Annotated in this window: 46 protein-coding genes and 1 pseudogene (1 of these 47 only partly in view); 26 read left to right on the plus strand and 21 right to left on the minus strand. The window is 74.6% G+C overall.

Annotation, left to right across the window (positions count from 1 at the left end):
• The 4 genes from BUB17_RS03710 to BUB17_RS03725 all read right to left on the minus strand — a co-directional run.
• Positions 1-1,244, minus strand: the 5' portion of a protein-coding gene (locus BUB17_RS03710; protein ID WP_072913482.1) for a dihydrolipoyl dehydrogenase family protein. 88 nt of this gene lie to the left of the window's left edge; the window shows 1,244 of its 1,332 coding nt (coding positions 1-1,244); its start codon is at positions 1,242-1,244; its stop codon lies beyond the left edge, outside the window.
• Complete coding sequence (locus BUB17_RS03715; RefSeq protein WP_072913486.1) at positions 1,241-1,636, minus strand: DUF1330 domain-containing protein; 396 nt, start codon at positions 1,634-1,636, stop codon at positions 1,241-1,243. Before BUB17_RS03715 ends, BUB17_RS03710 begins: the two co-directional genes overlap by 4 nt.
• Before the next feature lie 299 nt (positions 1,637-1,935).
• The gene (locus BUB17_RS03720; protein ID WP_072913489.1) at positions 1,936-2,124 is read right to left on the minus strand and encodes a bleomycin resistance protein; all 189 of its coding nucleotides are present in this window, start codon (positions 2,122-2,124) and stop codon (positions 1,936-1,938) included.
• 49 nt (positions 2,125-2,173) lie between these two features.
• Positions 2,174-2,614, minus strand: coding sequence for a VOC family protein (locus tag BUB17_RS03725; RefSeq protein ID WP_141242894.1), 441 nt, complete (start codon positions 2,612-2,614; stop codon positions 2,174-2,176).
• Positions 2,615-2,956: 342 nt separating this feature from the next.
• On the opposite strand from BUB17_RS03725, the gene BUB17_RS03730 reads away from it, so the two are divergent.
• Together BUB17_RS03730 and BUB17_RS03735 are read left to right on the plus strand one after the other, a co-directional pair.
• Complete coding sequence (locus BUB17_RS03730) at positions 2,957-3,550, plus strand: redoxin domain-containing protein (RefSeq protein ID WP_072913513.1); 594 nt, start codon at positions 2,957-2,959, stop codon at positions 3,548-3,550.
• A gap of 85 nt (positions 3,551-3,635) precedes the next feature.
• Positions 3,636-4,070 carry a nuclear transport factor 2 family protein gene (locus BUB17_RS03735; RefSeq protein WP_072913516.1) on the plus strand — a complete coding sequence of 145 codons (435 nt, stop codon included), beginning with the start codon at positions 3,636-3,638 and terminating at the stop codon, positions 4,068-4,070.
• A 69-nt stretch (positions 4,071-4,139) separates the two neighbouring features.
• On the opposite strand, the gene BUB17_RS03740 is transcribed toward BUB17_RS03735, so the two are convergent.
• Positions 4,140-6,908: a helix-turn-helix transcriptional regulator gene (locus BUB17_RS03740; protein ID WP_072913519.1), complete on the minus strand. Its 2,769-nt coding sequence runs from the start codon at positions 6,906-6,908 to the stop codon at positions 4,140-4,142.
• A 536-nt stretch (positions 6,909-7,444) separates the two neighbouring features.
• Between BUB17_RS03740 and BUB17_RS03745 the strand changes: the two genes are divergently transcribed.
• On the plus strand, positions 7,445-7,960 hold the full coding sequence (locus BUB17_RS03745; RefSeq protein ID WP_072913522.1) for a hypothetical protein: 516 nt from the start codon (positions 7,445-7,447) through the stop codon (positions 7,958-7,960).
• A gap of 199 nt (positions 7,961-8,159) precedes the next feature.
• Here BUB17_RS03745 and BUB17_RS03750 read toward each other — a convergent pair whose 3' ends face one another.
• The 4 genes from BUB17_RS03750 to BUB17_RS03765 all read right to left on the minus strand — a co-directional run bounded on the left by BUB17_RS03750 (position 8,160) and on the right by BUB17_RS03765 (position 14,124).
• The gene (locus tag BUB17_RS03750) at positions 8,160-9,140 is read right to left on the minus strand and encodes an NAD-dependent epimerase/dehydratase family protein (RefSeq protein ID WP_072913525.1); all 981 of its coding nucleotides are present in this window, start codon (positions 9,138-9,140) and stop codon (positions 8,160-8,162) included.
• The gene (locus BUB17_RS03755) at positions 9,137-11,731 is read right to left on the minus strand and encodes an alpha/beta fold hydrolase (RefSeq protein WP_244276877.1); all 2,595 of its coding nucleotides are present in this window, start codon (positions 11,729-11,731) and stop codon (positions 9,137-9,139) included. Before BUB17_RS03755 ends, BUB17_RS03750 begins: the two co-directional genes overlap by 4 nt.
• Positions 11,728-12,753, minus strand: coding sequence for a 3-oxoacyl-ACP synthase III (locus tag BUB17_RS03760; RefSeq protein ID WP_072913528.1), 1,026 nt, complete (start codon positions 12,751-12,753; stop codon positions 11,728-11,730). Before BUB17_RS03760 ends, BUB17_RS03755 begins: the two co-directional genes overlap by 4 nt.
• 165 nt (positions 12,754-12,918) lie before the next feature.
• Positions 12,919-14,124, minus strand: a complete 1,206-nt coding sequence (locus tag BUB17_RS03765) for a coiled-coil domain-containing protein (protein WP_072913531.1) — start codon at positions 14,122-14,124, stop codon at positions 12,919-12,921.
• Between the two features lie 102 nt (positions 14,125-14,226).
• Between BUB17_RS03765 and BUB17_RS28150 the strand changes: the two genes are divergently transcribed.
• The 6 genes from BUB17_RS28150 (at position 14,227) to serA (ending at position 19,726) form a co-directional block, all read left to right on the plus strand.
• Positions 14,227-14,349 (plus strand): hypothetical protein, encoded by a 123-nt coding sequence (locus BUB17_RS28150; RefSeq protein ID WP_280173847.1) that lies wholly within the window; start codon positions 14,227-14,229, stop codon positions 14,347-14,349.
• Between the two features lie 141 nt (positions 14,350-14,490).
• Positions 14,491-15,519: a site-specific integrase gene (locus BUB17_RS03770; protein WP_072913534.1), complete on the plus strand. Its 1,029-nt coding sequence runs from the start codon at positions 14,491-14,493 to the stop codon at positions 15,517-15,519.
• Positions 15,520-15,563: 44 nt separating this feature from the next.
• On the plus strand, positions 15,564-16,388 hold the full coding sequence (locus BUB17_RS03775; RefSeq protein WP_244276879.1) for an alpha/beta hydrolase: 825 nt from the start codon (positions 15,564-15,566) through the stop codon (positions 16,386-16,388).
• Between the two features lie 184 nt (positions 16,389-16,572).
• Positions 16,573-17,541, plus strand: coding sequence for a class I SAM-dependent methyltransferase (locus BUB17_RS03780; protein ID WP_244276881.1), 969 nt, complete (start codon positions 16,573-16,575; stop codon positions 17,539-17,541).
• 143 nt (positions 17,542-17,684) lie between these two features.
• Positions 17,685-18,419: an HpcH/HpaI aldolase family protein gene (locus tag BUB17_RS03785; RefSeq protein ID WP_072913537.1), complete on the plus strand. Its 735-nt coding sequence runs from the start codon at positions 17,685-17,687 to the stop codon at positions 18,417-18,419.
• Between the two features lie 98 nt (positions 18,420-18,517).
• Positions 18,518-19,726 (plus strand): phosphoglycerate dehydrogenase, encoded by a 1,209-nt coding sequence (serA, locus tag BUB17_RS03790; RefSeq protein ID WP_072913540.1) that lies wholly within the window; start codon positions 18,518-18,520, stop codon positions 19,724-19,726.
• A 65-nt stretch (positions 19,727-19,791) separates the two neighbouring features.
• Here serA and BUB17_RS03795 read toward each other — a convergent pair whose 3' ends face one another.
• From BUB17_RS03795 to BUB17_RS27645, 6 genes are all read right to left on the minus strand, one after another.
• Entirely contained in the window at positions 19,792-20,151 is a 360-nt protein-coding gene (locus tag BUB17_RS03795; RefSeq protein WP_072913558.1) for a carboxymuconolactone decarboxylase family protein, read from the minus strand.
• Between the two features lie 50 nt (positions 20,152-20,201).
• Positions 20,202-20,375, minus strand: a complete 174-nt coding sequence (locus tag BUB17_RS26590; protein ID WP_175561263.1) for a hypothetical protein — start codon at positions 20,373-20,375, stop codon at positions 20,202-20,204.
• Positions 20,372-21,661, minus strand: coding sequence for a glycerophosphodiester phosphodiesterase (locus BUB17_RS03800; RefSeq protein WP_072913560.1), 1,290 nt, complete (start codon positions 21,659-21,661; stop codon positions 20,372-20,374). Before BUB17_RS03800 ends, BUB17_RS26590 begins: the two co-directional genes overlap by 4 nt.
• Positions 21,662-22,164: 503 nt before the next feature.
• Positions 22,165-23,019: a class I SAM-dependent methyltransferase gene (locus tag BUB17_RS03805; protein WP_072913563.1), complete on the minus strand. Its 855-nt coding sequence runs from the start codon at positions 23,017-23,019 to the stop codon at positions 22,165-22,167.
• A 99-nt stretch (positions 23,020-23,118) separates the two neighbouring features.
• A complete protein-coding gene (locus BUB17_RS27640) occupies positions 23,119-24,798 on the minus strand; it encodes a helix-turn-helix transcriptional regulator (RefSeq protein ID WP_072913566.1) in 1,680 nt (559 codons plus the stop codon).
• Positions 24,799-24,930: 132 nt separating this feature from the next.
• Positions 24,931-27,000 (minus strand): transcriptional regulator, encoded by a 2,070-nt coding sequence (locus BUB17_RS27645; protein WP_072913569.1) that lies wholly within the window; start codon positions 26,998-27,000, stop codon positions 24,931-24,933.
• Positions 27,001-27,141: 141 nt separating this feature from the next.
• Between BUB17_RS27645 and BUB17_RS03820 the strand changes: the two genes are divergently transcribed.
• The gene (locus BUB17_RS03820) at positions 27,142-27,963 is read left to right on the plus strand and encodes an alpha/beta fold hydrolase (RefSeq protein ID WP_072913572.1); all 822 of its coding nucleotides are present in this window, start codon (positions 27,142-27,144) and stop codon (positions 27,961-27,963) included.
• A 96-nt stretch (positions 27,964-28,059) separates the two neighbouring features.
• Positions 28,060-29,685 (plus strand): GNAT family N-acetyltransferase, encoded by a 1,626-nt coding sequence (locus tag BUB17_RS03825; protein ID WP_208983302.1) that lies wholly within the window; start codon positions 28,060-28,062, stop codon positions 29,683-29,685.
• A gap of 104 nt (positions 29,686-29,789) precedes the next feature.
• Here the strand turns inward: BUB17_RS03825 and BUB17_RS03835 are convergent, their stop codons facing one another.
• Entirely contained in the window at positions 29,790-30,653 is an 864-nt protein-coding gene (locus BUB17_RS03835; protein ID WP_072913575.1) for a sigma-70 family RNA polymerase sigma factor, read from the minus strand.
• 71 nt (positions 30,654-30,724) lie between these two features.
• On the opposite strand from BUB17_RS03835, the gene BUB17_RS03840 reads away from it, so the two are divergent.
• The 5 genes from BUB17_RS03840 to BUB17_RS03860 all read left to right on the plus strand — a co-directional run bounded on the left by BUB17_RS03840 (position 30,725) and on the right by BUB17_RS03860 (position 36,261).
• Positions 30,725-31,069 carry a VOC family protein gene (locus BUB17_RS03840; RefSeq protein ID WP_072913763.1) on the plus strand — a complete coding sequence of 115 codons (345 nt, stop codon included), beginning with the start codon at positions 30,725-30,727 and terminating at the stop codon, positions 31,067-31,069.
• A 249-nt stretch (positions 31,070-31,318) separates the two neighbouring features.
• Positions 31,319-31,591, plus strand: coding sequence for a hypothetical protein (locus BUB17_RS03845; protein WP_072913578.1), 273 nt, complete (start codon positions 31,319-31,321; stop codon positions 31,589-31,591).
• A gap of 187 nt (positions 31,592-31,778) precedes the next feature.
• Positions 31,779-33,164 carry a carotenoid oxygenase family protein gene (locus BUB17_RS03850; RefSeq protein WP_072913581.1) on the plus strand — a complete coding sequence of 462 codons (1,386 nt, stop codon included), beginning with the start codon at positions 31,779-31,781 and terminating at the stop codon, positions 33,162-33,164.
• 113 nt (positions 33,165-33,277) lie between these two features.
• Positions 33,278-34,918 (plus strand): NAD(P)/FAD-dependent oxidoreductase, encoded by a 1,641-nt coding sequence (locus tag BUB17_RS03855; RefSeq protein WP_072913584.1) that lies wholly within the window; start codon positions 33,278-33,280, stop codon positions 34,916-34,918.
• Positions 34,915-36,261, plus strand: coding sequence for a sensor histidine kinase (locus BUB17_RS03860; protein WP_072913587.1), 1,347 nt, complete (start codon positions 34,915-34,917; stop codon positions 36,259-36,261). Before BUB17_RS03855 ends, BUB17_RS03860 begins: the two co-directional genes overlap by 4 nt.
• A 10-nt stretch (positions 36,262-36,271) precedes the next feature.
• Here BUB17_RS03860 and BUB17_RS03865 read toward each other — a convergent pair whose 3' ends face one another.
• Positions 36,272-39,529, minus strand: a complete 3,258-nt coding sequence (locus BUB17_RS03865) for an ATP-binding protein (RefSeq protein ID WP_072913590.1) — start codon at positions 39,527-39,529, stop codon at positions 36,272-36,274.
• A gap of 410 nt (positions 39,530-39,939) precedes the next feature.
• Here BUB17_RS03865 and BUB17_RS03870 point away from each other — a divergent pair, with 410 nt between their 5' ends.
• Positions 39,940-40,764 (plus strand): class I SAM-dependent methyltransferase, encoded by an 825-nt coding sequence (locus BUB17_RS03870; protein ID WP_072913593.1) that lies wholly within the window; start codon positions 39,940-39,942, stop codon positions 40,762-40,764.
• Positions 40,765-41,078: 314 nt separating this feature from the next.
• Here BUB17_RS03870 and BUB17_RS03875 read toward each other — a convergent pair whose 3' ends face one another.
• Entirely contained in the window at positions 41,079-41,957 is an 879-nt protein-coding gene (locus BUB17_RS03875) for a helix-turn-helix transcriptional regulator (RefSeq protein WP_244276883.1), read from the minus strand.
• 677 nt (positions 41,958-42,634) lie between these two features.
• Between BUB17_RS03875 and BUB17_RS03880 the strand changes: the two genes are divergently transcribed.
• The 5 genes from BUB17_RS03880 (at position 42,635) to BUB17_RS03900 (ending at position 46,927) form a co-directional block, all read left to right on the plus strand.
• Positions 42,635-43,336 carry an AfsR/SARP family transcriptional regulator gene (locus BUB17_RS03880; protein WP_244276885.1) on the plus strand — a complete coding sequence of 234 codons (702 nt, stop codon included), beginning with the start codon at positions 42,635-42,637 and terminating at the stop codon, positions 43,334-43,336.
• 292 nt (positions 43,337-43,628) lie between these two features.
• Positions 43,629-43,853: a hypothetical protein gene (locus BUB17_RS03885; RefSeq protein WP_072913603.1), complete on the plus strand. Its 225-nt coding sequence runs from the start codon at positions 43,629-43,631 to the stop codon at positions 43,851-43,853.
• 285 nt (positions 43,854-44,138) lie between these two features.
• The gene (locus BUB17_RS03890) at positions 44,139-44,744 is read left to right on the plus strand and encodes an AfsR/SARP family transcriptional regulator (protein ID WP_244276887.1); all 606 of its coding nucleotides are present in this window, start codon (positions 44,139-44,141) and stop codon (positions 44,742-44,744) included.
• A 211-nt stretch (positions 44,745-44,955) separates the two neighbouring features.
• Positions 44,956-45,825: a patatin-like phospholipase family protein gene (locus BUB17_RS03895; protein WP_072913609.1), complete on the plus strand. Its 870-nt coding sequence runs from the start codon at positions 44,956-44,958 to the stop codon at positions 45,823-45,825.
• 1 nt (position 45,826) lies between these two features.
• The gene (locus tag BUB17_RS03900; protein ID WP_072913611.1) at positions 45,827-46,927 is read left to right on the plus strand and encodes a lysophospholipid acyltransferase family protein; all 1,101 of its coding nucleotides are present in this window, start codon (positions 45,827-45,829) and stop codon (positions 46,925-46,927) included.
• 52 nt (positions 46,928-46,979) lie between these two features.
• Here BUB17_RS03900 and BUB17_RS03905 read toward each other — a convergent pair whose 3' ends face one another.
• Complete coding sequence (locus tag BUB17_RS03905; protein ID WP_072913615.1) at positions 46,980-47,978, minus strand: YihY/virulence factor BrkB family protein; 999 nt, start codon at positions 47,976-47,978, stop codon at positions 46,980-46,982.
• 77 nt (positions 47,979-48,055) lie between these two features.
• Positions 48,056-49,450: a cytochrome P450 gene (locus BUB17_RS03910; RefSeq protein WP_072913618.1), complete on the minus strand. Its 1,395-nt coding sequence runs from the start codon at positions 49,448-49,450 to the stop codon at positions 48,056-48,058.
• A gap of 353 nt (positions 49,451-49,803) precedes the next feature.
• Here BUB17_RS03910 and BUB17_RS03915 point away from each other — a divergent pair, with 353 nt between their 5' ends.
• Positions 49,804-50,772 carry an MsnO8 family LLM class oxidoreductase gene (locus BUB17_RS03915; protein ID WP_072913621.1) on the plus strand — a complete coding sequence of 323 codons (969 nt, stop codon included), beginning with the start codon at positions 49,804-49,806 and terminating at the stop codon, positions 50,770-50,772.
• A 320-nt stretch (positions 50,773-51,092) separates the two neighbouring features.
• Here BUB17_RS03915 and BUB17_RS03920 read toward each other — a convergent pair whose 3' ends face one another.
• Positions 51,093-54,533: a hypothetical protein gene (locus BUB17_RS03920; protein WP_072913625.1), complete on the minus strand. Its 3,441-nt coding sequence runs from the start codon at positions 54,531-54,533 to the stop codon at positions 51,093-51,095.
• Positions 54,534-55,183: 650 nt separating this feature from the next.
• Between BUB17_RS03920 and BUB17_RS03925 the strand changes: the two genes are divergently transcribed.
• The 3 genes and pseudogenes from BUB17_RS03925 to BUB17_RS28490 all read left to right on the plus strand — a co-directional run.
• Positions 55,184-55,366, plus strand: a complete 183-nt coding sequence (locus BUB17_RS03925; protein ID WP_072913629.1) for a hypothetical protein — start codon at positions 55,184-55,186, stop codon at positions 55,364-55,366.
• 297 nt (positions 55,367-55,663) lie between these two features.
• Positions 55,664-56,098, plus strand: a pseudogene (locus BUB17_RS28485) (enoyl-CoA hydratase/isomerase family protein); the annotation flags it as partial.
• A 307-nt stretch (positions 56,099-56,405) separates the two neighbouring features.
• Positions 56,406-56,529 (plus strand): GntT/GntP/DsdX family permease (locus BUB17_RS28490; RefSeq protein ID WP_175561264.1); only part of this gene is annotated, 124 nt, incomplete at its 3' end.

Here is a 56,529-nt window from a genome sequence, read left to right on the forward strand (position 1 = left end):
AGCACTTCCAGGGGCACGCGGGCCCGGATGGCGAGGGTGGCCTGCTGCAGCCACTCGCCGGACGCGGGGCCCAGGGCGTGGGCCCCGGTCAGGCGGGTCCCGTCGGAGACGAGCGTGAGGAAGCCGGGCTCGGTGTCGTAGGAGCGGGTGTAGGTCGCTGTCCGCGCCACCTGCGACAGCGGGACGGTGACCGTGACCGGGCCGTCGGCGGCCCCCACGGCGGCGGCCTCGGGATCGGTGTAGGTCACCCGCGGGACGGCCGAGTAGTCCACGGCGCGCGGCCGGCCCAGGATGTTCGACGCCACCACGCGGGCCTGGTACTTGCCGACGTGGGTCAGCGGCCAGGGGGTCATCACGTCGCCGACGGCCCACAGCCCCTCGCGGGCGTTCATCCGGGCGTCGAGGCGCAACTCCTCGATGCCGACGGTCTCCAGGCCGACGTCGTGCACCCGGGGACGCCGGCCGGTGGCCACGAGCAGCCGGTCGCCCCGCAGCGGTTCCCGGCCGGGGAACTCGAGCACGAACTCGCCGTCCTCGTGCCGCGCCGCGGACACCATCTGGCCGAAGTGCAGGCCCACGCCCTCCGCCGCGAGCGCCGTGCCCAGCGCCGTTCCCAGGGGCCGCGGCTCGCGGGGGAGCAGGTGGTCCATGCCCTCGACGATCGACGCGGTGCCGCCCAGGCGGGTGACGGCCTGAGCCATCTCGACGCCGACCGGGCCGCCGCCGAGGACCAGCAGGTGGCGGGGGACCTCGGTCATGCTCGTCGCCTGGCGACTGGTCCAGAAGCCGGGCAGCTCGCGCAGGCCGGGCACCGGCGGGATGAAGGGGTCGGAGCCGGTGGCCAGGACGACGTGGGCAGCGGTGTGGACGACGTCGTCGACCCGCACGCGGCCGTGGCCGGCGAGCCGGCCGTGCCCGCGGATGACGTCGATGCCCTCGCCCTTGGCCCACGCGGCGGCACCCGAGTCGTCGTAGGAGGACACCATGAAGTCCCGCCAGGCGAACGCGGCGGCCGGGTCGACCGGGCCGGTCACCGCCTCGGCGGCGCTCGGTGCCCGCCGCGCCGCCGCCAGTGCCTCACCGGGCCGCAGCAGGGTCTTCGACGGGATGCACGCCCAGTACGAGCACTCCCCGCCGACCCGTTCCCGCTCGACGATGGCGACCTTGAGGCCGCCTTCGGCGAGCCGTGCGGCGCAGTGCTCTCCCGGGGCTCCGCCGCCCACCACGACGACGTCGTAGTTCATGACCGCTCCCCGGACGGGTCGCCGCTCCGTCCGGCGGCCGTGCCTCCCGCCGGGAGGACCGCGCGCATCTGCTGGGCCCAGGCCGCCGAGGTGACGTCGGGACCGACCGGCTCGACCAGGACCAGGTCGCTGGTCGCGTTGTCCGTCCGCAGGCGGAGGATGTCCCGGTACTCGGGCGAGTCGTACCACTTCCTGGCCGTCTCCCGGTCCGGGAACCCCATCAGGACGACCGAGCCGGGCCAGGCTCCCTCCAGCACCTCCACCTCCCCGTCGAGGACCAGCCACCTGCCGCCGTAGGGCAGGAAGGTGGCCTCGACCTTCTCGAGGTACCCGAGGTTCTCCGGCTTCGGGAGGCCCGGCACGCGGAGGTGGTTGACGAGGTACGTGGTCACGGTGGCTGCTCCTCGCGTCGGTACCGGCCAGGGGTACGGAGTGCCTCGACGGTCGCGGTCCGGGACGTCCCGTCGCACCCGTGGAAGTCCCTGGTGTCCCCGCCCCCACGGCCCGGTCGGCTCCGTGCCGCCGTCGGGACCGCTGTCCACGAGGAGCCCCTCGAGCACGCTGGTCCCTCCGACCGTGCGTCGGAGCGCGGTCGGCGCGGACACGGGGGTGCCGGAGCAGGACGTGGCCGCCCGACGGCGGCCGTCGTGACGTGCACACGGCACGCCGACGACGACGGACCACCGGTCGGTCAGCGCGGGGCGCCCTCGATGACGAGGGTGGCGTCGGCGACGGCCTCGTCGGTGGTGCGGCCCTGTTGCCGCGCCAGGACGTAGCCGGCGTACCAGTCCGACCAGTGGTGCGGCGGCCCCACCGGCTCGTACTCGCCGTGGTGCTCCTCGGCCTCCCGGAGCAGGCCGGCCAGCGTTGCGACGTCCATCTCGTCCTCCTCGGTGCGTGCGACGGGGTGTCCGGCCGGAGCTCGCCGGTCAGCGGCCCGGCAGGCGCGTCGTGAGCTCTTGCAGCACCCACGTGTTGCCGTCGGGGTCGGCGAAGGTGGCGTAGGAGGCGTAGCTGCGGCGCTCGGGGTCGGGCCCTGGCGCGTGCGTCGCGGGGTCCGCGCGCACCGCCAGCCCTCCGCCGGCGTCGTGGAAGATCTCGCTGACGTCCGCACCGTGCTCGACCAGTTCGGCGCGGGCCGCCTCGACGTCGGTGACGGCCAGGAGCATGCCCGCGATGGAGCCGGGCGGCGCGGGCGGCAGGCCGATGCCGAAGTGGATGGAGCACGCCGAGCCGGGTGGCGTCATCTGGATCACGTGGAAGCCCTCGTCGACGAGGACGTCGGCGTCCTCCCGCCATCCCAGTCCCTTGTAGAACTGCTTGGCCCGGTCGACGTCGGAGACGGGTACGACGACGGCCTCGAGCTTCATGTCCACGGTGTGCTCCTCGCCCTCGCGGGAGTCGGCACCCGGTCGATGCCGGCTCGGACACGCTCGCGCGGCCGTGCCCCGCGTCGCCCCAGGGGGACTCCCTGGTCTGCTGACCGGTCGTCGGCGCAGCGCTGGAGGTCTGCGGGTCCACGCAGGCCGACCAGGGAGGCACCAGGGGATCTCCCTGGGGCGACGGGCGGCCCGGAGCCGCGACAGTCGACCCCGAGGGGCCCGGTCGGCGGAGGCGTGTGGAGGCGCGACACCTCGTCGCCATGACCGACACCTCCTGGACGAGGCGTCAGTGGTCGCCGTCCCCGGCGCTCGACGAGAGGCGGTGACGCCATGCGTTCCGACATCGTTCCCGGCGGCGTCTTCCCCGACTACGCGTTGCCCGACCACGCCGGGACCGTCCGCACGCTCGGCGAGCTCCAGGGCCGCGATCCGCTGGTCCTCACGCTGGCGCGCGGCCACCACTGCCCGGAGGAGCACCGGCAGCACCTCGAGCTGGCGGCGTTCCAGTCGACGATCGCGGTGGCCCACACCGGGATCGTCACGATCGCGACGGACGACCACCACACGCTGCAGGAGTTCCGGGCCTCGGTCGGCGCCCGGTGGGCCTTCCTCTCCGACCCCGGGCGGATCGTCCAGCAGGACCTCGACATCCAGGAGTACACCGACCCCGAGAACGACCCGATGATCCCGCACACGCTCGTGCTCAAGCCGGGCCTGGTCGTCCACACGGTCTACAACGGCTACTGGTTCTGGGGCCGCCCGTCGGTCCAGGACCTCTGGCAGGACCTGCGCGCGGCCACGGCCGAGATCCGCCCGGACTGGGACCTGAGCGCGCCGGGGCTCCGTGAGGCCTGGGCCGCCGGCGACCGGTCGCCCTTCCACGGGTGGGACGGACGGGCCCGTGCAGCTCTCGCCACGACCTGAGGGACGACGGGGGTCGGGCACGGATCGCGGTCGGGCACGTGTCCGGTCGGCCCGCGCACGGCCCGCGACAGCGGAGGAGGTCCCGATGGACGAACACGAGGCACGCGCCGTGATCCAGGCCCACTTCGACGCCTCGAACGTCGGGGCCGCCGGCGGCGGACAGGGGGACGAGATCGTCCGCGCCTCGCAGATCTACGCCGACGACGCCGTCGTCGAGTGGCCGCAGGGCGGCGAGCGGCTCCGCGGCAAGGCGGCCATCATCGGGTTCCGGTCCACGTACCCGGCCCGCCAGCGGTTCGAGCTGCACCGGACCACCGGCTGCCACGACCTCTGGGTGAACGAGTACACCATCCACTACGACGACCGGCCGGTGATGGTCGTCGGGATCATGGAGTTCCGCGACGGCAAGGTCGTCCGTGAGCGGATCTACTTCGGCGATCCCTGGGAGCCGCCGTCCTGGCGCGCCCGGTGGGTCGAGCGGTTCGACCCTCGTGGGCAGGAGCCGTCGGCCAGCGCGTGAGCCGGCGTCCCCGCGCGGGTGAGGATCAGCTGTGCGGCATCTCGCCGGGACCGCCGACTGCGCGGCCGGTCAGATCGCGATGGCGGCGCGGTGTGACAGGGCCCGCCGCAGCTCGCGGCGTGTGCTGACCTCCAGCTTGGTGAAGACCTTGCGGAGATGCCACTCGACGGTCCTGGGGCTGAGGTACAGCTCGGCGCCGATCTCGCGGTTGGTGAGCCCTCGGGTGGCCAGCCCGGCGATGTGGGCCTCCTGGGCGGTGAGCTCTCCGGTGGTCTCCGACGTGCGCTTGCGCACGACCTCCCCGGTGGCCAGCAGCTCGTGGCGCGCGCGCTCGGCGAAGGCGTCGACACCCATCGCGGTCAGGGCCTCGTGGGCGGGCCGCAGCTGGGCGCGGGCGTCGACGCGTCGACCCTCCCGGCGCAGCCACTCGCCGTAGCGCAGACGTGCCCGAGCCAGCTCGACGCGGACGGTGGTGCGGCCGAGCCGGTCGATGGCCTCCACGTGGAGCTCCTCGGCGGCGCGACCCTCGCTCAGCAGGGCGCGCCCGCCCGCCTCGATACCGAGGGCCCACTCCGTCCCGCTGGCTCGTGTCATCGTCGAGAGCTCGTCCAGCGCAGCAGCCGCTGCCTCGGTGTCCCTGGTGCGCACGCCCGCCTCGACGAGTTCCGCGAGCGCCCACTTGGGTGGTCCGAGTTCGAGGGCGGACGCGGCCGCCTCCCGAGCTGCACGCAGCGCGTCCTCGTAGCGGCCGAGGCCGTTGCACAGCACCGCCCGAGCCCACTGCACCATGGTGGCGCCGGCCCCTTCGCCCCGGGCGGTGACGTCCTCGAGGCAGTTGTCGATCAGCGGCTCGGCCTGCGCAGCGTCCCCCCGCACGGCGTGCAGCCCGACCTCCCCGTAGGGCGCGAGACTGCTCCTCGTCACCTCGGTGACGGACCGGACCTCCTCCACCAGGGACGCCGCCGTGGCCAGCTCTCCGGTGAAGAGGTGCACGACGGCACGGGTGTGGAGGGCCAGGGGGAGCGCGCTGAGGGCGCCCGAGTCACGGGCGACGTCCAGGTGCCGACGGGTGAGGACGTCCCAGCTGCCGTCGTCCCACAGGGACGCGGCCGTGGCCGCCGCGAGCCAGGCCGAACGCAGTGCTTCGTCCAGTGTCAACTCCTCCGCGACGAACGCCCGCACGGCCCGGTGCAGGAGCGGCGCCGCGGAGGCGTACCCGTCGGTGAACAGCACCGCGAGCCCGGCCAGCAGCGCGTCCCCCTTGCGCGGAGCATCCGGCGTCGGCGCTCCCCGCACGGCCTCGGCGACCTGTCGTGCTCCCGGACCAGCGGCCAGCCGTCCGGCGAACAGCGCAGCGGAGAGCGCGTCCAGGTAGGTGTCCCGGCAGAGTCTCGCATCGAGCGGCTCCAGCCGGCGGGCCGCTGGCAGCAGCAGTGGCAGCGATTCGTTGCCACGGTTCGCGGCGAAGGAGATCTCCGCCCGGAGCAGGTCGATCCGTGCCCGCCCGGCATCCCCGAGTGGCCCCTCGTCGGCCGTGGCCAGGAGGGCTGCGGCGTCGTCGAGTGCCCCGGCGTGCACCTTGGCCTGGGCGGCGTCGAGAGAGCGCCCCGCTCGCCGCGCCGGATCGGGCGTCAGCGCCGCGGCCTGTTCGAGGAACGCGGCGGCCGCCGCCAGGCCGCCGTGCGAGAAGGCGCGGCCGGCAGAACGTTCGAGTTCTGCGGCGGTGTCCTCATCCGGGCCCACGGCGGCACGGGCGCGGTGCCAAGCGCGACGGTCGGGATCCGTCGCCGGGTCGGTGACTTCGGACAGCGCTCGGTGGACCTCCCGCCGTTCGGCGGGTGTGGCCGAGCGGTAGACCGCCGAACGGACCAGCGGATGCCGGAACCGAGCCCGGTCGCGCAGTTCGACCAGGCCCGAGGTCTCTGCCGCAGCCGCAGCTGCGGACCCGATGCCGAGCCGCTCGGCGGCGCGCCACAGCAGCTGGACGTCACCGACCGGTTCGGCGGCCGCAGTCAGCAGCAGTCGACGTGCCTGCGGCGGGAGGGGCGCCGCCTGGCGGAGGAATCCCTGTTCCAGCTGCTGGACGAGGGGCGTCGCGCTGTGGCCGGTCTGGCCCCCGAAGGACAGGTCGGCCGCCGAGAGCCCTCTCGGTAGCTCGAGGAGGGCGAGCGGGTTGCCGTGGCTCTCGGCCAGGATGCGGTCACGTACCCGGGGGTCGAGCACGCCGGTCACCGAGGACTCCAGGAGCGCAGCCGCATCGCAGGCGCTCAAGCCCCGCACCACGAGTTCCGGGAATCCGCTCAGCTCGGGCTCCTCGTCGGACGCGCGCACTGCGAACACCATCGCCACGCGTTCGTGCGCGAGCCGGCGTGCGACGAACCCCAGCGCCTGCGCGGACGCCCGGTCCAGCCACTGGGCGTCGTCCACGACGCAGATCAGCGGTCGTTCCTCGGCCACCTCGGACAGGAGGGCGAGCACCGCCAGGCCCACGAGGAAGCGGTCCGGAGTGCTGCCCGGGCGCAGGCCGAATGCCGTGCCGAGCGCTTCAGCCTGGGGGTCGGGCAACTTGTCCAGCCGTTCCAGATGGGGGCTGCACAACTGGTGCAGGCCGGCGAACGCGAGCTCCATCTCCGACTCGACACCGGCCGCTCGGGCCACTCGGCACCCCGCTGCGCGTTCGAGCAGGACGTCGAGCAACGCGGTCTTTCCGATCCCGGCCTCGCCACGCAGCACCAGGACCTGGCTGCGGCCCGCCTTCGCAGCGGCGACGAGCCCGCTCAGCGTGTCGCACTCGCTGCGTCGTCCCAGCAGACCGGGCCATGAGCGGGTCCTCGACATACCGCACCTCCTGAGGTCGTCGGGGGAGCGGAGCGCCCACGGCGCGGCCCCGCCGTTCGGCACCGGATCTGTCGACCGGCCGCGTCGAAACCCGATGTCGAGGAGCCGGACGAGACCGGAGCCGTCCGCCGAGCGGGTCCGCCGTCGGGCGGGAGCCGCGGGACGGGACCGCCGTTGCGCCGCTCCGCCGGGTGAGCTGGAGAGAGGACCTGCTCCCCGGGAGCAGGCGGGTCGGGAGTTCTCTCGAGGCAGCCAGGCTAGGGGAGGCCCCCGGGACGCACATGCGTCATTCGACTCCCTCGCCAGGTCCGTCGATCAGAACGGCCACGTGGTCCGGCTGCCGCCTCCGCCGGGCAGGTCGGCGCCCGAGCGGGGTGGTGCGCACCCGGGTGCCCACCTGCGGGGGACCGAGGACAACGCGAGGCGGTCCACGCGTTTGCGCGTGGTACCGCGGCGATCGGCCTGGAGCTCCGCGACCGCAGCGAGGAGGATCCGCGGAACCGATCCGGAACGGCCCACCGCACCCAGGAGTCCCCATGCCGGACGCCGGGCTCGCCCTCTCGCACCGGTCCGCCCGCCCTCCTCGTCGGTGGCGGCAGCTGAACCTCGCCGGGCTGACCGCGCTCACCGCCTACTCGACGGCGCTGGGCTGGCAGGCGCGGGTGGTGTCGTACCCGCTGTACCGGGCCGTCGGTGACGCGGAGTTCGCCGCCTACCACCGGCAGTACAACGAGGCGATCCCTCCCGTGGTGGTCATGCCGGGCTTCGCGTCCTTCCTCGCCGGCGCCGCGTTCTACTGGACGCGACCGCCCGAGGTGCCCCCGCCCGTCGCGGCGGTCGTCAGCGTCGCCGGGCTCGTGTCGATCGCGTCGACGGTGTTCTGGGCGGTTCCCATGCACGACCGGCTCGACGAGGCCGGTCGGTCTCCCGCCACCGTCGACAGCCTGCTGCGGGCGAACCTGCTCCGCACGGCCGCGCTGACCGGGAGCACCCTGGCCCTGGTCTGGTCGGTGTGGCACAGCAGCGGAGGAGCTGCCGCTGCCCGCGCGTGACACGACCGTGCACGTCGGCCCGACGACCGGTGGTCGCCGATCCGGTTCCGCTCCGGTCTTGACGAGGCGACCGCTGGTCAGCCCTGGCGGGTGTCCGGCGACGCCGCGGACTCCCGGTGGGCCGCGAACGCCGGTGGGCCGTACACGGTGGCCGATCCGCCGATCATGGCGTTCCTGGTGTGCGGTCGGAGAGGCGCCGTCAGGTCACGGGAGGAGCGCCGAGGCACCAGTTCCGCAGGCGGGCGAAGCCCTCGTCCAGGCTCACCTGCGGGCGCCAGCCCAGCGCGGCCCGGGTCCGGCGCTGGTCGAACCAGTGGGCGGTCGCCAGCTGCTCGGCCAGGAAGCGGGTGATCGGGGGGACCTGCCGGCGGCCGGTCAACGCCCAGACGCCCTCGACGGCGGCGCCCACCGCGTAGGCCGCACCGAAGGGCACCCGGCGCCGCGGCACGGGGACCCCGGCGGCCCGGCACAGCCGGCCGATGACCTCCGCCACCGGGCGCGGCTCCCCGTTCGAGACGACCAGGGCCTCGCCGTGCACCGGTCCGCACACGTCAACGGCGGCGACCAGGGCCGCGGCGGCGTTGTCGACGTACGTCGTGTCGATGAGCGCCGCACCCGAGCCGATCACCGGCAGCCGCCCGGCCCGCGCCCGCTCGACGATGCGGCCGACGAGCTGGGTGTCGCCGGGGCCCCACACCAGGTGGGGGCGGACGGCCAGCACGGCCAGCGCGGAGGAGTCCGCGCCCAGCGCGTGCGTCTCGGCCATCGCCTTGGAACGGGCGTAGCGGCCCCGGGCCCGCTCCGGGTCGGCGGGGCCGGCGCCGACCCCGGCGAGCGCCGTCCCGGCGTGGGCCACCGACGGGGACGAGACGTGCACCAGCCGGCCGACGTCCGCGGCCCGGCACGCGTCGACGACGGTCCGCGTGCCGTCGACGTTGGCGGTGACGTACTCGGCCCACGGGCCGGTCACGTCCACCTTGGCGGCCAGGTGCAGCACGGCGTCCTGACCGCGGACGGCGCGAGCCACGACCGCCGGGTCCGCGACGTCGCCCAGCACCTCCCGGCAGGGCAGGCCCGACGGACGGCGCTGCAGCACCGTCACCTCGTCGCCGCGCTCGAGCAGCCCGGTGGCCACCGCCCGGCCCAGCATCCCGCTCGCGCCGGTGACCAGGACCTTCACGAGCGGCGCTGCGCCCGCGCCCCGGCCAGCAGCCGGGCGGCCCGGCGGGCGACCTCGCCGCGGTCGACCTTCGACTGGTGCCGGATGTCCACCGGCAGCGCCGAGGCGGTCAGCACCGCGGCCACGTCGACGCCGGCGGCCGCGCGGACGGCGTCGGCCAGCTCCGCGCCGGCCAGGCCCAGGCGGTGCCGGGATCGCCCGGAGAGGCCCTCGGACGGCACGACGACCAGCACGACGACCTGCGTCCCGGGCGGTCCGACACCGACCGCCGCGGCAGCGGACACGCCGTCGGCCCGCTCCACCCGCTGCTCGATCCCGACCGGCGTCACCGGGCCGGAGGCCGTGGCGACGACGTGCTGCAGCCGCCCCTCGATCCACAGCCGGCCGTCGGCGTCGAGGTGGCCGACGTCGCCGGTGCGGTGGAAGCCGGGGTCCCGGGACGCCGCCCGCTCCAGCGCCCACAGCGCGTCGTACCGGTCCTTGACGTGCGCCGCCCGCACGCAGACCTCGCCCACCACACCGGGACGGTCGGTGAGCGGACCGTCCGCGGTGCCCTCGGCGGACAGCGGGCTGACCCGCACGGTGACGCCCGCCAACGGGGCACCCACGCACACCCCCTCGCCGTCGCCGGCGGCCTCGATGCCGGCCAGCGATACGTCGGTGACCGGGAGGACCTCGGTCATGCCGTAGGGCGTGTGCGCGTCGGCGGCGGGCAGGACCTCCTGCAGCGAGCGCAGCAGCGACGCCGGGACGGGCGCGCCGGCGGACATCAGCAGCCGGACCCGGGCCAGCGCCGCCCGCTGCTCCGCCGACAGGTCCGCCGCGGTGGCCGCGACCCGCCGCAGCGCCGCAGGGGACGCGAAGACGACGGTCGCGTCCACGGCGGCCGCGGCGTCGGCCAGCGCCGCCGCGGTCAGCGATCCGGGCGCGGTCACGTCGACGTCCGGCACCGCCGACCCGATGCCCAGGGCCGGCCCGAGGATCGCGAACGGCGCGAACGCCGCCACCAGCCGGTCGTCGGCGGTGAGGCCGTAGGTGGCGCGCACCAGGTCCAGCTGCGCGGCGGCCTGGCGGTGCGTGTAGACGACGCCCTTGGCCGGTCCGGTGGCACCGGAGGTGAACAGCACGGCGCAGTCGTCGTCCACCGGGACCTCCGCGGGCACCGGCGCCGACCGGCCGCGGGCCGCCAGCTCGTCGAGCGTGGCGGTGGCGCCGAGTGCGCGCAGCGCGGCCCGGCCCGGCCGGCCGGCCGCGATGCGGGAGCCGGGCAGGCCCATCAGCCGCGCCGCGGCCAGGCCCGGACGGCTGCCGATCACGCAGTCGACCGCCGCGCTGCGCAGGGCGCGGCGCATCCCGGCGAGCCCCAGGCCCTTGTCGGCCACGACCACGACGCCGCCGGCCCGCCACACCGCGTACACCGCCGCGGTGAGGTCGGCCGAGGGCTCCACGAGGAGCGCGACGCGGTGCCCGGGGCGCACGCCGGAGGCGGCCAGGCCGGCGGCGAGGTCCCGCACCCGCCGGGCCAGCGCCGACCAGGACGACGTCGTGCCGCCGACCTCGACCACGGCCGCGGCGTCGTCGCCGGACCGCTCGTCCAGGGCCGACCACAGCCGGCGCGCGGCGTCGCCCGCCGGGCGGACGGGCGGCCCGTCCGGGCCGGTCCCGAGGTCGCTCACCCACTGCGCCACCGCCTCGGCGTACCGGGGGGCGTCCTCGGGGAGCAGGTGGGAGGCGCCCTCGTAGCGGTGCAGCCGGGCCTGGGGCAGACGGCTGCGCAGGTCGGCCAGGTAGCGCTCGCCGAAGACCGGGTCGCGCGGCCCCCACAGCAGCAGGGCCGGGACGTCGAGGCCGCGGATGCCCTCGGCGATCGCCTCCTGCACCGGGCGGGACGGGTGACCGGGGGAGAAGGGGATGTCGGCGACGAAGTCGCCCACCGACCGCCGTCGCGCCGGCGAGCGGTAGGGCGCGGCGAAGGCGCGCCGGACGTCGGCCGGCAGCGCGGGCCGGGACAGCGCCGTCGTCGCCCGCACGAACACCGGGGTGCCGACGGTGACCGCCGCCCGCACACCGGGCGCGTGCGCCATCCGGATGAGCGCCGGGCCGAGGTCGCCCTCGGGCATGGCGACGGCGGTGTTGCCCAGCACGACGCCGCGCAGCTGAGCGCGGTGCTCGAGCGCCCAACCGAGGGAGATGACGCCACCCCAGTCGTGCCCGACGGTCACCACCGGCCCGGTGACACCGAGGGCCGCCGTGAGGTCGCCGAGGTCGGCGACCCGCTGGCGCAGCGGCCGCGGCCCGGGCAGCCGGTCGGAGAAGCCCATGCCGAGCTGGTCGGGTGCGACGACCCGCCAGCCGGGCGGGGCCGCCGCGAGCAGCCGCCGCCACAGGTAGGACCAGGTGGGGTTGCCGTGGACGCACAGCAGCGTGCCGACCGGGTCCGGAACGCCGTTGTCCAGGACGTGCCAGGTGTGCTTGACGCCGGTGGAGTCGGCGACGACGACCGTGCGGGACCAGGCGGGGTCCAGGCCGGGCAGCGCCGGCGGGCCGGGCGAAGTGGGCGGGGTGGGCGGGTGCAACGCGTCCGCTGTCACCAGGCGAGCTCGAGGCAGGAGACGTTGAGGCCCGAGCCGATGCCCATGAGCAGCACCCGGTCGCCGTCGACGAGCGAGTCCTGCTGACCGGCCAGCGTGTAGGGGACCGACGCCGGGCCGAGGTTGCCCCGGGTCGGGAACGTCGTGGGCACCAGCGCGGGGTCGATGGCGAACCGGTCGCACATGGCCTTGGTGTGCACCTTGGACACCTGGTGGACGATGTAGCGGCTCATGCCGCGGGCCCAGTCGACCTCGGCGGCGGCGTCGGCCCACATGTCCTCCGACAGCGCCAGGCCGGCGTCCAGCAGGCCCTTGAGGTCGGTGCGCATCAGGTCGTTGTCGCCGATGCACAGCTCGTGGTGCTCGGTGCCCGCGCGGCTCACCGAGGCGACCAGGCGGTGCCCCTCGGGGTGCCGGTCGGCGCGGCCGAGCACCATCGCGACGGCGCCGGAGCCCAGGGTCAGGGTGGCGAACTGCGCGATCACGTCCTTGGAGGTCGTGCCCGGCTGGTTGAGCCGGTCGAGGGTGCGCTCCTGCACCGGCCGGGAGTCCTCGCCGTTCACGACCAGGGCGTACTCGACCATCCCGGAGTCGATCATGGCCGCCGCCAGCTCCATGCCGTTGACGAAGCCGAGGCAGGCGTTCGTCACGTCGAAGTTCTGGCACGAGCGCGGCAGGCCGAGCGCGTGGTGGACCGCCACCGCGGTCGAGGGCTCGAGGTGCTTGCGGCTCACCGACGTGTTGACCATCAGGCCGATCGCGGCCGGGTCGACGCCGCTCTCGCTGATGGCCTTCGCACCGGCCTCGGCGGCGCCCTCGACGAAGGTGACGCCGTCGGCCCACCAGCGGCGCTCCTGGATGCCGGCCAGCCGCTCGAGCAGGCCGGGCCGCAGCCCGACCCGCCGGTAGGTGTCGGCGAGCACGTCGTCGAGCGCGTCGGAGGTGACGACCCGCGTGGCGTCGGTCGTCTGCAGTGCCAGGACGGCCGTGTTGCCGAACCTGTGTGTGGCGTTACCGCTCATGTCTGGAGTCCACTCCTCGGAAGGGTCGACTCCCTGCCGCGCCGCCCTCGGTGAAGACACGTACTACCCGACCGGTCCGACGCCATGCCGCCCGGCCCCTCGCTCGCGTCCCGGGCCCCGCCACCGTCCACTGTCCACCGGCGCGGACCGGAGCGCCTCCCGAGGTCAGCGTGGCAGTCGTGCGCGGAGTGACGCCAGCTCGGCGGTCAGCGCGCCGACCCGCTCGCTCGCCTCGCGCGCCGTCGTCTCGGCACCGGTCGCCCGGCGGTCGGCGTCCTCCGCGCGCTGCGCGGCCCGGGCCGCGTCGGTGAGGGCCTCGAGGCGGGCCTGCTCGGCGGCCGCCGCCCGGCTGGCCGCGCCGTCCGCCAGGCTCCGCGCGTCCCGCTCCGCGCGCCGGGCCGCGTCCCGCTCCCGCTCGGCGTCGCGGGCCTGCTCCCGCGCGGCGGCCGCGGCGGCCCGTGCCTCGTCCCGAGCGGCGACGGCCTCGTCGCGCTGCCCGGTCCGGCTCTGCACGGCCTCGGTGAGGCTGCGCTCGGTGACGCTCCACTGCGCGCGGGCCTCGACGAGGGCGTCGTGCTCGCGGGCGGCCTCCTCGCGGGCGCGCCGCTCGGCCCGGCGTGCGGCTCCGGCGTCGGCCTCGGCCGCCCGGCGGTGCAGGTCCGCGTCGTGCGCCCGGGTCAGGGCGGCGGCGCGTTCCTCTCCGGCCCGGTCGCGCTCGGCCTCCGCCTCGCGGCGGGCGGTCTCGGCCGCGTCGCGCGCCTCCTCGGCGAGCCCGGTGCGGTGCGCGGCCTGCGTCCGGGCCTCCGCGATCTGCTGCTCGGCGTCGGCCCGGGCCGCCGCGATCTGCTGCTCGGCGTCGGCCCGGGCCGCCGCGGCGTCGCGCTCGGCGGACCGGCGGGCCTCCTCGGCCTCCGCGCGGAGCTGCTCGGCCAGCCGGGCCTGCTCCTCGGCCCGCAGCCGCGCGGCCTGCGCGGCGTCGACGTCGGACCGGGCCTGCGCGAGCCGGGCCTCCACGGTCGTCTCGTCCCGGTACTCGTCCAGCGCCTCGACGGCCGCGGTGAGCAGGGCGGCCTGCGCCTCGGCCGCGACGGCGGCCTCCCGGGTCGCCGCGGCCCACCGGCCCACCAGCTGCCGGACCCGGCCCTCGGGAGGCAGCTCCTCGCTCAGCGCCCCGGCCGTCGCCACGACGCGGCCGGCCCGCTGCCCGGACACCCGGGCCCGCGCCTGGCGTGCCGACTGCGGGTTGTGGTCGGGGCGGGCGCAGAACTTGGGGGAGGGGCCGCTGCGGCCCGGGCTGCGGGGCCGGCGCGGCTCGGCGCAGCCGGGATAGGCGCAGCGGCCGTCGTCCTGGGTCCCGTCCGCCGCCGTCATGCTCGCTGACCATAGTCGAATGCCCGTCCGTGCATTCATCTATCCGGTGGATTGCCCGAACTGCCTCCACAGATGACTTCGTAGATAGGGTGTTTATCGGTAGTGATCGACCGGCACGGGGATGAGGCGAGCAGTGGGTGCAACGTCCTGGTCGGTCACGCGGACAACAACGCCGACCTCCTCGCACTGGCCGCGGAGTACGTGCGCCAGTGGAAGTGCTGCTGATGAGCGAACCGACGCCGAGAGCGGGGTGCCGGTTGCCGACCCGAACGATCATGATGCAGGCACGTGAGGCGACGTCCCCGTGATCGGCTCAGCGGACAACGACCACGAATCGTGCTCCTGGACTCCAGCAGGAGGACCTCCGTGACCTCTCGGACCGGCCCGCACGACGACGTCGCGGAGACCGCAGTCGTCCCGCAGCCGTTGGGCGACGAAGGGCTGCTGTCGCCCGTCGAACTGGCCCTCGTGGGCAACTACCTCGCCTCGGCGCAGGCCGAGAACACCCGGAAGTCCTACGCGCGCGACATGCGGGCGTGGGTGGCCTGGTGCGCCGGCCGGTCGCTGTCCTCCGTGCTGCCCGCCGATCCGCTGGCCGTCGCCGCATGGCTGGCCACGATGGCCGACGAGGGCCGCAGCACCAGCTACATCGCCCGCCGGCTGGCGGCGCTCAACGACGCCCACCGCACCGCCGGGCACCTGCCGCCCGGCGGCAGCGAGGGGGTGCGGCGCACCATGGCCGGGATCCGCCGCACCGCAGCCCGGTCCGGCCAGCGGCCGCGGCGGGCCCGCGCGGTGGACACCGCGACCGTGCGGGCGCTGGTCGAGGACCTCCCCGCGACCCTCGGCGGAACCCGCGACCGCTGCCTGATCCTGGTGGGCTACGCGCTGGGCCTGCGGGCCTCGGACCTGTGCGCACTGCGGATCGAGGACCTCACCCCGGCCGGGCACGGCGGCCTCGACGTCCTGGTCCGCTTCTCCAAGACCGACCAGGACGGCGCGGGGGAGACCCTGGCCCTGGCCGAGGGCGTCCGCGAGGTCACCTGCCCGGTCCGCGCCGTCCGTGCCTGGCGCACCGCGCTGGCCGAGCAGGGCGTCACCTCCGGCCCGCTGTTCCGGTCGGTGGGGAAGGGGCGCACCCCGCGGCTCGGGGCGACCGCGCTGACCACCCGCAGCGTCGACCTCGTGCTGGAGCGCGCCGCCGCACGCGCCGGGGTCTCCGCCGAGGGCCTGTCGCCGCACTCGCTGCGTCGCGGCTTCGCCACCACGGCCTACGCCCAGGGCGTGTCCGAGAAGGAGATCAGCCGGACCGGGCGGTGGAAGTCCCTCGTCGTCCGCACCTACGACGCCTCCAGCCGCTGGGCCGACCCCGCCTCCGGTTCCCTGGGGCTGTGACCCGCCGGCGGCCGGCGCCGCCGCACCGCAACCACCATGGGGCCGTGCTGCGCGCGCTGCGGACGGCGGTGGCCGTCGTCGTCCTGTTGGCTGTGCTGGTGGGTCTGCTGTGGGCGTTCCAGCGACGGCTGGTCTACCTGCCGGACGCCGGTCCCGTGCCGGCCGCCGCCGACGCCGTCCCCGGAGCCCGGGACGTCGAGCTGACCACCGCCGACGGCCTGACCCTGGGCGCCTGGTTCGTGCCCGGTCCCACGGACGACGCCCCCGCCGTGCTCGTGGCCAACGGCAACGGCGGCCACCGCGGGATGCGGGCGCCGCTCGCGCGGGCCCTGTCCGCGGCCGGGCTCGCGGTGCTGCTGTTCGACTACCGCGGCTACGGCGGGAACCCCGGCAGCCCCAGCGAGGAGGGCCTGGCCCTCGACGTCCGGGCGGCGCGCAGCCACCTGCTGGAGGAGGCCGGCGTCCCCCAAGGGCGGCTGGTCTACTACGGCGAGAGCCTGGGCTGCGCCGTCGTCACCGAGCTGGCCGTCGACCACCCCCCGGCCGGCCTGCTGCTCCGGTCGCCGTTCGTCGACCTGGCCGCCGTCGGCGAGGTGCACTACCCGTTCCTCCCGGTCCGGTCGCTGCTGCGCGACCGGTACCCGGTCGCCGCGCGGGTCGCCGAGGTGCGGGCGCCCACGACGGTCGTCTACGGCGCCGCCGACACGATCGTGCCCCCGCGGCAGAGCCGGCAGGTCGCCGACGCCGCAGCCCGGCTGCACCGCCGGATCGAGGTCCCCGGCGCCGGCCACAACGACGCCGCCCTGCTCGACGGCCGGGCCCTGGTGGACGCCGTCGTCGAACTCGCCACCGCGACCCCCGGGCCGTGATCCGGTCCGCCGGCCCGACCGGTGCCGACGTGCCGTCGGCAGGCCGCCCCGTCCGGATCCTGGGACGCTGTCGACGAACCGCGGGCGGGCCGCGCACCGCGCGGCGAGCCGCCCAGACCGGCCCGGTGCGGTGGCGCGCGCGGGGTCGGGTCCTCCCTGGAAGCCGTCGCGACAGGAGCCGAGGGTGCTGGGTCGAGTCCGTCGGGCACTGCGGGTACGCGCACGCGGAGCCGTCGGTCCGCGTCGGCCGGGCGGGCGGGCGGCACCCGGGCAGGACGTCCTGGTCGCCGAGCTGGAGGACCTCGTGGCGCGGGCACGTGCCGACCTCGAGGACCTCGTCCGGCGGCACGGCAGGGACGTCGAGGAGATGCTGCACCGGCAGGCCGAGCGGGTGATCACGGCGGTGCACGAGGCGGAGATGCGCGAGCGCCGCGATCTCCGGGCCGCCGGTGAGCGGGCGGCCGTCCTGGCCAGCGCGCGGTTCGCCCAGGAGCGGATGCCGGACGCCGCGCTGTACGCGGACGCGTCGGAGACCCTGGAGCACGCCCTCCGGCTGGCGCCCGACGACGGGATGGCGCTGGAGTTCGGCGTCTACACCGGTGGCACGCTGACGGTCATCGCGCAGGCCCGCAGCGGCAGGGACGTGTACGGGTTCGACTCCTTCACGGGCCTGCCCGAGAACTGGCGGTCGCGCTTCCCGGCCGGCGCCTTCGAGGTCGACGCCGTGCCGACGATCCCGGGCGCCGAACTGATCGTCGGCCTGTTCGAGGACACGCTGGCGGGGTTCCTCGCCGACCATCCCGGGCCGGTGGCCTTCCTGCACCTCGACGCCGACCTGTACTCCTCGACCCGGACGGTGCTCGACCACGTCGGCCCGAGGCTCCGTCCCGGCACCGTTCTGCTGTTCGACGAGTACTTCAACTACGCCGGCTGGGAGGAGCACGAGCACCGCGCCTGGCAGGAGTTCGTGGCCGCCAGCGGCATCGGCTTCCGCTACGAGGGCTACACCCACGACGACGAGCAGGTGGTCGTCCGGGTGACCGAATCCCCGGCCGGCACGGCTCCCGGTCACGACCGTGGGTCCGGCGGGTCGGCGGAGCCGTCGTCGGCAGCCGCGACACCGGGTCGCGACGCCGGAACAGCAGAACGGTGATCGGACGGGGGCCCGCCCCCGTTCGGACCGGCCCCGCCCGCCGCGGGTGCGCAGCCTCGGTCGCGCGCGCCGGAGCCCCCGAGCAGGATCGTGCCGGGCGGTGTCCGGTGCCGCCGGGGTCGGGCGGAGGGGTGGGTGCGGGGATGGCGATCAGCGAGGTGGACCTGCGGCGGCGGTGGGCGGAGGGCCGGCCGTGCCACGGCCTGTGGAGCCAGCTGCCCGGCGCGGTGACCGGCGAGGTGCTGGCCCGGACCGGAGCGGACTTCGTCGTCGTGGACCTGCAGCACGGCGCCGCGGCCGAGGCCGAGCTGCCGGGCGTCGCGGCGGCGATCACCGCGGCGGGCTCGGTGCCGCTCGTCCGGACCCGCAGCCCGGCCTTCGCCGACGTGGGGCGCCCGCTCGACCTGGGCGCCCGCGGCGTGATCGTGCCCAACGTGCGCGACGCCGACCACGCCCGGGAGGTCGTCGCCGCCTGCCGGTACGCCCCGGCCGGTGGGCGGTCGATCGGACGGCTCGCCGGCGGAGCCGACCAGCCCCTGGTGATCGTGATGGTGGAGGCCGCGACCGCACTCGACGACCTCGACGCCGTCCTCGCCGTCGAGGGACTGGACGGCGTGTACGTCGGGCCGGGCGACCTGTCCCTGTCGTTGCAGCTGACCGGGGACGAACGCCGGGAGGAGCTGCACGCCGTGCTGTCCTCGATCGTCGCCCGGGCCGGTGCCGCGGGCGTGCCCGTCGGGGTGCACGCCCGCAGCGGCGAGGAGGCCGCCGGCCACGCCGCCGGGGGCGCGACCATCGTCACGGTCGCCGTCGACGCCGCCGTCCTCGGCGAGGCCGCAACGCACCACCTCGGCGTCGCCCGCGGCCGGCCGGGCTGACCGTCGGCCACCCCGGTCGCCGGCGCATCCCTCCCGCGCCGGGATACTGCACCCGACGCGGTCCACCGGCGGTCCCGCGGTGGAGGAGGTCCGGAGACGTGCCCAGAGCCCTGCTGCTGGAGAACATCGACCCGGTGGCGGCCGACCTGCTCGGCTCGGCCGGCTACGCGGTCGAGTCGCTGCGGGGAGCGCTGGACGAGGCAGACCTGGCCGCCGCGCTCGACGGCGTCGATCTGCTGGGCATCCGGTCGAAGACGCAGGTCACCGCGGAGGTCCTGCGCCGCCGCCCCGGCCTCGCGGCGGTGGGGGCCTTCTGCATCGGCACCAACCAGATCGACCTCGCCGCGGCCGCCGGGGCGGGGGTGGCGGTGTTCAACGCGCCGTACTCCAACACCCGCAGCGTGGTGGAGATGGCGATCGCGGAGATCATCATCCTGGCCCGGCGGCTGGTCGACCGGGACCGCGCGCTGCACGCCGGCACCTGGGACAAGTCCGCCGCCGGCAGCCACGAGATCCGGGGGCGGACCCTGGGCATCGTCGGCTACGGCAACATCGGCAGCCAGCTCTCGGTGCTCGCCGAGGCGCTCGGCATGCGGGTGCTGTTCCACGACCTGGAGGACAAGCTCGCACTCGGCAACGCGCAGGCCTGCGGCAGCCTCGAGGAGCTGCTCGAGCGGTCGGAGACCGTGACGCTGCACGTCGACGGGCGGGCCGGCAACGCGGGGCTGTTCGGCGCCGAGCAGTTCTCCCGCATGCCCCGGCGCAGCCTGTTCCTCAACCTCTCCCGCGGGTTCGTCGTCGACCACGAGGCACTGCGCGACCACGTCCTCAGCGGCCACATCGCCGGAGCCGCGGTCGACGTGTTCCCGCAGGAGCCGCGGGAGCAGGGCGACCCGTTCAGCTCCGTGCTGCGCGGACTGCCCAACGTCATCCTCACGCCGCACGTCGGCGGGTCGACCCAGGAGGCCCAGCACGACATCGGGCGGTTCGTCGCCGGCAAGCTCGTCGACTACACCGGCTCCGGGACGACGACGCTGAGCGTCAACCTGCCCACCGCGGTCCTGCACGGGTCGTCGGCGGCCCGCTTCGCGCTGCTGCACCGCAACGTGCCCGGCGTCCTCGCCCGCGCCGACGCGCTGGTCGGCGAGCACGGCCTCAACGTGGACGGTCAGGTGCTGGCCACCCGCGGGGAGCTGGGGTACGCGGTCACCGACGTCGGCGCCGCGCTGCCCCCCGAGCTGCTGGCCGCGCTCGCGGCGCTCCCGGAGACCGTCCGCCTGACGACCTTCGGGCACCGCGCCGGCTGACGCACGGCCAGGGGTCCGCCCCGCACCCGCGCACGCGGTCCCGGGTCCGCCGAGGCGCCCGCCGGTCAGCCCGGGAGGGTGTCCGCGGACTCCGCGAACTCCCGGTAGGCCGCGAACGCGCGTGGGCCGTACACGGTGCCCGGTCCGCCGTTCATGGCGATGGTGACGCCGAGCGCTTCGGCGACCTCCTCCTCGGTCGCGCCGGTGCGGACGGCGCCACGGGCGTGCGACGCGATGCACCCGTCGCACTCCTTGCTGACCGCGATGGCGAGCGCGATCAGCTCCTTGGTCTTCGCGTCCAGGGCGCCCGCGGCGTAGGCGGCGGCGTGCATCTGGCGGTAGCCGTCGTAGACCTCGGGGATGGCGCGACGCAGCGCGCGCGACGGTTCGCGCAGCTCGTCCTGGACGGCGTGGCCGTGGCTCATGACGCGATCGTGCCAGCCGCCGTCCCGCCGGGCTCGGTGCTCCGGGTGCCTCAGGCGTCGCGGTCGGCCTCGGCGGCGAGGACGGCCTCGTCCCGGCTGGCGAACGGCCCGCCGGTGCGGCCGTCGGCCCGGCACGTCCAGCGGTAGCCCTCGGGGGTCTGCTCGACGAGGTAGCCCTCCGGGTCGGACGGCCCGTGGCCCGGGCGTTCCCATGCGTCGGTCATGTGAGCACCACGTCCTTGAAGCGCACCCCGGCGAACGCGCCGCCGAGGTGGACGACGGGCACGGGGCGGGAGCCGGCGTCCGTCACGGTCACGGTCTCGTCGACGTCGCCGGCTCGGGTGAAGCGGAGGCCGGACCCGGTGACGGTGATCCGCAGCGGCACGTAGGCACCCATCGTCAGCGCCGTCGCCCCCGCCGAGGACGCCAGCGGAGTGGCGATCCCTTCGACGACCCGGTGGATGTGCAGGCTGCCGTCCCCGCGCAGGAGGAAGAGGTAGCCGTCGACGCCGGCCGACGCACCGGACGACGGCCGGTACGGGTGGTCGTCGGTGCTCAGCAGGACCCATCCGCAGCTCGCGCGGCTGTCGGCGCAGGTCTCGTCCACGCGGAGGGCCAGGCGCAGGGTGAACGCGACCGGATCCGGCGGTGCCAGGAAACCCATGAGCGTGGAGGTGGCGGTGCCGGAGACGTCGAAGCCCCAGGAACCGTCGTCCGCGTGGAACCGGCCGCGGCCGGTGTCCGCCAGCATCCCGGGCAGCCAGACCTGGCGGGCGAACAGGTCCGAGGTGCGCCGCGCCGCGTCCCCCGCGATGTAGACGGGATCGTCGGAGAAGAGCGCGTCCACGCCGTCGGCGACGAGGACGTCCCGCAGGTGCCGGCGGTTCACCGTGTGGCAGGCCACCTCGATCCCCACGGCATGCGCTCGTGCGCACACCGTCGGGGTCACGGAGCCCACCTCCGGACCGATCCAGCCGATGCCCTCGGCGGCGGCCCGCTCGACGTCGGTGCTCCCGAGCCAGATGACGCCCCACCCCCGCGAGCGCGCCAGCCGGCAGTCGGCGAGCGCGTAGGACTGGAGCAGGACGGACGCCGGGCTGATCCCGCGTCGATCGAGCGCGTCGATCATCGGCTCCATCGCGTCGCTGCTCTTGGCCTCGGCGCACAGCAGGACGCGGTTGCCGAACTCGGTGAGCACCTCCTCGAACAGCGGCGGGCGCAGCCCGTCGGGCCAGCCTCCGCCGAGGGTGACCGAGGCGTCGATGTCGAGCTGTTTCCAGGACACCGACGTGTGATCGGCGACGTTGCCGCTGGAGGTGGTCATGCGGTCCACGGTGCCGTCGTGCATGACGCCGAGGCCGCCGTCGGCGAGCGTGGAGACGTCCTGCTCGAGAACCGGCAGGCCCTGACCCACCGCCACCCGGTAGCCCTCCATCGTGTGCTCGGGCACCTGCATGGCCCCGCCGCGGTGGGCGATGACGAACGGCCGGCTCAGGTCGGCGAAGTCCACGGGGTGATCCTGGGGCCCCGACGTCGCGACCGGGGCCCGAGCGGCCGCCCCGGTCCGGACTCGTCCGGAGTCAGCCGCGCGGCAGGTCCCCCGGCGCCCGGGCGTCGTACTGCGCGGCGGAGTCGACCGGCTCGCCGTCGAGCAGCAGCGCGGGGCTGCCCTGCGGGTCCTGCTCCTGGAACGCCCGATCGGCCTCGACCGCCCAGGCCTCGTACCGCCCTCCCCGGCGCCCGTCACGTGGGCCGGGTCGTCGAGGTCCACGCGCCGCCCCGGACCGAGCAGGTCCTCGGCGGCGAAGCCGCCGCTGTGCTCGGGGGTCGGGCAGCGAACAGCTCGCGGCGCAGGTGATCGGACCGGCCGGCTTCCGCGGCCAGGACCAGCGCAACGCCGGCGCGCACCGACTCCGGGCCCGGGAAGCACCGCATCCGGTCCTCGGTCGCGACCGCGCCGGCGACGGGCCTCCGCCCTCGTCAGGACTCCGGGTCCTGCGACGTGGAGGGTCGTCATTTGGTACCGACGCCGATGTTCAGGGACGCGGTCAGCACGGCGGGGCTCTCGGTGCCTGGACGTCCAGGCAGCATGCCGTCGAGGACCCGTCGCATGGTGGCCTGCTGATCGGCCGTGAGGTCGCCGACGATCGCCCCGGCGATCGGGTTGCTGCTCAGCATCCACTCCCACAACCCTCGTCCCGAACGGATCTCGATCCGCTCCTGATGGGTGGTGTCCACCGTGACGGCTCTCAGACCGGCGTCGGTCATGCGCCGGCGCAGGACGTCCGGATCCGCCACCTGGAACTCCAGCGGCGGGGGATCGTCCGGCAGCCCCGTGAAGTCGGGCGCCACAGCACGCAGCGCCGCGATGAAGAACTGCAGGGCCTCGAACTCGGCCGGTGGGCCGTACGCGATCACCAGGACCCGTCCTCTCGGTCGGGTCACCCGGACCATCTCGCGCAGCGCCACCGGCTGGTCCGGGACGAGCATGACGCCGAACTGCGATCCCGTGACGTCGAAGGTGTCGTCCTCGATGTCGAGAGCGTGGGCGTCCATCACGCGCGCCTCGGCGTCGCGGAGCCCTTCCTCCCGGACGCGTGCCGTGAACCGCTCGATCATCGCCGGGGACCAGTCGGTGGCCAGGACCCTGGCGCCGAGGCGGGCGGCGGGCAGGCTCAGGCCGCCCGGTCCGGCCGCGACGTCCAGGAACCGGTCACCCGCCTCCAGGCCCGCGAGGACGAGACCCGCGTGCGCGACCGGGGCCTCGCCCGGCGCGACGAACTGGTCGTATCCCGCCGCGATCGCGTCCCAGGCCTCCGGTGGGTCCACCTCGTGGTGAGTCGCTCTCGTCCCTGTGTCCGTTCCCATGGTCCGGTCCTCCCTGTCGGGCCGGCCGGCGCCGTGGTGACGTGGGTGCCGGCTGGGAACGACGGTAGGAAGCCGGGCACGGCCGCCGCATCGGACGGATCATGGAGATCGCGGGGAACGCCGGGTCGGTGGTTCTGCGGAGGGCACCTGGACGAGGTCGTGCGTGTAGGCGTAGGCCGTGGCCGCCGACCGGGACGCCAGCCCCAGCTTCGTGAAGACGTTGCTCACGTGGGTGGCGACGGTCTTCTCGCTGATCGAGAGCTCGGAGGCGATCGCCCGGTTGGTACGGCCCGTCGCCACCAGCGTCAGCACCTCCACCTCACGGGGGGTGAGCCCACCCTCGCCCCGGTGCGACGTGCCCGGCGACAGCGCCTCGACCGAGGTCAGGTCCGGCTCCGCGGCGAGCTCCCGGAAGACCGAACGTGCCGCGTTCCACTCCATGCGTGCGCCGTCCGCGTCTCCCAGCGTCCGGCAGGCCAGCCCGATCAGCACTCGCGTCCGCGCCGCCTCGTACGGCGCCTCCAGCTCGCACCAGTCCGCGAGCGCGCGACGCAGCGTGGTGAGGGCGGCGCCCGTGTCTCCCTCCGCCAGGAGCACCGCGCCGGTGGCGTGCAGCGCCGTTGCGCGCAGCAAGGGCGTGCTCCACCCACACGCGAGCGTCGACAGCTCGTCGACCGCGGCGCGGGCGGCGGCGATGTCGCCACAGGCGAGCAGGGCCTCGACGTAGGGGCCCAGCAGCGTGGACCGCGTTCCCCACTGTCCGCCCTCGTCCAGGACGCGGCGCATGGCGGCGACGGCCTCGTCGACACGGCCCTGCCGCAGGCGGAGCTGCGCCAGGCCGGGCTCCGGCCGGCGTCCCCATCGATGGGCGCGCCGGTACGCATCCTCCGCCGCCGGGAACTCCCCCCGGAGCCGGTGGAGCTCGGCCCGCACGTAGTACGCGGCACCCAGGACCGGCTGACCGCCGGGCCGGGCGAGGCGGTCGCACGCGCGCCGCACCTCGACCCCGGCGTCCGACCACGCCCCCCGGAGCAGCATGAGCTCGGCACGGTGCACCAGGCACTGACCGCGGTAGAGCACCAGCTGCGGCTGGCGCTCGCACCAGCGGCTCAGCGCCGCGGTCCACTCCTGGGCCCGGCGCACGTCGCAGACCTCCTGGCACCCCTCGATCACCGTGCAGTACAGGTCGCCGACCACGGTGGGTGACACCTCCTGCGCCGTGACCGCGACCATGGCGTCGTCCATCAACGCCATCCCCTCTGCGACGTCCCCGAGGTGGACCAGGCAGCGGCCCCGCCCGGCCCGGGCCAGTGCTCCCAGCTGGGGGTCGTGGAAGCGGTCGCCGACCGCGGCAGCCCGGGCGAATCCCGTACTGCCACCCACCGGGTCGCCCTCGAACGTCCGGCGCAGGGCGGCGGCGTAGCAGAGGTAGCCCTGCTCGACACAGTCCGGTCCGGTCTCGTCGAGCAGCCGCTGCGCCCGGTGGATCCACCCGCCGGCGCGGGCCAGCTGGCCCCTGTTCACCAGGACGAAGGCCACCCAGAACGCGCAACGGGCGGCGCGGGCGACGTCGCCGAGCCGCATCCACACGTGGTGGGCACGCCCCCAGACGTCGACGCTCTCCTCGTCCCTGCCGATCAGGAACGCAGCGACCGCCAGCCGCTCCAGGTCGTCGAGCTCGAGCTGTGTGTCGCGATCCGCGGCAGACAGCCGCGACCACGCGTCTGCCCAGGCTCGCCGTTCGAAGGACTCACGGCCCCGGTCGACCGCACCAGCCATGGGCACAGTGTCGACCCGTCCCGGTGTCTCCGGTTCCCTCGCCGGTGCGGGTCCCGAGGCGAGGGGACTGGTGCCGGGGAGACGCGGCACCGGTCGGATCGCGCTCGAGGGGCGACGCGGCTCCCGGCCGGATCAGGAGGTCCAGCCCCCGGGCGCCCGGGGGTCGGGGAAGTAGCCGCAGTAGGTGCCCGTGCGGACGGTCCGGCTGAGGTGCTCGCCGAGCCGGGGGTGCTTCTCCCCGAGCCGGGCGATCGACTGGCGGAGGGCCCGGGTCACGCCGGCCCGGGCGCGCTCGGACGCCGACGCGGCCCGTCGACCACGACCACTCAAGCCGAACGCGCGGGCGAGCTCTCGCACGAGGAAGTCGCGTTCGGTCTCGGCCTGGGCGGCCCGGTCGGCGTCCCCGACGGCGCGTGCCGCGTCGATGTCCTCGTCGATCTCGGCCAGCCGTCGCCGGTAGGCGTCCTTGGCCCGCGCGTCGAGCAGCTCGCCGGCGTCGCCGAGCACCGAGCGCGGCAGATCCGCCGTCCGGCTGCTGCCGGGTCGCCCCGCGCGGCTGGTCTCCGCGGCCACCAGGTCCAGCACGTGGTACTCCCGGCCCGGGTCCACCAGGAGCCGGGCCAGGTGACGCATGCCCGTGAGGTCTCGCACGAGAACGGTGGAGCCGTCGAACACCACGGTCCAGTAGTCACCCTCGTGACGGAGGACGTTGGCGCCGACGGCCGGCTGCTCGTCGCCTGCCGCGTGGCCCTCCGGGCCGGCCTGCGGCGCTCCCCGCGGCGAGGCTCGGACGGCGGCGAACGCTGCCCGCGCCGCGCGGCGCTCGAGGGCGGCCCGGTGCCCGTCGCCGCTCGCGGCGTGCGCGTCGGCCAGGGCCATGCGGGCCTCGGCCGTCTCGTACGGCGCGCCGACCTCGCTCCAGAGCCGCACCGCCTCGGTCGAGGACCGCTCCGCGCCGGCGGCATCCCCGTCCGCGAGCAGAACCCGTGCCCGGGCGAGGGTGGCACCCGCGAGCAGCGCCTTGCTGCCGAAGCGGGCCGCGATGACCTCGAGGACGGCGGCGGCGGATCGCGCCCGGTCGACGTCGCCGACGGCGAGCTCGATCTCGACCTGCGCCTCGAGCAGCGGGACACGCTGCAGGTCGTTGTCCGGTGGCCGCTCCTTCCACGGCAGCCGCGCAGGGTGGGCCAGGGCGTCCCGGATGGAGGCAGCCGCCGTGACCGCATCGCCCTGGGCGAGACGGACCAGCGCGAGGCCGGGTTGGGGATCCCACCCGGCGCGGTGAGCGGCGAGCAGAGCCTCCTCCGCTCCTCCGACGTCCCCCTTGTGCAGGCGGATCCGGCCGAGTTCGGTCAACGGCCACCCGAGCTCGCGTCGCAGGTACGGGCGGAGTTCCTGGCAGGCTCCGAGCGCTTCGGCCTCCGCCTCCCCGCACGCTCCACGCAACCGGAGGATCTCGGCCCGGTGCACACGGCAGCGCCCGTGCAGGCTCCCGATGGCGCCGGTCCGGGTCCATCGCTCCATCGCCTCGGTCCACTCCTCGGCCAGGTCGTACTGCGCGAGGCCCTGGAGTGCGCAGACCAGCTCGCAGTAGACGACCCCCGTCGACAGCGGATCGAGTTCCCCCGAGACGGTCGCCACCCCGGCCCGGTTCAGCAGGTCCAGGCCCTGGTCGACGTCGCCGTCCAGGATGAGCAGCCGGGCCTGCGCCACGCGTCCGATCGCACACGCCGCGGGGTCGCAGCCGGCCCCGACCTCGATGGCCTGCAGGGCCCATCGCCGGGCCCCTGTCAGGTCGCCGGTCAGCATCCGCTCGTAGGCGTGGACGACGCCCTGCCACGCGTGCGCCGGAGAGTGGCTGCGGCCCTCGAGCAGCTCATCGGCACGGGCCAGCCACCCGCGCACCGGCGCCATGAGGGCGGTGTCGAAGAGGAGGTGCATCGCGACGCGGACGGCGGCCCCTGACGCGGCGTCGAGGTCCCGGGTCTGCATGCACGCGGCATGAGCGCGTTCCCACGCCTCGATGGTCACGTCCAGGTGGCCCGCCGCGTAGGCGACCTCGCCCAGCAGCGGGAGGTCGGCGGCGGCCAGCGTGCCCTCCGCGTCCGCTCGCACCAGGAGGCCGAACGCCTCCGGCCAGTCGCCCCCCGCCACGGCGGACCGTGCGCGCCCGACCGGACCGGGACCAGCGACATCGCTCATCGCACCCCTCCCCAGCTCTGCCGGGAGCTCAGGTCGCCCGGCGCCGGGAGGTAACCGCGCGGGTTACCGCCGTAACAGTGTCGCTCACGCACCTCGGGTGGGCCACGAATCCGGCCCGGAGGACAGACCCGAGGAGGAGTCGTGGAGCGAGCCAGCATCAACGGTGTCGAACTCGAGTACGAGGTGACGGGCGCCGGCGAGGCCGTGCTGCTCATCAGCCCCGTCCTGGCCGACGGCTTCCTGCCGCTGGTCGAGGAGCCGGCGCTGGCCGATCGGTACCAGCTGATCCGCTACCACAAGCGGGGCTGGGCGGGCAGCACACGCACCCCGCCGCCGGTGAGCGTGGCCGACCACGCCGCCGACGCCGCGGGGCTCCTCGGCCACCTGGGCGTGCCACGCGCCCACGTCGCCGGTCACTCGACCGGCGCGGTCGTCGCGACCCAGCTGGCGGTCGACGATCCCGGGATCGTGCAGACCCTGGTCCTCCTGGAGCCGTTCGTGCTCTCGGTGCCCAGCGGCGAGGCCGTCCTCCAGCAGGCCGGCCCCGCATTCGAGGCGTACGGCAACGGAGACCACGAGGAGGCGTGGGCCCTCTTCCTCAGCGTCGCGTGCGGCCTGGACCGGGCACCGTGCCGCGCCCTGCTGGAGCAGCGGATCCCCGGCGTGGTGGCCCAGGCGGTCGAGGACGCCGACACCTGCTTCGGCGTCGAGCTGCCCGCCATGGCCGAGTGGGCGTTCGGCCCGGAGCAGGCAGCCGCCATCCGTTGCCCGACGCTGTCCGTGCTCGGCGGCGACACCCTGCCGCTGTTCGTGGAGGTCGCCGCCCTCCTCCGCTCGGCGGTCCCGGACCTCGAGGAGCGCACGATCGAGGGCGTCGGTCATCTCCTGCACGTGCAGCGCCCCGAGCCCGTCGCCCGCGCGATGCGCTCGTTCCTCGGCCGCCACCCCATGGCCGGCGACTGACGGAGGAGTGCGGGGCCGCGCGGCCTCCCGTGCGGTCGCGGACGGCCGGCTCCGGGTGAGGGCCCGCCCGGCCGTCCCCGTGCCAGGGTGGGTGACATGACCGTGGAGCGGCGGGTCCGGCTGCAGTTCGAGGAGTCGGCGCGGACGGCCGGCACCCACGGCAACCTCTCGGCCGTCCGCAGCGACGGCGCCGTCCTCTGGGTGGCCGGCGACGAGACCGCGACGATCGAGCGGCTGGTCGCCGATGCTCCGGAGGAGCCGCACCGCTACGCGCAGCAGACCGGCGTCCGCCTCGCCGACCACGTGGAGCTGCCCGCTCCCGAGGACGACGAGGACGAGGCCGACATCGAGGGCCTGGCCCGGCACGGCTGCTTCCTGTGGGCGGTCGGGTCGCACAGCCTGCGCCGCAAGCAGATCAAGGCCCGGCACAGCGGCGGCAAGGCCCTGCGCCGGCTGGCCGCGGTCACCGGCCAGCCCAACCGCCAGCTCCTCGTCCGGTTGCCCGTGGCTGTCGTGGACGGCCTGCCGACCGTCGTGCGCGAACTGGAGGAGGACGGGATCCGGCACCGCGCCGCGTCCTTCGGCCTCCACGGCGCCGACCTGCGGGACGTCCTGGCCGACGACGAGCACCTGGGCCCGTTCCTGCCGCTGCCGGGCAAGGACAACGGGCTGGACGTCGAGGGCATCGCCGTCGCCGGGCCGCGGGTGTACCTGGGCCTGCGCGGGCCGGTGCTGCGCGGCTGGGCCGTGGTGCTGGAGCTGCACCCCGAGGTCGACCCCGCCGCGCCGGAGCGGCTGCACCTGACCGCGTTCGACGACGGCCGCCCGTACCGCAAGCACGTCCTGCGGCTGCGCGGTCTGGGGGTGCGAGACCTCTGCCCGCACGGGGACGACCTGCTCGTGCTGGCCGGCCCCACGATGGACCTCGACGGACCGGTGCACGTCTTCCGCTGGCACGGGGCCCTGCAGGCGGACACGCCGCAGGTGGTCCGCGGCGACCTGCTCACGCGGGAGCTCGACCTGCCCTACGGCGAGGGGCACGACCACGCCGAGGGCATCGGGGTGCTCGGTCCGGACGACGGTCCGCGCCTGCTGGTCGTCCACGACAGCCCGTCCCCGGATCGGCTGACCGACGACGGGAGCGTCCTCGCCGACGTGGTCCGGCTGCCGGGTGCGCCGTGCCGGTCCGTGCCCGACCGGGGTGGTGTGCTCCCGCAGCGGCAGCCGACTGCCGGGCCGGAGGTGGGCGGCACGGCGTCTCCGGACGTGCACCTGCGGGAGATCACCGACGAGGACCGCGAGGCGGTCCGCGCGTTGCGCGTCCGAGGCCGCCAGAAGCGGTTCGTCGCCTCGGTGTCCTGCTCGCTGCGGGACGCCGCCGAGACGCCCCAGGCCAATCCGTGGTCCCGCGCGGTGTACTGCGGTGACGAGCCGGTCGGCTTCGTGATGCTCTCCTGGAAGCCGCGCAAGGGCCGGTACCGAGGGCGCCACTTCCTGTGGCGGCTGCTGATCGACAAGCGGTACCAGGGACGCGGGATCGGCCGCGCGGTGCTGACGCAGATCGTCGACCTGGTGCGAGCCGACGGCGGCACCGAGCTGCTGACCAGCTACGAGCCCGGCGAGGGCGGGCCGTGGCCCTTCTACCAGCGGTTCGGTTTCCGGCCCACCGGTGAGACCGACGACGGCGAGATCGTCCTGCGGCTCCCGCTGCCCGCCTCCTGAGCACACCCGGGCCCTCCCCGGCCGGCGGTCCGTGGACCGGCGCGGCAGCGGTGCAGGACTCGAGGACGTGCGGAGCGGTCGGCGCGGGCGATCCCGCCGACCGGCTACCGCTGCCGGAGGGGCTGCAGGTCCAGGCCCGCGAGGGTCTGCGGGGCGGCGAGCAGGTCGATCGCGGTCACGACGCCGTCCTCGACGGTGAAGGCGAAGACCACCTGCGGCGTGCCCCTCAGCGACCACAGCGCGCCCGGTTCGCCGTCGACGAGCACGAGCCGCGCGGCCCGCGCCCGGCCGGAGAGGAACTGGGCCACCCCGGTCGCCCCGCGCACCTCGGCGGCGGCGCCCATCCGGGCGGCCACGGCGTCGGACCGCAGCACCGCCTCGGGGTGGAGGAGCTCGAGCAGGGCGGCGAAGTCGCCGTTGCGAGACGCGTCCAGGAAGGCCGCGACCACCTCCCGGCGCCGCTCGGTGGCGTCGGGCAGCTCGGCTCCGCGCACGCGGCGCCGGGCCCGGCTGGCCAGCTGCCGGGCCGCGGCAGGCGAGCGGTCGACGATCGACGCGATCTCGTCGAAGGGCACGTCGAACAGGTCGTGCAGCACGAAGGCCAGCCGCTCGGCGGGCGCGAGCTGGTCGAGGACCACGAGCAGCGCCAGCCCCACGGAGTCGGCGCGCACCGCCTCCTCGGCGGGGTCGGCGGCGGCGTGCAGGCGGGCCGGCGGCGCGTCGTCGAAGGGCTCCTCGCGGCGGTTGGCGCGGGCGCGCAGCTGGTTGAGCGCCACCCGCGCCACGACGGTCGTCAGCCAGCCGCCGAGGTTCTCCACCTCGTCGCTGCCGGCCCGGCTGACCCGCAGCCAGGCCTCCTGGACGGCGTCCTCGGCCTCGGCGCGCGAGCCGAGCAGGCGGGAGGCCACGGCGGTCAGCCGGTCGCGGTGCTCCTCGAACCGCGCGGCGAGGACGTCGTGATCACTCATGTCGTCACATCCCTCGGTCGGCGGGTGTCAGAGAGGTGGCAGACCCGAACCCGACGATCGAGGAGCACACCATGACGACCGGGATCCGCACCGTCATCTACCCCGTGACCGACCTGGCCCACGCCAAGGCGCTGTTCGGCGCCCTGCTCGGCGCCGAACCGGTGGTGGACGCGCCGTACTACGCCCAGTTCGACGCCGACGGCCAGGCGATCGGCCTCGACCCGCACGGCCACCGGCACGGGCAGTCCGGTCCGGTCGCGTACTGGCACGTGGACGACGTCGCGACGAGCCTCGCCGCTCTGGTGCAGGCCGGCGCCGAGACGGTGCAGGACCCCACCGACGTCGGCGGCGGCCTCCTGGTCGCCCTGGCCCGGGACGGCGACGGCAACCTGATCGGCCTGCGCCAGGCGGGGTGATCCGTTCAGCGCACCGTCGAGCGGGCGAGGACCGCGGCCGGTGCGGCGTTGCACGCGTCGCGTCCCCGGCCGGGTCCACCCCCCGCCGCAGCACCGGCACACCCGTGGAGGAGCCGTCGGTTCCGTGCGCGGGGGGCGACGGGATCCGGCATCCGTTGCACACCGGGCTCATAATCGAACACGTGTTCGCACGACTGCGACCGGCCCCACCGCCGGTCGTCCGGTCGGCCTGACGCCCAGGAGGCCCTGATGACCACTGTCTCGACGTCCCACCTGCCCGCCGGGGAGCCGGTCCTGACCACCGACGTGGTGGGCACGGACTTCGGCCTCCCCCTGGTCCGGCCGACCAGGAGCAGGCAGGGGAGCCGGGTCCGGGTCGTGCGTTCGCACTGCAAGGCGCACGGGGGAGTCGTCGTGTGGTTCACCGACGGCACCAAGACCCCGCCGCTGCACGGGCGCACGGCCTGGATCGTCGCCGAGGGCGAGCCGGGTGCGCACCCGTCGGCGCGTGTGGTGGCGTGACGCGAGCGGCCCACGGTCGCCGACCGCAGGCGTTGCCGGACCGGGATCACCGGTCCGGTGCCTCGCATGCTCCGTGGCGTCGGGATGCCGACGAGGACTGTCCAGTCTCGGGCGAGAGGGCCAGGATCGGGGGCGGACGGCGGAGACGAGGACGTCCCTGCCGACGCTCCGCCGAGAGGCAGCCGCGATGACCGATCGTCCGATGCTCGACCGCAGCCCGTTCCTCCAGGGCCCGTACGCCCCGGTGACGGAGGAGGTCACGGCGTTCGACCTGCCGGTGACCGGACGCCTGCCCGCCGGGCTGGACGGGCGCTACCTGCGCAACGGGCCCAACCCGCTGGGCTCGGACGATCCCGGCTCCCACTGGTTCCTCGGTGCCGGCATGGTGCACGGGGTCCGGCTGCGGGACGGCCGGGCCGAGTGGTACCGCAACCGCTGGGTCCGGTCGCGCACCGTCGCGGAGTCGCTGGGGGAGAGGTGGCCGGGCGGGCCCGTGCACGCCGGCATGGACTTCGCCGCCAACACGCACGTCATCGCCCACGCGGGGCGCACCCTGGCCACCGTCGAGGCCGGCGCGCTGCCGTACGAGCTCACCGACGAACTCGACACCGTCGGCCCGTGCGACTTCGACGGCACCTTGCCCGGCGGCTACGCGGCGCACACCAAGCTCGACCGGCGGACCGGCGAGCTGCACGCCGTCGCCTACTTCTGGGGCTGGGACCACCTGCAGCACGTCGTCGTCGGTCCCGACGGCAGGGTCAGCGGCACCACCGACGTCCCGGTCCCGGACGGGCCGATGGTGCACGACTTCGCCCTGACCGAGCGGTACGTGGTGCTGCTCGACCTGCCGGTCACCTTCAGCACGGACGCGGCGGCGGCCGGCTCCCGGCTGCCCTACACCTGGAACCCCTCGCACCAGCCCCGCCTCGGTCTGCTGCCCCGTGCGGGGACGACCCGCGCCGTCCGCTGGTTCGAGGTGGAGCCGTGCTGGGTGTTCCACACGCTCAACGCCTACGACGACGGGAACCGGGTCGTCGTCGACCTGTGCCGCTACGAGGGCGTCTACGACATGGCGGCCCTGATCGGCGGGGGGCCGCCCACGCTGGAGCGCTGGACGGTCGACCCGGCCGCGGGACGGGTGACCCGGCAGGCCCTCGACGACCGCCCGCAGGAGTTCCCGCGCGTCGACGAGCGGGTCGTCTCCCGGGCGCACCGCTACGGCTACAGCGCGGTGACGGCGCTGGTCGACCGGGCCACCGTGCAGGTGGACGGGACGTTCCGGGACGCCGCGTTCGCCGACACGCTGCTCAAGCACGACCTGGTCGCCGGAACGGTCGGGGAGCACCGCCTCCCGAGGAACGCCTCGGTCGGTGAGGCGGTGTTCGCCCCCTCGACGCCGGACGCGGACGAGGACGACGGCTACGTCATGGCCTTCGTGCACGACCCCGACCGCGAAGCCACCGACCTGGTGGTCCTGTCGGCACAGGACTTCGCCGGCCCACCGGTCGCCACCGTCCACCTCCCGGCGCGGGTCCCACTCGGCTTCCACGGCAGCTGGGTCGCCGACGGGTGAGGGGCGCGGTGCTCCAGCCTCGCCGGCGCCCGCCGGGTGGGCGCGGGGGCCCGCGGCAGTGCTGACCACGGAGGGCCCGGCGCGACCGGCCCACCGATCCCGGAGGAGGTGCCATGGGCAAGCCGGCTCTGCTCGCCGTCGATGACGACGGCCCGGTGCTGTCCGCGATCGAACGGGACCTGAGGGGGCGGTACGGCGAGCACTACCAGGTCTACGCGGCCTCCTCCGGTGAGCAGGCGCTGGACCTGATGCGCCGGCTGCGGCTGCGCGAGGACCCGGTGGCCCTCCTGCTGGTCGACCAGCGGATGCCGGGGATGAGCGGCGTGGAGCTGCTGACGGCGAGCCGGAAGGTGTACCCCGACGCCCGGCGCGTGCTCCTGACCGCCTATGCCGACACCGACGCGGCCATCAAGGCCATCAACGACGCCGACGTCCAGCACTACCTGCTCAAGCCCTGGGACCCGCCGGAGGACCGCCTCTACCCGGTGCTGGACGACCTGCTCCAGACCTGGCGCCCGCCGCCTCCACTCGCGAACCTCCGGCTGATCAGCGACCGCTGGTCGCGGTCCGGCCACGCGCTGCGCGAGTTCCTGGCCCGCAACCTGGTGCCCTACCGCTGGCTCGACGGCGAGTCGGACCCGGAGGCGCGGGAGCTGCTCGACGTGGCGGCGATCGACGCCGGCTCGCTGCCGGTCCTCGTGCTGGACGACGGGGACGTCCTCGTCCAGCCGGACCTGCACGAGGTCGGCGCGCGGATCGGGCTGCGCGCGCAGGCCCAGCGCGCGGCCTACGACCTCGTCGTGGTGGGGGCCGGGCCGGCCGGCCTGGCCGCCGCGGTGTACGGCGCCTCGGAGGGGCTGTCGACGCTGGTCCTGGAGTGCAACGCCCCCGGCGGGCAGGCGGGCACCACCAGCCGGATCGAGAACTACCTGGGCTTCCCGGTCGGCCTGTCGGGCGCCGACCTGACCCTGCGGGCCCGCGAGCAGGCGGTTCGCTTCGGCGCCGAGATCCTGGTGCCGGCCGAGGCGGTGGGCCTGCGCCGGGAGGGGCCCTACACCGTCGTCCGGCCGGCGCACGGTGGCGAGGTCAGCGCCTCGACGCTGATCATCGCCACGGGTGTCGAGTACCGCACCCTCGACGTGCCCGGGGCCGCCGAGCTCACCGGGCTCGGCGTCTACTACGGCGCCGGTCAGGCCGAGGGCGTCGACCACCGGGGCGGCCGGGTCTTCGTGGTCGGGGGCGGCAACTCGGCCGGGCAGGCGGCGGTCTTCCTCTCCCGCTTCGCCGCCTCGGTGACGCTGCTGCTGCGTGGCGACGACCTCTCCGCCACGATGTCGCGCTACCTGGTCGACCGGCTGGCGTCGCGGGAGAACGTCTCCGTGGAGTACCGCACGCGGGTGACCGGCGCGCTGGGGACGCGCCGGCTGGAGGGGCTGCGGCTGCGGTCGGACGCCGGTGAGCGCGAGGAGCAGGCGGACGCCCTGTTCGTGTTCATCGGCCAGGAGCCCCGCACCGGCTGGCTGGACGGCGTCGTCCGCCGGGACGAGCGGGGGTTCGTGGTCACCGGCACGGACGTCGGCTCGTGGCCGCCGGAGTGGCCGCTGTCGGCCCCGCCCCTGCCCCTGGAGACCTCCGTGCCCGGCGTGTTCGCCGCAGGGGACGTCCGGCACGGGGCGGGCAACCGGATCGCCGCCGCCGTGGGGGAGGGGGCGATGGCGGTCCGGTTCGTCCACCAGCGGCTGGCCGCCCGGTGACCATCGCCCCGGACCAGGACGTGGCGGCGGCGCTGCGGAGCTCCCGGCTGTTCGCGCACCTGCCGGAGGAGGACCTCGCCGACCTGGCCGCGGCCAGCCGCACCGTCGAGCTGGCGGCCGGCGAGGTGCTCATGGCCGAGGGCTCGCCGCCGGAGGCCATGTACGTGGTCCTGGACGGCGAGTTCGAGGTCAGCCGGGACGTCGGCGGGTCTGCCGTCCTGCTCAACGTCTGCGGCGCCGGCGACCTCGTCGGGGAACTCGGCATCGCCCACCGCCGGCCCCGCTCGGCCACCGTGCGGGCCCGGACCCGCAGCCGCGTCCAGCGGATCGGCGCCGACGCGCTGGACCGGCTGTTCACCCACCCCCAGTCGGCCCGGGCGATGCTGCTGGCGGCGACCCGGCGGCTCGACCGCGAGGAGGGGCTGGTGCGCCAGCACGAGCGGATGGCCGCGCTGGGCGCCCTGTCGGCCGGCCTGCTGCACGAGCTGAACAACCCCGCGAGCGCCGTCCAGCGCGGCGTCGCCAGGCTCCGGTCCCTGCTGGCGGGGGACGGCGGCGCCGACGACCCGCTCCGGCGGCTCGTCGGCGCCGTGCCCGTGCCGGAGGACCCGCTGGCACGGGGCGACGCGGAGCGGGCGCTCGCCGACGTCCTCGCCGCGGCGGGGGTGGAACGGGGCTGGACGGCCGCTCCGCACCTGCTGGGGCTGGGCGTCGACCCGGCGTCCCTGGAGGAGGCGCTGGCCGGACTGCCCGGAGACGGACGCGGTCCGGCGGTGCACGGGCTCGCACGCTCGGCCGAGGTCGCCAGCCTGCTCGACGAGATCTCCGCCGGCGCCGAGCAGCTCTCCCGGATCGTCTCCGGGGTGCGCCCGCTCGCCTACTCCGCGGACCAGTCCCTGACCGAGGTGGACGTCCACGGCAGCCTCGAGCAGGCACTCGTCCTGCTGCACCACAAGGTGCCCGCCGACGTGACGGTGCACCGCGACCTGGACCCGGAGCCCCAGGTCGTCCAGGGCTGGCCGGCAGACCTGGCCCTGGTCTGGACCAACCTCCTCGACAACGCGCTCGCCGCGGTGGAGCGGCCAGGCACCGTGACGGTGCGCACCCGGGGGAAGGCCGACTCCGTGGTGGTCGACATCGAGAACACCGGGCCCCCGGTGCCCCCGGAGGTCCTCGCGAGGGCCTTCGACGCGTTCTTCACCACCAAGCCGGTCGGTGAGGGCACGGGGCTGGGCCTCGCGACGTCGCTGGCCGTGGTCGCCCAGAAGCACCGCGGCCGGCTCACACTCACCTCGGAGGACGGCGTCACGCGGGCCCGGGTCGTCCTGCCCCGGCGCCGCTGATCGAGCGCCGTCAACCGCGCAGCAGGTCGTCGGCCGCCGCCGTATCGGTGGTCGCCGTCGAGGGCGGCAGATCCGCCCTCGCCTCGGCAAGGAGGATCCGCCAGTGCGCGGGCCGGGACGGCGTGGGGAGGCGGGCGAGGTCGAGGGCGGCGCGGAGGCGGGACACCCGGGCGCCTTGGCCGGCCGCGATCCGCACCGCCTCGGTCAGGTCGGCCACCGCCCGACCGGCGTCTCCTCCGCGGGCCAGCGTGAACTGAGCCCGCTGGCGGAGCAGCTCCGGCAGGTGCAGGTCCTCGCCACTCCGGTGCGCCGCCGCGAAAGCCTCGGCCAGGTGCTCCTCGGCCCGGTCGACCTCGCCGGCCGCCGCGTCCAGCCGGGCGAGGAGGGCCAGGTGGGAGGCGAGGAACGTCAGCCAACCCATGAGCTCCAGGGCCGCGAGGGCCCGCTCGAGGAACGCCCGGTCCGGGGGGCCGCCGGACGTGCCGGTGGCGGCCCAGGCGGCGCCCCACGCCGACCGGAAGGCGAGACCGTGCTCCTCGCCGATGGCGATGGCCTCCGTTCCCGCCCGTGCGGCCGCGGCGTCGTCCCCGAGGAAACGCCGGATCAGGGCGACGTAGATCTTGACGAAGACGAGGCTGACCGGGCCGCGCGGGGAACCGACCTCCTCGGCGCGACGGAGGGCCTCCCGCTCCCAGCGCTCAGCCTCGTCGAGCTCACCGCGCGCGGCGCTCACGCCGGCGAGCACGCTCGCCGACACCGCTGTCGGGTCGTCGGGCAGCGGCCACAGGAGGGAGACCCGCTGCTCGGCGGGGCGGGCGGCGAAGCCGACCTCTGCCCGTTCCAGGTGCGCCTGTGCCGACGCGAGGTGGCCCCGGTGGAAGTCGTGGATGCCGGCCAGCACCGCCACCTCCGGCTCGAACGCGGCGAAGGCGGGCTCGCGCACGATCGCGGTGAGCTGGTCGAGCACGCCGCGGGCCGTGGTCAGCCGGCCGCTGGTGAGCCAGTACGCCCAGATCCCGACCAGCGCCGGGAGCACCTCCGGGCGCCCGAGCCGGGCGGCGAGCTCCTGCGCCCGCCGGTGGTCGGCCTCGACGTCGGGGGAGGCGTAGCCCTGCATCGAGCTCACGGAGAGACCGTGCAGCATCCGGGCGGTGAGCTCCCCCAGCGCGCGGTCGGCCGACTCGGGCAGGGTCTCCAGCAGCTCCAGGGCTCGCGACACCAGCTTCGTCGCCTCCGGGTGGGCCCCGCGACCCTGTTCCAGCCGGGCAGCCTCGGAGTAGCGGGCGGCGGCCTGCTCCGCCGCGCCGGCCAGGTCCAGGTGCTGGGCGACCAGCGCCGGCTCGGCGCCGCGGGCGGCGAGCGCGTCGGCCACCCGGGCGTGCGTCCGGCGGCGCACGTCGAGCACCTGGGTCTCGTAGGCGGCGTCGCGCATCAGCGCGTGGCGGAAGCGGAAGGCGCCTGCCGCGAGGCTCACCGGCTCGACGATCCCTGCGTCGGCCAGCACCCGGAGCTGGTCGGTCACGGCGTCGGCGTCGCCGATCACCGCCGCGACGGTGGCCGGGTAGAAGGTCGGCCCGACGGTGGCCGCGACCTGCACCATGCGCAGGTCGACCCCCGGCGCCTTGAGCCGCCAGGTGAGCAGCTCCTGCAGCCGCAGCGGGATCGGCTCGGAGTGCTGCGCGCGGAGGCGGGAGCGGGTCAGCTCCTCGATGAACAGCGGGATCCCCTCGGCGTGCTCGATGATCGCGGCGCGCGCCGCGTCGTCCAGGCGCTGGCCGGCCGTGAGGTTGTCGACCAGCCGATCGGCGGCCGGGCCGTCGAGGCGCCCGAGCTCGACCACGCCCACGGCGTCCCGCCACGGGACGACAGAGGCGTTCCGGACGGTGACCACCGTGAAGAGGCCCGCGGGGCGTCGCTCGGCCACACGCTCCAGCAGTTCGACGGTGGAGGGGTCGGCCCAGTGCAGGTCCTCGACGACGAACAGGTGCGGCCGGCGTCCCGCGCCCGCGGCGAGCCAGTCCACGAGCAGGTCCAGCGTCTGGTCGAGGACGGCGCTCGGGTCCAGGTCGGGCGCCGGGTACTCGGCCGTCGCGGGGACCCCGATCAGCGGGCCGAGCAAGGGGACCGCCCGGGCCGGGTCCAGCCCGAGGGCATCGAGGTTGCTGACGAGCCGGCCGAGCCGGTCTGCCTCCTCGCCCGGCCCGCCCATCAGGCGCTCGAGCAGCCGCGCGATGGGCCACAGCGAGACGTTGGCGTAGTAGGGCAGGCAGGCCGCACCGAGCACCCGGCCGCCGCTGGCCTGCACCCGGTCGATGATCTCGGCCACCAGCCGCGACTTGCCGATGCCCGGCTCGCCGGCGACGAGGAAGGTCGCGTCGGCGTCCGGTCCGGTGCCCCGCCGCACGGCGTCCCACGCCGCGAGCAGCCGGGTCCGCTGCTCGTCCCGGCCGACGAGCCCGGCCTTGCGGTACCGCTCGGACTGGAACCGGGCCGCGGCGTGGCGGGGGCGCTCCACGGCGAAGACCTCGACCGGGCGGCTGATCCCCTTCAGCCGGCGCTCGCCCAGCGAGTGCAGGAAGAAGTCCGCGTCGACCAGCTGCTGGGTGACGTCGCTGATCACCACCGTGCCCGGGTCGGCGACCTGCTGGATCCGCGATGCGAGATTGGGCACCAGGCCGACGACCGAGTCCCGCTCGGCGAGGGCGCCGTCGTCGCTGAGGTCGCTGACCACCACGCGGCCGGTGTGGATCCCGATCCGGACCTCGAGCGCCACACCGAACCGGTCGCTCAGCTGTGCACGGGCGTCGCGCAGTGCAACGACGAGGTCCAGGCCGGCAAGTACCGCTCGTCGGGCGTCGTCCTCGTGGGGGGCCGGGTGGCCGAAGCCGGCGAGGATGCCGTCACCGGAGTAGTGCATGAGGGTGCCGCCGTACCGGCTGACGGCCTCCCGGGCCGCCGTGCGGTAGACGGCGAACAGGTCGCGCAGCTGCTCGGGCTCGACCTGCTCGGACAGCGTCGTGGAGCCGACCAGGTCGGAGAAGAACAGGGTCATCAGTGCCCGTTCCCCTGACGGGCCGAGCTGGCGGGCCGCGACCTGCTGCAGGACGAGGGCGGCGCGCCGGTTGTCGGGATCGACGGCGCGCACCTCCTCGGCCGTGGCACGCGCCGGCTCGAGATCGCCCGCCGCCAGGGACGCCTCGGCGCCGGCCAGCAGTCGTTCGAGGAGGCGGGCGAGCCTCGTCTCCGCCGAGAGCGCGAGCCCGGTCACGCCCTCACCTCGGGTGGATCGAGGCTGCTGGAGTCATGGGGGAGCCCCTCGCTGTTCCGTCACCGGCTGTCCAACCCGTGCGCGTCCTCCTGCACGTCCGATGGAGCAGTGCGGGTCGAGCATTCCCCATGGTGGGGCGGTCGCACGTAGAAGCCAAGGTCCCGAGGCGGGGGCTGTGCACACGTCGCCGCCGGGGACCGGGTCGCCGATCGGGGTCCTCCGCTGGGCGAGTGTCCACCGGCCGCCCGGGTGTCCGCCCGCTGCCCGGCCACTGCATCGCCCGGACGAGGCGGCGGAGACGTCCCCGAGGGTCCGGTGGAGGGGACGGGGAGCAGTTCGCCCCTGGTCGCGCGGCGTCGCGATGGGGACCCTCTGCAGGGCTCCGGCTGACTCCACGAGAGGGGACCGAGATGTCCGTAACCGTCAGCGACACCGAGCTCAAGGCACGACACCGCACGATGTGGGCCTCCGGGGACTACCCCCGGATGGTCGAGACCTTCCTGCTCCCGCTCGGTCCACGGCTGGTGGAGGCCTGTGACCTGCGCCCCGGGCAGCGGGTCCTCGACGTCGCGGCCGGTACCGGCAACGCCTCGCTCCCGGCCGCGGAGCGGGGTGCGCGCGTGACAGCGAGCGACCTGACGCCCGAGCTGCTGGCGGAGGGCCGTCGGCGCGCGGAGGCGCAGGGGCTCGAGCTGGAGTGGACCGAGGCGGACGCGGAGCACCTGCCCTTCGAGGATGCTTCCTTCGACGTCGTGATGTCCGCGATCGGGGTCATGTTCGCGCCTCACCACCAGGACGCCGCGGACCAGCTCGTGCGCGTGTGCCGCCCCGGCGGGACGATCGGGCTGCTGTGCTGGACGCCGGACGGCATGCTCGGCACGCTCTTCAGGACCATGAAGCCGTTCGCGCCGCCCCCTCCGCCGGGTGTGCAGCCGCCGCCGCTGTGGGGCAGCGAGGACCACCTGCGGTCGCTGTTCGGCGACCGGGTCGAGTGGCGTACGTCGACCCGTGACGTCCTGGAGGTCACGGCCTTCCCCGACCCGCACGACTACGCCCGGCACTTCACGGCGTACTACGGGCCGACGATCGCGGCCCGGGCCAACGCCGTCCGGGAAGGCCGCGAGGCCGAGTTCGACGAGGCGTTGCGCCGTTTCTGCGAGGAGTGGAACCGCGGTACACCGGACCGGGCCCGGTTCGAGATGGAGTACCTGCTCGCCGTCGGTACCCGGCGCTGACCCGGAGGGGCCGGTCCTCGGGGCGGCCCCCTCGGCGAGCTGCCGCTCACCTCGGGGTCGGGCTCGGGGCCGGACCGCTCGGCAGCTCCCGCAGGTCACCGCGGTCGGGCGCACGCTCACCTCCGCGCGCACCGGGGTCGGTTCGCTGCGCGACGGGGCGCGCAGGCGCCGTGCCCCTGGTGGACCTGGCGGCGGCTGTGGAGCTGGGGCTGATGGCCACCACAGGGCCGCGGGCCTCCGTCCGTGGTGGGCGGCGCCCTGGTGACGGACCCCCACCGCCGGCGGGTCGTTGCCGGCCGCGCGGCGGCGGCGCGTCATCGTGCGGGATCGGTCGTCGGCGCCCCCGCAGCGGGGAGGTCGTCCCCGTTGCGGGGCGAGGGGATCAGCAGGGTGGGAGCCGGAGTCCCGCGCCGTCCGCCGGGCTCGGGAGGCGGAGCCAGGAGACCGGCGTTCCGGGCGCGTTGGACCGCCATCAGCCGGTCGCGCACGCCGAGCTTGCGGTACAGGTGCTCGAGGTGCTTGTGCACGGTCCGGGGGGAGGTCCTCAGGCGACGGGCGATCGCCTGAGCGGTGAGACCCTCCCCGAGGAGCCTGAGGACCGCGAACTCGCGTTTCGTCAGACCTGTGCCATGGGCGCTGTCGTACTGCTCCGCCAGCACGTCGTGGAGCACCCCGTGCTGGCGGACGAGCGCAGCCAGTGCCGGCAGGACCAGGGTGGCCAGGTCGGTGTCGGCGTCGGCGTAGTCGTCATCGGGACGGCTGACGACGTAGGCCTCGATCCCCTTCCCCACCCGCAGGGGCAGCGCGAGCTGGTGGGTGATCCCGAAGGGACGGGCGAAGGCCGACCACTCCGCGCACATCCTCGGACCGGCGACCGCGCGTGGCACCCGGCCGAGCACCTGCGGTGCCGAACTGCCCGTGACGGCATACCAGCGGATGAGCGGGTGCGTGGTGGCGTCGGGGAGGACGCCGGACGGCGGCGTCGTCGGCAGGAAGCCGACCGGCCAGCCTCCGACGACGTGATCCACCCACGCGCGGTCGACGACGTTCAGCGAGCAGCAGGCCGCGTCGAAGGACTCGAGGAGCAGGTCCGCCACCTGCGCATGAGGGAACTCCCGCGCCTCGGGCCGGCCCTGCAGGATGTCGGCGACGAGCTCGAGCCATGCTGCGTGACACGTCGTGGTGCGCGGCACGCTGCTCAGGGTAATCCGCCGGCGCCGGATCGTGGAGGTCGTCTCCGGGCGGCGGCCACGCTGCCCGGAGCCCGGCATCGCCTGCCGCGACTACGCACAACTGCGTACGGTCCCGGCGCCCGGACGTGAATAGCGTTCCTGTTCCGCATCTCGTGCGCGTGCGTCCAGGGGGAGTCAGGTGGGTCGACGTCGTACACCTGTGTCCGAGGACCACCAGCACGAACGAGGGCGACGAGGCCGGTCAGGCGCCACCGAGCCGGATCACCTGACCCACGGGTCCATCCGGAGTCCGGGCGCACGACCCTCGTGTGAGCCGGTGACCGTTCACCCGCCCAGGCCGACCGCGGCGACGGGACCGACGCATTTCTCGGTCGGCATGGCCGAGGTCCCGTCGGAGGTGACGCGTGTCGGCTGCCCGCTGGTATCGGAACGACACCGGTACGACTCAGCAGTACTGCACCCCCGAAGCAGGTCGGTGGTCCGAGCGGTGCAACCAGGGGCTGGAAGACGGTTCCTCCTGTGCCGTCACGGGCCCGATCGTTCGACCGACAGGAAGGACCAGTTCCGTGGACAGTCCATCAGCTCCCCGTGTCAGGTTGCTCGACGGCTTCCGCCTCGAGGTCCCTGGCCGCGACCGGCGGTCGACCGCCGACCTGCCACATGGAGTGCAGCGGCTGGTGGCACACCTGTGTCTGTCCCTCAGGCCGGCCCGGAACGCGACGGCCGGCCACCTGTGGCCTGACGTGCCGGAGGCCCAGGCGCACGGGAGTCTGCGGTCGGCGCTGTGGCGGCTCAACAAGGTGGCGCCCGGCCTGATCGAGGTGTCGGGGAGTGCACTCCGGCTGGCGGCGGGCGTCCGTGTCGACGTCCGCGAACTGAACGACTGGGCGCAGCGGGCGATCGCTCCGCCCGTGGGTGCAGACGACGTCGCGGTCCCGGACGCAGCGCTCCTCGGCGATCTCCTGCCCGGTTGGTACGACGAGTGGGTCCTCCTCGAACGGGAGCGGCTGCGTCAGCTCCGCATGCAGGCGCTGGAGGCGGTGGCAGCCCGGCTCGCCTTCCTCGGCCGCCACTGCGAAGCCCTGGAGGCCGCTTACGCCGCCGTCCGCGCCGAGCCGCTGCGAGAGAGCGCCCACCGGACGGTGGTCCGGGTCCACCTGGCCCAGGGGAACCTGGCTGAGGGCCTCCGGGCCTACGACTTCTTCCGGACGCTGGTGCACGAGGAGCTGGGCGTGCCCCCGACCGAGCAGATGACCCGGCTGGTCCAGCACATCCCGCGACTGCGCCGGGCGCTGTCCGCGGAGCCCCGGCCCCTCGGAGCAGCTGTGGTCCGGCCCGTGGCGGACACCTGCCCAGGAACCGGGCGGCGTCCGAGCTGACGCCGAGAGATCGACGAGAGGGGACTCCCACGGCCCGCCCCTCCCGTGTCTCCACCGGACGGGTTCCGGGTCCTCCGACGGGGGAGGGGGTACGGCCGCGCTCCACGTGTGCGGAGTGCCCAGGACGTCGTCCGTCGTCGCGGTCGCCCCCGCGCGCTGGTGCGTCATCCGTACGGGGGACTGCGCCACGCAGCGGGACGTCTGAGCATGGGTCCTCGCCCCCGGACGCGTCGTGCGGTGCCCGGAGGGCGGACTCTGCAACGCTGCGCGGGGACACCGTGGGAGAGATGACGTGGTCGACGATCCGAGTGCGGCACTGCTCATCCGCGTCTGGCTCGAAGGTGCCGGAGCGTTCAGAGCGCGGCTCCTGACCCTGCGGAACGCCTCCGCGGAGACCCCTGCGGAGGAGGTGACGGTGGCCGTGGCGGCGTCACCCAGTGACGTGCTCGACGCCGTGCGTGAGTGGCTCGACGGCTTCACCCGGCAGGCGACGAACTCGGTTGACACTGTCAAGTGAGCCCTCAGGCTTGACCGACAGGCACGCCCTGGAGCGTCCACCCGGGAGGCAAAGGGGTGACGGCAGGTGGATGGCGATCCGGCCCCCCGGGTGACCTTGCTGGACGGTTTCGCTCTCTTCCCTGACGACAGCGACCGCAGGACGGTGGTCGGCGTCCTGCCGCCGGCGGTCCAGAGACTGGTGGCCCACCTGTGCTTCTGCGGACGACCGGCACGCGCTGCGGTGGCCGGTCGTCTGTGGCCCGATGTCCCGGAGCAGCAGGCGCAGGGCAGCCTCCGATCGGCCTTGTGGCGGCTGCAGAAGATCTCGCCGTGGCTCCTCGACGTCTCCGGCGGTGCCCTGGCGCTCGCCGCTGACGTCCGGGTCGACGTCCGGGAACTCGGGGAGTGGGCGCACAGCGTGTCGGCCCCCGGTGAGGACGGCGCCGATCCGGGCGTGCCCCCTGCCGAGCTGCGTGGGGAACTGCTCCCTGGGTGGTACGACGACTGGGTCCTCGTGGAGCGGGAGCGGCTGCGCCAGTTGCGCGTGCACGCTCTCGAGCGGGTGGCCGTCAGGCTCGCGGCCACCGGGCGTCACGGCGAGGCGCTGCAGGCCGCGTACGCCGCGATCCAGGAGGAGCCGCTGCGGGAGAGCGCCCACCGGGTCCTCGTCGGGGTGCACCTGGCCGAGGGCAACGTGGCGGAGGCCGTCCGGACGTACGAGAGTTTCCGCACGGTGCTGCTCGACGAACTCGGCGTCGTCCCCTCGCAGGAGATGGCCCGGCTGGTCCGCGGGATCCCACGGCCCCGTCCGGCTGCGGACCGGCGCTCGGTCACCGCCCGCCCGGGAGTCCCGACCGAGGTGCCGGGGGAAGGCGTCGGGTCTCGCGATCGGATCCGCGGAGGAACCTGAGACGGGTCTCTCCGGCAGTGCCCCGGCGCCAGTGCGATCGAGTCGGCCTGGCCTGCTCCGACGCCGCGGTCGTCGAAGCAGCCTGAGTCCGCGGGTGCAGAGGCTGGCTTCGTCGAGCCGGCGCCTCACGGCGGGCGCGACCCTTCGGCGTCGCTGTCGTGGAGGTCCCGCCGAGCTGCTCCGGCCCTGGCATGGGTGACACGATGCGGTCATGGCCGCGCCAGGGACGCCGGGCGGCACGGGCGGCACGGCCTTCGTCCTCGGGGGCGGGGGAGTGCTCGGCGCGGCCGAGGTCGGGATGCTGCAGGCGCTGTTCGAGCACGGCGTGCGCCCGGACCTGATCGTCGGCACGTCGGTGGGCGCGATCAACGGAGCCCTCGTCGCCGCCGATCCGGGGTCGAGCGCGGTGGACCGGTTGCGCGCCGTGTGGGAGGAGCTGGCCTCCCAGGGGATCTTCGCCGGGTCCGTGCTGGCCCGCCTGGGCACCCTGGCGCGGACGCGCACCCACCTGCACCCGCGCGAGCCACTGCGGGACCTGCTCGAGACCCACCTGCCGGTGCGGACCTTCGCCGAGCTGCACGTGCCGTTCCAGTGCGTCGCGGCCAGCATCGAGCGAGCCGCCGAGCACTGGTTCACCGAGGGCGCGCTGGTCGACGCGGTGCTCGCCTCCTGCGCCGTCCCCGGGCTGCTGCCGGCGGTGGAGCTCGAGGGGGAGCACTACCTGGACGGCGGGCTGGTGCACAGCATCCCGGTCGGCCGGGCGGTCGCGCTCGGGGCCGACACCGTCTACGTGCTGCACGTCGGGCGCATCGACCGTCCGCTGAGCCCGCCGACCGGGCCGTGGGAGGTCGCGCAGGTGGCCTTCGAGATCGCGCGGCGGCACCGGTTCGCCGCCGACCTGGCCGCCCTGCCACCCGGCGTCACGGTGCACGTGCTGCCCTCGGGGGACCCGGCTCCGCCCGGGGCCGCCAACCTGCGCTACCGCGACTTCTCCAGCGTGCCCGCCCGCATCGACCAGGCCTACGTCGCGGCCCGCGACCACCTGGACCGCAGTGGCGCGTCCCGGGACGGAGGGACCTGAGGTGCTGCCTCCACGCCGCGTCCGGCGCGTCACCGGTCCGCTCCTCGTCGGCGCGCTGGTGGCCGCGGTCGCCCTGCTGCCCGCGCTCGTGGTCGTGGCGGTGGTCGCCTCGGTCTTCCTGCCCGGCCGGCTGCGCGCGCTGCGGCTGCTGGCCTTCGCGCTGGTCTACCTCGCACTGGAGGTGGCCGGGCTCGCGGTCGCGGCGGTGCTGTGGGTGCTCAGCGGCTGCGGCCGCCGGTTGCACACCCCCCGGGCCCGGGCGGCGCACTACACCGTGCTGCGCCTGCTGCTCGACACGCTGATGCGGGTGGCGCAGCGGCTGTTCGCGCTGCGGCTGGTCACCGACGGGGAGTCCTGGTCGCCGCTGGACGACGGAACACCCGGCTCGACCAACGCCATGGTGGTGCTGTCCCGCCACGCCGGTCCGGGCGACTCGTTCCTGCTCGTGCACACGCTGATGAACCGCGACCACCTGCGCCAGCCGCGGATCGTGCTCAAGGACGTGCTGCAGCTGGACCCGTTGATCGACGTGTACCTCAACCGGCTGCCCAACCACTTCGTCTCGGCGGATCCGTCCGCCGGCGACAGCTCCGAGGAGGCGATCGCCGACCTGGTTCGTGACCTGGGCGAGGAGGACGCGCTGCTGATCTTCCCCGAGGGCGCGAACTTCACCCCGCAGCGCCGGACCCGGGCCATCCAGCGACTGCGCGACCGAGGGCTGCTGTCGGCGGTGCGCCGGGCCGAGGCGATGCGGCACCTGCTGCCGCCGCGTCCGGGCGGGGTCGTCGCGGCGCTGCAGTCAGCGCCGCACGCCGACGTCGTCCTCGTCGCGCACACCGGGCTGGAACACCTGAGCACCGTGCGCGACCTGTGGCGGAGCCTGCCCATGGACAAGACCCTGCACCTGCGCTGGTGGTTCATCCCGGCCGCGGAGGTGCCGCGGGACGAGCCGGAGCTGACCGACTGGCTGTACCACTGGTGGGAGACGATCGACGCCTGGATCACCACCACCTCGGCGGCTCAGCAGGCGCAGGACGCGCGGAGGACCGGTGTGCCGGGGGTGCCCGGCGCGGGCCGCGCGCTCGGGAGCGAGCTGCCGTAGCGAGCCGGCGCCGTCGCCCCGCGTCGTGCGGGTGCACCCGCTGGCCGGTGCGTCAGCCCTCGCCCGGGAACGGTGGCGCGCTGTCCGCCACGACTGCTCCCCGCTGACCCAGCGGCTGCGCGGGGCCGACCGTCGAGTCACGGGCGGTCTGGCGCTCCGTCTCGGCATTGACGGCCGCGCCCACGAGGACCAGGAAGACGGTCGTCCACAACCAGAACATGCTGATCGCCACCCCGGCGAGGGACCCGTACGTCGACTGGTAGCTGCCGAGGCGCTCGACGTAGGCGAAGAGTCCCGCCGTGGTGGCCAGCCAGAGCAGCGTCGCGATGGTCGAGCCCCCGGTGATCCACCGCCAGCGGGCCTCCTTACGGTCGGGTGCGTACCGGTACAGGACGGCGAGCACCACGGCCATGAGGACGGCGAGTGCCGCCCAGGACACCGCGGGCAGGACGGTGCGGACCGGCCCAGGAGCCTCGGGCAGCGCCCGGGAGACCGCACCGGCCGCGGCGATCACGGCGCCCAGGAGGAGGGCTCCGCCCAGCACGAACACGAGCGCGAGTCCGCTGCGACGGAGGAACCCCCGGGTCTCGGTCTCGTGGTAGGCGAGGGTCAACCCGTCGATGAGGTAGGTCATGGCGGTCGTCGCCGTCCACAGAGCCACCACGAGACCGGTCAGCCCGCGCCAGGTGAGCACCTGGGTGGAGGCGGCCGTGATCGTCGTGAGCTGGTCGGCCACCACCGACTGGAGGTCGGCGGGGAGCATCCCCGCCATGCTCGACAGCTGCTGGAGCGCCTGCTCCGGCGTGTTGACGGCCCCGTAGACCGAGATCGCCGTCACCAGCACCGGAGCGATCGACAGGACGGCGAAGAAGGCCACGCCCGCGCTCTGCACCATGAGGCGGTCGCTCAGCACGTGCCCCGCGACGCGCCGGATGATGCGACGCCAGCCCGAGGCGGTGATCTTGCGGGGCGAGTCCGCGTCGCTCGCCTGCGGACCGTGTCCTCGCTCCGTCGCCCGCGGAGCGTGCCCGTCGTCCCGAGCCCACGTCATGGCCCATCTCACCTGCGGCCGGGACGGGCCGCAAACCCCGCGCCCGGTGGGGAGGAGGGGCCGCGCCGCCGCGGCGGTCAGGCGGGGTTCGTCCCGACCGGCTCCGGATCCGGCCGGCTCACGCCGGACGCGGGCCAGGGGTGCGGGGTGGTGGACCCGAGGACGACGGGCAGGGACTCGTGACCGCGCAGGATGACCGTGCCGCGGCGGCGCCCGGGACCCGCGGGGCCGAGATCGGGGAACCGCTCGAACAGCGCCCGCAGCGCGACCTCGCCCTCCATCCGCGCGAGCGCGGCGCCGAGGCAGAAGTGGATGCCGCTCCCGAAGGCGAGGTGGTCGCGCGCGTTGGGGCGCGTCACGTCGAAGACGTGCGGATCGGCGAACACCCGCGGATCCCGGTCGGCCGCGGCGAGCAGGAGGATCAGCCACTCCCCCTCGGCGACGGGGACCCCGTGGACGGTGGTGGACCGCCTGGCCCGGCGTCCGGTCCGCTGCACCGGGGGGTCGACGCGGAGGACCTCCTCGATCGCGTTCGGCCACAGCGACGGGTCCTCGGCGAGCAGCCGGCGCTGGTCGGGGTGGGCGAACAGCAGGGCGGCCCCGTTGCCGATGAGGTTGACGGTGGTCTCGAACCCGGCGCCGACGACCAGCGCCGCCGTGGCCCGCAGCTCGGTCTCGGTGAGGCCGCTCCCGTCGTCGTCGACCGTGGTGACCAGGCCGGACAGCAGGTCCGCGCCCGGGTTCCGGCGCAGCTGCTGCAGGTGCCCGCGCCACCAGGCGTCGAGCTCGGCGAGGCTGCGCTCGACGTCGCGGTGGGTCGACCAGTCCAGGCCCATGTCCAGGACCGGCGCGCCGCGGTCGCCCCAGGCGAGGAACTGCTCGCGCATCGCCACCGGGACGCCGAGCATCTCCGAGATGACCGTGACCGGCAGCAGACTGGCGTAGCGGGCGACGAGGTCCGCCTGCCCGCCGTGCACTGCGGCCTCGCGCTCGAGTCCGTCGAGGAGCTCGTCGGCGATCTGGCGGGTGCGCTCGCGCAGCCCGGCGACGGCCCGGGCGCTGAACGCCCGGCTGACCAGCCGGCGGTAGCGGGTGTGCTCGGGCGGGTCGACGGCGACCATCGACGGCGGGTCGATGGGGCTCACACTCCGCCGGGGCCCGGCCAGCCGCAGCGCCAGCCGCAACACCGGTGGCAGCCGGTCGGTCCGGTACGCACCGATCTGCCCGAAATCCTCGCTGCGCAGGACGTCGGTGCAGACGTCGTGGTGGACGCTGACGCGGGCCAGGGCCCCGTCGGCGAAGGGGGTCGCCGTCCGCAGCCGTTCGTAGTGGGCGTACGGGTCCGCGCGCAGGGCCGGGTCGGTCATCACCTGGGCGTCCGGGTTGCCCGCGCGGGCGCGTGCCCGGATCGCCACCCGCATCGCTCCGTGCGTGGCGGCCCAGCGGACCGCGCTGCGCGCCAGTTCGTCCATCGCCCTCGTCCGTCCCCTCCGCGGCCGGCGGCTGTCCGCGGCCGGCGTGTGCCCATCCTCGGGGACGCAGCGCCCCGGTTCCAGGCTCGACGGCGCCGATCCGGCGGTGACGGGTGATCGGCCGGGCGGGAACGTGCCGACGTGCCGGACCGCGGAGCTGCGCCACCAGGGGACCGCCGCAGGAGGGTGGTTCCCACGCCGTCCGCGCGGTCCGCGCCCGACGCGGTGGCGCCTGTCGGCGCGACCGCCCGGGGACGACGCTCCCGGGGGCCGGCGTGCACCGGTGCGGGCAGACCTCGCGCCGCTGCGCTCCGGCCGGAAGCCGAACGGCCCGCCCCCGGTTGGCTCCTCGTGTGAGGCTCTCGCTGCTCGACCGCTCCCGGACCCGTGCAGGCCATCCCGAGGGGGCAGCGCTGGCGCACACTGTGGAGCGGTCGGTCGCGGTGGAGGGGCTCGGCTACCACCGGTTCTGGGTGGCCGAGCACCACGGCGTGCCGGGGGTGGCGTCGGGAGCGCCGGCGGTGCTGCTGGCGGCGATCGGGGCGCACACGGCGACGATCCGGCTCGGGTCGGGCGGAGTCATGCTGCCGCACCACCAGCCCATCGTCGTGGCCGAGCAGTTCCTGATGCTGGCCGGGCTGTACCCGGGCCGGATCGACCTCGGCCTGGGCCGCTCGCTCGGCTTCACCCCGCCGGTGCGCCGCGCCCTCCGTCGCTCCGGCGACGAGCCGGACACGTTCGCCGACGACATCGTCGAACTCCGCAGCTACCTCGAGCGGACCGCACCGGTCACCGCTCACCCGGTCGTCGAGGAGCCGGTTCCGCTCTTCGTGCTCGCCACGGGCCGCGGGATCGAGGTCGCCGCCCGGCTCGGGCTCCCGGTCGTGCTGGGTGGCCCGGCGCTGGACCAGCCCGACCTGGGGAACCTGCTCGCGGCCTACCGCCGCGACTTCCGTCCCCATCGGGATGGCCGTCCGCACGTCACGGTCTCGCTCGACGTGCTCATCGCCGACACCGATGCCGAGGCCCGCGAGCTGGCGCTCCCCGAGGTGTGGGCGATGGTCCGCTCGCGGCGCACCGGCGTCTTCGACGTCCTCGAGCCGGTGGCGGCCATCCGCGACCAGCGCTGGGACGACCGGCTCGCCGACCGGATCCAGCACGGCCTCGACGCCGTTCCCACCGGCAGCCCGGAGACGGTCCGCCGCCGCCTCGAGCAGCTCGCCGATCGCACCGGCGCCGACGAACTGCTGGCCACGGGCGCCACCTACGACCGCGGGGCGCTCGCCGACTCCGATGCCTCGCTCGCGGCGCTGCTCGCCTGATCCGACCGGCGACTCCGGCACGGGACTTCCTGCCCGGGACGCGGTCAGGGCCGGGACGAGGTCCTCGATGTGCTGGGCGGAGCCGTGGCGGTCACCTGCGGTGAGGGTGGGTGGCGCCGGCTCGCCGAGGATGTCGGTGGGGACTGCCCCCGGTTCGGTTGACTCCCTGCCTGTGCGGCTTCGGCCTCGCTGAAGGGATCACCATGGTGCCCAAGCCGTTCCCGGCAGAGTTCCGTCGTGACGTCATCGCCGTGGCCCGCAAGGGCGAGGCCTCGATCGCGCCGATCGCCAGGGCTCGAGCGTGGGAGCGCTGATGCCGCCTAGCGGCGCGCCCTCCTGCCCATCTCTCCCCAGAACCTCCGGAGATGGGGTCGGGGCATCTCCTGCCATGACGCGGTCCTCCGCCGAGGGCTGTGGTCGAGCAAGGTCTGTTGTCGTCGACAGAAGGTTTCGGTCAGTTCGGCGTGGTAATTGACGTGGCCCTTCGGGGGATAGGGACAGAGGTCGAACTCACAGTCGCCGGGGCAGTTCTTCCCGGGCTGCGATCCCCCGGCGACGCCGATCTTCCGGTTGGGGTCGAGTGGGCTGCGGTCACTGGCGAGGCAGAGCGGCAGGTCGCGCCGGTTCGCTCGGGAGAGCCTCTCCTCACGGAGCCTCGCGTTGTCACCCCGGTCTGCCAGGTGCAGCAGCAGCAGTACATCCGCGACGAGCTGCTGGGCGCTCCGGTCCAGGGCGCTCCAGCCGATCGACGGCGGGATCCAGAGGGCGTGCTTGCGCAATTCCGCCCGGCTGATGGCGCTCGCCCCGATCTTCGAGGTGACGCCGTGCTCGTCGATCCACATGAACCGTTCCGGCCGGCCAGCTTCCAACGCCTTGATGACCAGTTCGCCGGCCTCCACCACGAACCGGTGCGTGCTCGGGGCGTTGCCCTGATCCCGCGGCTCCCTGCCCTCGTCCCTGAGATCACCAGCGATCTCGACCCACCGGCGCACCCGCGCCCGCACGTCGGATTGACGGACACCCCGAGTAGACGGCCCCGGTACGCGCCTCCCGGCGCCCTCGGACAGGTCCGGCAGCGCCCACAGGCCGAGCGCTTGGACCAAGGTCATCTGGGAGAACCAGAAACCACTTCGTCGAAGGAGCTCGACGGCATGCTCGGCGAGGTACGTGCGAACCTCGCCATGGGCCCGAGAGTGCTGAGCGCGTCGGTTCGCGGCGTACTTGAAGCCTTGAGCCAGCGCTACCTCGATGGAGATGGGAAGTGCCGGTGCCGGCGGCCGCCAGTCGTCGGCAGTGCGCTGCACCGCCCGCTCTGTCGGAGCTTCTTCCTCGACGGGTGTCAAGGAGTTGCCTCCTGTCCATCCCTCACGTCTCCGGTCGGTACGCAGCTCAGGACGGCCCACCCTGCCGATCCACTTCCTGAGGTTCTCCTCGGGCGTGTGTCCGCTCGTCCCCTCAGGGTGGGATGCGCTCCCCGTCGAATGGTCGCTCGAAGGCGCGTACAGGAGTGGCGCGAGCCAGGCCGACATGATGCTCTTCCGCCAATTCTCATGGCTCTGCCAGGCGCCGGAACTCAAGGCATCGAGGGTGGCCTCGAATTGTCCGCTGAGCGCGTCGAACGCAGTGGTTCCACCCACGCCCAGCTCTTGTGCCACCGCATGCCGGACAGGATAGGAGCTGGCCTCCACGTAGCCGATCCGGAACATCTCCCCGTAGGCAGCCTGCAGGATCGACTTCTCCTCGGTGAGTTCGGTTCGACGCGGATGGGTCCTGATCCGCTGATCGACTTCCCGCAGTGCCTCACCGAAGCGATAGACGAATCCGAGCTTTGCTTCCTCGAGGGTCCGCAGGTCGGATCCACCGAAGGTCGGCCACTTGTCCGCGGCCCTCTGTGCGAGTAGGTGCAGGCGTCGGCCAGGTTCGAGTGACACGGGGATGAGAGCATCGATCTCCACGGCGGCGGCGAGGATGTCGAGAGCCTTGCTGTCCGAGCGCTGCTCGGCCTGGTGCAGCAGGAGTCGAACCAACTCCTCGTTCGTGCCACCGTGCCCCTCGCCGGCAACGGGTGCTCCGGTCTGGCCGCGCGAGAGCAGGACCAGGGCGATCAACAATTCCCGTCCCGGGCGCTCCGGAGCCTGGAATGCATGACCCAGCAAGGTCCGGTCCTCCAGGAGACTCGCCAGTGGACGTGAGCCGAGGTATGCCTGCAGCACGCTGTGCTGGAACCTGACGCCCTCGCCACGGACCTCGACCAGACCGAGTTGCGTTCCCCAGGCGGCTGCCAGGCGTGTGTTCACCTCGCCCCTCAGCCGTTCCGCCGCAGGCACGGCCGCGTTGAGCCAGGAAGACAGGGCTTCAATCTGGAAGCGGTCGATACGTGCCGGCTCACCGGAGCCGGGTTCGCCGTTGGACCCCCTCGGGGGTGCGATGGTCGCGACCATCGGCTCTCTCGGCTGGCCTCCCGACTGGTGGGCCTGGTGTTGTTGAGCAACGGATGCGCTGTCGGATCGCGGAGCGGGATCTTGCGGCGGACCGGTCGGCTCCGGCGCCGCCGAGCCGTCAGCCGGCGACGTCTCTCGAGCCCTTCCCTCCGGGTCCGCCTTGACCCTCGTCCTGTCCTTCTTCTTCCGGACGATCTTGAGGGCTTTCTCGTACTTGACCTCTAGTTGATCGTTGAGGAGTCCGACGCAGGCGAGGGCGGAGATGTAGGCCATGGTGGCCGTTCGTTGCTCCGTGGTCAGGGGGAGCTCTCCGCGCAGTCGTCCGCTGATCAGCGCGGACCGCCAGGTGTCGAGCAGATTCCGTCGAAGCGCGGAGCGGTCCATGTTCCTCGTGTTGAGCGTGCTGACCGATTCGTCATCCGTGATCAGATGGCTCAGCAGTCGCTCGGCGTTCAGGTCGTGCGCGATGCGCAGGTACAGGGGGGCCTCGGTCACGCCGGCCGTCTCGACGATCCAATCCACGCGCCGGGGATCGATGTGCCCGTCGTCACTGCTCAAGTACTGCAGCGCCGCCTCCTCGCTGAGCGACTCCAGTTCAAGGATGGAGGCGTCCATTCCGCGAAGGGAGTCGTGGGGCCGGGACGTGATGATCAGGGGAAGACTCTCCTTCCGCGCCTGTGTGATGGCGAGACGGATGTGGTCGTCACGGTCCTCGTCCGCGGGGAGCGCTTCCTCGAGTCCGTCGGCGAGGACCACGAGTCGGTCGTCCTTGCCGAGGTATCGCCAGATCTTGTCGCCCTCGCCGCTCGACAGCAGGCCCCCACTGATCTGCCACTGGAACTGCTGGCAGGCCAACTCCCGGAAACTGAAATTCCGTGGCACATCGCGCATTCGGATGGCGATGGGGGTCGCGCCCTTCTTCGCCAGGAGTTCGACCAGGTGCACGATGACCGCGGTCTTCCCGGTACCGACCCCTCCCACGATGAGCTGCGGACGGCGGTCGCGACCGGTGTGCACGTTGTCGATCAGCACCTTGCACAACTCGTCCCTGCCCACCACCTTTCCCGTACTGCTGCCCGCGGTGGGGACCAGCTTGTGCGGCTTGGTGGTGGCGTCCTGCTGCCGCGACTTGGGCACCTTGCGGAGCCTGCGGAACAGGAAGATGGCTGTTGCCAAGGCGACGGAGAGCCACGGCAGCACGAACCCCGTCAGAGCGCCGCAGGAGATTCCCATTCCGCTGCAACGACGATCGAGATCCAGCCCGGTGAAGTCCGATCCCCGAGTGAGGAACACGTACAGTGCGCGGACGACCCACACCACGAGGAGGACGGCGCCGCCGTAGGACAGCAGCCGGAGTGCATTGATCGTCTTCCGAGAGCGCCAGCGCTTCGGCTCGTCGATCCCGACCTCGCGACGCCGACGACGGAGCCGCTCCGGCCAGCCGACGAGCGTGTGACGCAGTCTACGGCGCGTCCGTCTGAGGAGGAGCCTGACGCGGTTCGGCGGGCGCCTGGCCCGAGAGGGCCTCCTGGGCGAGGATCCGCTCACCTCGGCCTCCCGACATCTGTGGGGCGATCCAGTCTCGTACCGGGAGTGGCGGGGGCAACGGCCGTGCTGGGCATACGGGGAAGGGCCCCGGCGCTCGATCACGGGTCGTCGACGTCGGCTGCCCGGAGCCTGCCTTCGCACGGCATGCCGTCCGCCCACGCGACCGTCGCGCATGTGAGTGCTGCGGTGTGGGGGACTCGCACACGTCGTCGTTGACCGGCTTGAGCGTCAAGGGGGCAGCCGTCGGCGGCCCGGTCGGAAGTCCACAGTCCGAGCTGACCTGTTCAACCGCGCCACCGGCACGAGGCGCTCGCTCCAAGGGAAGGCTGAGGAAGGCATGGCGAGAGGCTCCGCTGCTCCCATCACCGGACTGTCACCCGTTCGTCACGGCGGTCGCGGTGGGCGGAGTCCGCGTTGTAGCCGTGCACGACTCTGCGGTTCCCGGGGCCGGCGCGGACACCTGGCCGATGGCGTGCCGGGTGGAGGTCGTCCCCGAGCACCTGGCGCACGCGAACTCCACCACCACGCTCACCGTCCACCAGCGCGTGCACCCCGGTACGGGCCGCCAGGCTGCCGGCCGCTCCGCCGCGCTGCTCGACGGCTGAACCGGGCAGCGGAGTCCCACGGTGTTGCCACGAAGGCCTCAGAGGCACGACATGGGAGGCCCGGGTTCCTGACCAGTAGGAGCGCCGAGGTGATCGAGTGTCCGGTGGCGACACGCTCCATGCGCACACGGCTGGGTCCGCCTCGCTCGTAGCCGGTGGCGGGCTGACGGTCCCTCCACCGCCCCCGCTGGGGGCACGTCGTGTCCGCCGCCATGGCGAGCCTGAACGCCAGGATCGGACACAGGTGCCAGGGGAGGGCGGGTGACCGACTTCTTGCGGGTGACGGTGCACGACCGGGTGGAGTCGATTGAGGACGACCGCCGGCAAGGCCGCTCCGCCGCGGGCACCGCTCGCCTCGGGCAGCCGGAGATCGGCATCGGGTTCATCCCACCGGTCGGCGCGACGCAGGCGCTGGCCCGCCTGCTGGGGCGGCCACGGGCGCTGCGCTTCCTCTACGACGGCACCCTGCTCAGCGCCGAGGAGGCCTGCGCCATCGGCCTCGTCGACGTCGTGGTGGCTGCCGAGCGGCTCCGCGAGGAGGTGCAGGGCTACGCCGAGGGGCTGGCCCGGAAGCCGGCGCGGGCGCTGGCGGCCATCCGGCGCTGCATCACCGAGGGCGTCGACCTGCCCTTCGACGAGGGCCTGGCCATCGAGCGGGAGGAGGCGGTGGCGCTCGGCGCCACGGCGGACTTCCGCGAGGGGCTGGACGCCTTCCTCGGCAGGCGACCACCGGTCTGGTCGGACCGACCTGGGGCCCGAGTCGGGTCCGCGTGGACCCGCGGCCGCCGTCGAGGGGTCGCAGGTTCTCGTTCGGCCGTCCCGGCCACGTGGTCTCGGGATCGGCGACGGTCCGGACCCTCGGGGGGGCGGAACTGTCCCGGCGGGGGCGGCCACCCGGCGGCGGTGGCGATCCGGGCCGGCCGCCGGGCGCATCGAATCCGCGCCGAACCGCTCGACCGGCCCGATCGGTGCCATGGTGTGGAGTCCATGTGGCGACGGCGCGTGACCTCGCCACTCCCCGTATCGGGAGGAGCAGGTCATGGTCGTGCTGCACACCGCGATAGCCATCGCCGTCATCGTGCTGCTCATCATCAGGATCAGGATCGACCCGGTGATCTCGCTGATCATCGGGTCGCTCTATCTCGGCCTGGCGACCGGGGTGG

The organism is Geodermatophilus obscurus (assembly GCF_900143215.1).
Taxonomy (GTDB): domain Bacteria; phylum Actinomycetota; class Actinomycetes; order Mycobacteriales; family Geodermatophilaceae; genus Geodermatophilus; species Geodermatophilus obscurus_A.

Excerpts from the sequence above, each read along its gene's own strand:
- BUB17_RS03850 (WP_072913581.1), top strand. The coding sequence starts at position 31,779 with ATGACCGATCGTCCGATGCTCGACCGCAGCCCGTTCCTCCAGGGCCCG.
- BUB17_RS03805 (WP_072913563.1), bottom strand. The coding sequence starts at position 23,019 with ATGGGAACGGACACAGGGACGAGAGCGACTCACCACGAGGTGGACCCA.
- BUB17_RS03745 (WP_072913522.1), top strand. The coding sequence starts at position 7,445 with ATGCCGGACGCCGGGCTCGCCCTCTCGCACCGGTCCGCCCGCCCTCCT.
- BUB17_RS03840 (WP_072913763.1), top strand. The coding sequence starts at position 30,725 with ATGACGACCGGGATCCGCACCGTCATCTACCCCGTGACCGACCTGGCC.
- BUB17_RS26590 (WP_175561263.1), bottom strand. The coding sequence starts at position 20,375 with ATGACCGACGCATGGGAACGCCCGGGCCACGGGCCGTCCGACCCGGAG.
- BUB17_RS03760 (WP_072913528.1), bottom strand. The coding sequence starts at position 12,753 with ATGAGCGGTAACGCCACACACAGGTTCGGCAACACGGCCGTCCTGGCA.
- BUB17_RS03765 (WP_072913531.1), bottom strand. The coding sequence starts at position 14,124 with ATGACGGCGGCGGACGGGACCCAGGACGACGGCCGCTGCGCCTATCCC.
- BUB17_RS03855 (WP_072913584.1), top strand. The coding sequence starts at position 33,278 with ATGGGCAAGCCGGCTCTGCTCGCCGTCGATGACGACGGCCCGGTGCTG.
- BUB17_RS03870 (WP_072913593.1), top strand. The coding sequence starts at position 39,940 with ATGTCCGTAACCGTCAGCGACACCGAGCTCAAGGCACGACACCGCACG.
- BUB17_RS03835 (WP_072913575.1), bottom strand. The coding sequence starts at position 30,653 with ATGAGTGATCACGACGTCCTCGCCGCGCGGTTCGAGGAGCACCGCGAC.
- BUB17_RS27645 (WP_072913569.1), bottom strand. The coding sequence starts at position 27,000 with ATGAGCGATGTCGCTGGTCCCGGTCCGGTCGGGCGCGCACGGTCCGCC.
- BUB17_RS27640 (WP_072913566.1), bottom strand. The coding sequence starts at position 24,798 with ATGGCTGGTGCGGTCGACCGGGGCCGTGAGTCCTTCGAACGGCGAGCC.
- BUB17_RS03785 (WP_072913537.1), top strand. The coding sequence starts at position 17,685 with ATGGCGATCAGCGAGGTGGACCTGCGGCGGCGGTGGGCGGAGGGCCGG.
- BUB17_RS03735 (WP_072913516.1), top strand. The coding sequence starts at position 3,636 with ATGGACGAACACGAGGCACGCGCCGTGATCCAGGCCCACTTCGACGCC.
- BUB17_RS03910 (WP_072913618.1), bottom strand. The coding sequence starts at position 49,450 with ATGGACGAACTGGCGCGCAGCGCGGTCCGCTGGGCCGCCACGCACGGA.
- BUB17_RS03825 (WP_208983302.1), top strand. The coding sequence starts at position 28,060 with ATGACCGTGGAGCGGCGGGTCCGGCTGCAGTTCGAGGAGTCGGCGCGG.
- BUB17_RS03905 (WP_072913615.1), bottom strand. The coding sequence starts at position 47,978 with ATGACGTGGGCTCGGGACGACGGGCACGCTCCGCGGGCGACGGAGCGA.
- BUB17_RS03845 (WP_072913578.1), top strand. The coding sequence starts at position 31,319 with ATGACCACTGTCTCGACGTCCCACCTGCCCGCCGGGGAGCCGGTCCTG.
- BUB17_RS03730 (WP_072913513.1), top strand. The coding sequence starts at position 2,957 with ATGCGTTCCGACATCGTTCCCGGCGGCGTCTTCCCCGACTACGCGTTG.
- BUB17_RS03725 (WP_141242894.1), bottom strand. The coding sequence starts at position 2,614 with ATGAAGCTCGAGGCCGTCGTCGTACCCGTCTCCGACGTCGACCGGGCC.
- BUB17_RS03740 (WP_072913519.1), bottom strand. The coding sequence starts at position 6,908 with ATGTCGAGGACCCGCTCATGGCCCGGTCTGCTGGGACGACGCAGCGAG.
- BUB17_RS03720 (WP_072913489.1), bottom strand. The coding sequence starts at position 2,124 with ATGGACGTCGCAACGCTGGCCGGCCTGCTCCGGGAGGCCGAGGAGCAC.
- BUB17_RS03795 (WP_072913558.1), bottom strand. The coding sequence starts at position 20,151 with ATGAGCCACGGCCACGCCGTCCAGGACGAGCTGCGCGAACCGTCGCGC.
- BUB17_RS03895 (WP_072913609.1), top strand. The coding sequence starts at position 44,956 with ATGGCCGCGCCAGGGACGCCGGGCGGCACGGGCGGCACGGCCTTCGTC.